The sequence below is a fragment of the Streptomyces corynorhini genome (assembly GCF_003346515.1).
Classification (GTDB): Bacteria; Actinomycetota; Actinomycetes; order Streptomycetales; family Streptomycetaceae; genus Streptomyces; species Streptomyces corynorhini.
In genome coordinates this window covers 225-57,724 of sequence record NZ_QQNA01000103.1, presented here as the reverse complement: position 1 = coordinate 57,724, position 57,500 = coordinate 225, and the positions used below count along the sequence as shown (strand labels likewise).

The window sequence follows — 57,500 nt, the reverse complement described above, 5'->3', positions numbered from 1 at the left end:
CGCCGCCTGGGTCGAGCGGACGATGGCCCGCCCGTTCCCGCTGCGCCGGGGCAGGATGTTCGAGATCTCGCTGCTCAGGGAGGGGCCAGGTGCCGTACACCTGGTCGTCAAGGCCCATCACATCGTCACCGACGGCTATGGCGTCTTCCTCTTCACCGAGCAGGTCTTCGAGGACTACGCGCGGGTGAAGGCGGGCGGAGCCCCGTCGGCCGCGGCCGCCCCCTCCTACACGGACTTCATCGGCGAGGAGGCCCGCTACACGGCGTCGCCGCGATTCCGGCAGGACCAGGAGTTCCATCGCCGGGCGCACGCCGATGTGGTGCCCGCCCTGTTCACCCGCGGCGCGGTGCAGGCCGGCCCGGCGACCGGCCGGCACTCCTTCACCGTCGACAGCGACCTCGTCCGGCGCCTGCGCGAACAGCAGCGGCTGGTCTTCCCCGTCGTGGCGGCGGCGTTCGCCACCTATCTCGGCCGGGTCCACCGCACCCGTGAGGTGGTTCTCGGGATCCCCCTGCTCAACCGCAGGACCGTGCGGGAGCTGGCGACCGTCGGTCACTTCGCCAATATCCTCCCCCTGCGGGTGGGGACCCCCGCCACGGCGACGATGCGCGAGGTCGGCGAGGCCGTCGAGACCGGCAGCGAGGAGCTGCGGCACCACGAGCGGCTCGCACTCGGCGACGTGCTGCGGACGCTGCCGCGCGGCAGCGGCGGCGCACCGCGGCTGTTCGACGTGACGCTGTCCTACCTGCCGATGCCGCCCAGCCCCGACGTCGCCGGACTGGCCCGCGAGACCAGGGGTTCGGCGCCCGCGCACGCGCAGGACGCCATCGCCGTCCACGTCCTGCACATCCGGGGCACCGACGAGGTGCGGATCACCCTCACCTACGGCCGTGACGTCCTCGACGAGGACTTTCCCGTCGGGGCGCTGGCCGGTCACATCACCGCCCTGATCCGGGGCGCGGTCGAGGAGCCCGACCGGCCGATCGGGACGCTGCCCATGCTGGACGCGGCCGAGCGCCGGAACCTGGAGAGCGCCGCGCGCGGCCCCCGGGTGCCCTACGCCGACGGGCGGACCCTGCACAGCCTGTTCGAGGAGCAGGCCGCGCGGACACCGGACCGGCCCGCGGTGCTCTCGGCGGCCGCGACCGGTGCGCCCGGCGACGGCCCGCCCGGCGACGCCTCCCTGACGTTCGGGGCGCTCGACGCGGCGGCGAACCAGGTCGCCCACGCGCTGCGGGCGGCCGGGGTCGGCCCCGACGACCGGGTCGCCGTCCTGCTGGAGCGCGGGCCGCTGACGCTCGTGGCCGTCCTGGGGGTACTCAAGGCCGGAGGCGCCTACGTACCGGTCGATCCGGGCTATCCGGCCGCGCGGATCGCCTTCGTCCTGGAGGACAGCCGCGCCAAGGTCGTCCTGGTGGGCGGTCCTGACGCGCCCGGCGCCGCGGGCGCGGAGGCCGCCGCAGGCGCGGAGGCGGCGGGAAGCGCCCCAGTGCCCTCGGGCGCCGGCCTGCCGTCCGGTACGCGGGTGTTGCGCGTCGCCGATCTGCTGCACGGGCCGGACACACCGCCGGAGTCCACCGCCACCTCGCGCGATCTCGCCTACGTCATCTACACCTCGGGCTCGACCGGCAGGCCCAAGGGCGTCATGGTCGAACACCACTCCGTCGTCAACCGGCTGGCCTGGATGCAGCGCGCCCACCCGATCGGCGCGGACGACGTGATCCTGCACAAGACGCCCATCGCGTTCGACGTCTCGGTGTGGGAGCTGTTCTGGTGGGCCCTCGAAGGCGCCGCGGTCGCGCCCGCCCCGGTCGGCGCCGAGAAGGACCCCGGGGCGCTGGCGCGCACCATCGCCGAACGGCGGGTGACCGTCGCGCACTTCGTCCCCTCGATGTTCGGCCCGTTCCTCGATCTGCTGGAGGAGTCACCGCGGACGCTCGCCGACGTCCGCTCGCTGCGCTACGTCTTCTGCAGCGGTGAGGCCCTGCCGCCCTCCCGCGTCGACCAGTTCAACCGGATCTTCGGCGGGGCGGGCGAGGAGCGGCCCGCCCCGCGGCTGGTGAACCTCTACGGGCCGACGGAGGCGACTGTCGACGTCTCCTCGTACGTCTGCCCGGCCGATCCCGCACACCCGGTGCGGCGGGTGCCGATCGGCCGGCCGATCGACAACACCGACCTGTACGTGCTCGGCGAACTCCAGGACGAGCCACAGCCGTTCGGGGTGCCCGGCGAGCTGTGTGTCGCCGGAGCGGGCGTCGCCCGCGGCTACCTCGACCGCCCCGAGCTGACGCGCGAGCGGTTCACCCCCTACCCGTCGGCCCCCGGCGGCCGCCTCTACCGCACCGGCGACCTCGCCCGGGTGCTGGCCGACGGCACGATCGAGTACCTCGGCCGGATCGACGGGCAGGTGAAGATCCGCGGCAACCGGATCGAACTCGGCGAGGTGGAGCACCATCTGTCGACCGCACCCGGTGTGCGCGGCGCCGTCGTGGACAGCACCACGTCGGCACAGGGCACCCGGCTCGTCGGCTACTACGTCGCGGACGAACCGGCCGAGGACGGCGCGCTGCGCGCCCATCTCGCCCGCCACCTGCCGGAGTTCATGATCCCGGCGCGGCTGGTGCGCATCGACCGCGTTCCGCTCACCCCCAACGGCAAGGCCGACCGCCGCGCCCTGCCCGCACCCGGGAGCGCGGACGCCGCGTCCGGGACACCGGCCGCCGCCCCGCGCGACGCGACCGAGGCGGCGCTGGTCGCCGTCTGGTCCGAGGTGCTGGGACAGGAGGGCGTCGGCATCCACGACGACTACTACGCGCTCGGCGGCGACTCCCTCCTGACCATCAGGATCCAGGCCCGCGCGGCCCGGCTGGGCGTCCATTTCACCCCGAACGACCTGGTACAGCACCCGACCGTGGCGGCCCTGGCCGCCCGCTGCTCCGAAGGGCCGCGCGAGCAGGGCCCCGACCTCGCGCCGTTCGCGCTGGTCTCCGAGGAGGCGCGGGAGAAGCTGCTGCGGTCGGGGGACGTCGAGGACGCGTTCCCGCTGACCCGGCTCCAGCTCGGGCTGATCTATCACAGCGCGGCCACCGAGGGAACGGCCCTGTACCACGACGTCTTCCACTACTCCTTCCGGCTGCCCTGGTCCGAATCCTCCTTCCGGCGTGCCTTCGACCGGCTGGTCGCCCGGCACCCGGCGCTGCGCTCCTCGATCGACCTCGGCGGGCACGGCGAACCGCTGCAGGTCGTCCACCGGCGGATCACGGGAGGGCTGGTCGTCGTCGACCAGCGCGACAGCCCGGTGGCGGAGGCGGACGCGGTCATCGACACGTACATCGAGCAACAGCGCTACCGGGACTACGACGTGTCGGCCGCGCCGCTCTGCGACTTCCGTGTCCACGTCCGCGAGCACACCGTCGAGCTGGTGCTCAGCTTCCACCACGCGCTCCTCGACGGCGGCAGTGTGGCGAGCCTGCTGCGGGAGCTGCTGGAGGAGCATCTGCGCACCGAGGACGAGGAGGCGCGGGCGGTCCCCGCGGACCCGCCGCCCTCCCCCGCCCACCATGTCCTCGCCGAGCGCACGGCGTTGGGGTCCGAGGACGACCGCCGGTACTGGAAGGAGCGGCTGGACGGCGCGCGCGGGGCACACCTCGACGGCTTCCGGGCCGCCGCGCCGGTGAGCGGGCCGGCCGGTTTCGTCACCCACCGGGCCACCCTGCCCGCGGGGCTGGAACACCGGGTCGGCGCCTTCTCGCGCGCCCACTCCGTACCGGTGAAGTCCGTGCTCTTCGCGGCGCACTGCCTGACGCTGCGGCTGTTCTCCGGGCAGCACGACCTGACCACGGGACTGCTCACGCACGGCCGTCCCGAACGCGCCGAAGGGGACCGCACCGCCGGTCTGTTCGTCAACACCATCCCCGTCCGGATGAACGACGAGGACGGCAGCTGGCTCGACGTGGTCCGCGAGGCCCACCGTGCGGAGCGGCTCGGCCATCCGCACCGCCATTACCCGCTCAGCGCCGTCCAGGAGGACTCACCGGACGGACCGGCCGTGCGGACCGCGTTCAACTACGTCAACTTCCACATCCTCGCGCCGGTCCTCGACCGCCCCGACGTCGAGCTGCTGTCGGTACGTACCTTCGAGGAGACCGATTTCCAGCTCCTCGTCAACGCCGTGACCGACCCGGGGGACGGCACTCTGTGGCTGCGCGTCGACGGCGACGGCCGGACGTTCACCGCCGAGCAGGCCGAACTGGTCGCCCTCGCCTACACCGCGATCCTCACGCGTCTGCTGGACCACCCGCGGGACCCCGCCGATCTCGGCTTCCTCGCCACCACAGGTCCGCTCGCCACCACCGGGCCCCGCGCCGCCAGGCGTGCTCCCCACCCCACCGGGACCGGCACCCCGCAGACGCCCGGGGCACCCGGGGCCGCCGTGGACGTCGTACGCCTCTTCGCCGGGCAGGCGGCCCGTACCCCGGACGCCGTCGCGCTGGTCCAGGGGACCGCGCGCTGGAGCTACCGGGAACTCGACCGGGCCGCCGACCGGATCGCCCGGCGGCTCCTCGGCCTCGGCGCGGGGCCCGGGACCCGCGTCGGCATCGCCATGGACCGCGCGCCCGAGACGGTGGCGGTGATCCTGGCGGTCGCCAGGGCAGGCGCCGCCTGCGTGCCGCTGGACACCGGATACCCGGCGGAGCGCATCGCGGCGATGCTGGAGCAGGCGCGGCCGGTACGGGTCGTCGCGCACCGCGCCCACGCCCATCTGGTCGACGACCAGGACGTCCTGCTGCTCGCGGAGGAGCTGGTGGCCCAGGACGGCCGCGACACGTCCGCCGCGGCGCCCCGCGCCGGGGCCGCCCTGCCAGGAGCGGATCCGCGGAGCACCGCGTACCTCCTGTTCACCTCCGGCTCCACGGGGCGGCCCAAGGGCGTGGTCATGCCCCACCGGTCGCTCGCCAACATGGTGTCCTGGCAGAACCGCAGGCCCAGCGGCGCGGCCGGAGGCACCACGGTGGCCTACGCGCCGCTCAGCTTCGACGTCTCGTTCCAGGAGATCTTCTCCACGCTCTGCTCCGGCGGCACCCTCGTCCTCGCCACCGAGGCCGAACGGCGCGACATGCCGGCCCTGCTGCGCCTCCTCGATCTGCACGGCGTCGAGCGGATCTTCCTGCCCTACGTCGCGCTCCAGCAGCTCGCCGAGGCCGCCTGCGCGCTCGGCCCGGTGCCCCGCAGGCTCAGGACGCTGATCTCCTCCGGAGAGCAGCTGCGCGTGAGCGAGGAGATCCGCCGGCTGTGCTCCCTGCTGCCGGGCGCCGTCCTGGAGAACCAGTACGGGCCCACCGAGTCGCACGTCGTCACCAGCTTCACCATGACCGGCGACCCGGCCGCCTTCCCGCCGCTGCCGCCGATCGGCACCCCCGTCGACGGCACGGAGGTCCAGGTGCTCGACGAGGCGATGCGGCCGGTCCCGGTCGGTGTCACGGGCCAGATCCACCTGGGCGGCGTCTGCCTGGCCGACGGCTACACCGGGCGGCCCGAGCTGACCGCGGAGCGGTTCGTCCCGCATCCGGCCGACGGCGACCGGCGGCTGTACCGGACCGGCGACCTCGGCTACGTCCTGCCGGGCGGCGACATCGTCTACGCCGGGCGCGCCGACAGCCAGGTCAAGATCCGCGGGTACCGGGTCGAGCCGGCCGAGGTGGAACTCGCCCTCGCCCGGCACGCCGCGCACGACTCCGGCATCCGCGAGGTCGCCGTCGTGGACCGGCGGCGCGGTACGGACTCCTTCCTCGCCGCGTTCCTCGTGGGCGACCGGGAGCGGACCGACCTCGGGCAGCTCAGGGACCGGCTGCGCGCCAGCCTGCCGGAGTACCTGATCCCCACCCACTACCAGTGGCTGCCCGCCCTGCCGCTCACGCCCAGCGGCAAACGGGACGACGCCGCGCTGCGCGGCGCCGATCTGACGACGGTGGCCCCCCGGGCGGGCCGCGCGGCGCGTGACGCGTACGAGCGGTCCCTGGTGGAGATCTTCGCCGAACTGCTGGACATCCCCGAACCGGGCGTGCACGACAGCCTCTTCGAACTGGGCGGCACCTCGATCACCGCCATGCGGCTCGTCATGCTGATCGAACAGCGCTTCGGCGTCCGGCTGCCGCTCTCCGACTTCGTCGCGGCCCCCACCGCCGCCGCCATCGCGGAGCGCCTGCGCTCCACGGCGTCGGCGCCGGACTCCCCCGGGGTGCTGGTGCCCTTCCGCGAGGAGGGCGAGCGCCCGCCGGTCTTCTTCGTCCATCCGCTGGGCGGCAATGTGCTCTGCTATCTGACGCTGGCCCGGCACCTCCCCGACGACCAGCCCTTCTACGGGATCCAGGCGGCCGGGTTCGTACCGGGCGCCGAGCCCGACCGGTCGATCCCGGACATGGCGGCGGCGTACGTCGAGGCCGTCCGGCGGATACGGCCCGACGGGCCCTACATCATCGGCGGCTGGTCCTTCGGCGGCTTCGTGGCCTTCGAGATGGCCCGCCTGCTGCGGCAGGCAGGACACGAGGTACGGCCGCCGATCCTGCTCGACACGGTCGCGCTCAGCCCGGACGCGCCGCGCGACCTGAGCGACGCGACCCTGTTCCACTTCTTCTTCTGGGAACTCCTCTGGGCGGACAGCGGCAGCGACACCCCCGTCGAGGCGCTGTCCCGCGAAGTCGGTTCCGAGGAGGAGGTGTTCAGGCGCGCGGCCGAGGTCGCCGAACGGAACGGGATCCTCCCGCCGGGCGACTCGCACGAAGCGGTCCGCCGCCTGTACGCCGTGTTCCAGGCGAACTACCAGGCACTGATGGACGAGCGCGGCGAGGTCACCGACCTGGACCTCACCCTGCTGCACGCCCGGGGCGAACTGCCGGACGTGCTCAGGCCCCTGCACGACGGGGCGGGCTCCCTGCACGGCGACCCCACGAACGGCTGGCGGACCAGGACGACCGGGGAGATCGAGGTCATCGACGTCCCCGGCGACCATCTGCAGATCGTGGAGGAGCCCTATGTGAAGTACGTGGCGGAGCGGATCACCCAGTTGGTGACGGCGAGCCTGCCGAGCACCGGAGACGGAACCCGAGGAAAGCGATGACGACCGACATGAACAGCGGAAGCGGAACGAGCGGTACACCCCGTACGAAAGCGATCGTCGTGGGCGCCGGAATCGGCGGCCTCGCGGCGGCCGTCGCCCTGCGGTGCGTGGGCGTCGAGGTCGAGGTCCACGAGCGGGCGGGCGAACTGCGCGCGGCGGGTACCGCCCTGTCCGTCATGAGCAACTCCATCACGGCGCTGGCCACCCTCGGCATCGACCTGCGGCTGGCGGAGCGCGGCCGGGTCATCGAGACCGCCGAGCTGATGACGAGCACGGGCGGCCGGATCAAGACGATGCCCTACCGGGAACTCTCCGACCGGCTGGGCGCCCCCAGCGTGTGCGTCTCGCGCGGCGAGCTGCAGGCCGCCCTGCTGGAGGCGGCCGGGGACTGCCCGGTGCACCTGGGCTCCGCCGCCACGGGATACGACATCGAGGAGAACGGAGTGCGGGTCCGGTTCGCCGACGGGAAGGAGGCCCGCGCCGACCTGCTCATCGGCGCCGACGGCATCCACTCGGCGATCCGCGGGCAGCTGGCGGGACCGGAGCCGCTGCGGGAGGCCGGCTACCTCTGCTGGCTCGCCGTCACCCCGTTCGAACATCCGCTGCTGACACCGGGGTTCAACGGCCACTACTGGGGCCGGGGGCAGCGCTTCGGACTGCACGACATCGGCCAGGGCCGCGCCTACTGGTGGGGTACGCGCAACATGTCCGCCGATTCCGCCCGCGCCTGGAAGGGCGAAGGGGACGACATCGCCCGTGCCTTCGACGGCTGGGCGGAGGTGGTCGGCGAGGTGATCAGGGCCACTCCCGAGGAGGCCATCCACGCGGTCCCCGCGCAGGACCGGCCGTTCCTGGAGCGGTGGGGCGAGGGCCCGGTGACGCTGCTGGGGGACGCGGCGCACCCCATGCTGACCGCCCTGGCCCAGGGGGGCAGCACGGCGATCGAGGACGCCGTGGTCCTGGCGCACAGCTGCGCGGCGGCGTCCGACCCGGCGAGCGGGCTGCGCGCCTACGAGGAGGCCAGGCGCGAGCGCACCAAGTGGCTGGTCGACAACTCCTACTCCCTCAGCAAGAACGAACAGGAGGACCGGCCGCTGGTGATGGCGGTGCGCAACACCCTGATGCGGTACGCCCCGACGTCCCTGTTGATGCGCCCCTTCGAGAAGGCGATGACGTACACGTCTCCCGACTTCGGCACGGACAAGGCGGCTCCCGCGCAGCTGTGACCGGCCCGCCCGCGAGAGGCTCGCCCGAAGCCTGTCGCCGCTCCGTCCCCGCGCCGATACTGGGGCGATGGAGACCATGGTGTTCATGACGCTGCCCGGACTGGTCATCGCGCTGACGGTGGTGGCCTTCGTGGACCAGCTTCTGCTGCGCGCCGGGCGGGCCGGGATGCTGCCCTGGCGCAATCCGGCCCGCCAGGGGCAGATCTCGGCGACCGGCTTCGAGCAGCTGCACGCCACCTTCTCGCCGGGCAAACAGAGCGAGTTGAAGGAGCGGCAGTCGGCGCTGCTGCTCCGTGACGACGAGGAGGACGGCGCCCCGCCGCACCGGACCACGGTGGATCTGGACGGCGGCAGGGCGGTCGTACGGATGCCGAACGCGCGCTGAGGGCTGGTCCGCCAGGGATCGACGGACCAGCCCTCAGGGCCTGTCCACGCCGCGTCCCGCGCGCCTGCGCCGGTACGCGGCGACCGCCACCACGACGGCCACCGCTCCCGCCGCGCCGGACCACACCACCGGGTTCGCGTAGAGCGGGGCGGGGGCGGCGTCGAGCGGGATGGCCGCGGTGTCGTTCCCGGGGGTGCGGTCGTAGGGGTTGTGCGTGCGGATGGTGCCGCGCGCGCCGGGGACCTGCCGGTCGATGCGGATGTGGAAGTCGATGGCGGTGACGCCCCCTTCGTGGCGTACCTCGCCGAAGCTGTCGAAGCCGATGGCGCAGACGAAGGCCCCGCCGGGCTTCTCGGGCCGCGCGCACGCCCAGCTGCCGCCGGAGTCCTCGAAGGTGTACGGGATGGAGGTGACGGTGGTGCCCTCCGGGGGGATCACCTCGAAGCCGCCCATCAGCTCGGGGTCCATCGCCGCGACGTCCCGCAGCCGTCCGGGGCCGTGGTCGCGCACGCCGAGCCGTACCTTCACCGTGGTGCCGACCCGGCCCCGGACCGTCGCCGTGACCGGCTCGTAGTCGGCCTGCACGGTGGTGTCGAGGCGGATCTCGGCGCTGTCGTGCGTGAGGCCGCGGTCGGCGGTGGCGGTCAGCGGCAGCGGGGCGTCCGTGCCGCGCGCGGTGTGGCCTTCGGGTTTCCGGGGATCGGACGACCAGGTGTAGGAGAGCGAGCCCGTCAGCTTCCCGGCCGCGGCGGCGAAGCCGATCGGGGCGGCGGTGCGGTACGCGGAGCCCGGTGCGGCCTTCGTGGCGAACAGGCACCAGGCCGAGGTGAAGCCGGTGTCGAAGTGACAGTTGCGGGGGCGCGACGTCAGGACACCGCCCTCGGTGGTGAGGTGCAGGGCGACGCCCCGTTCCGCGGTGAAGCGGCTGTGGTTGGCGAACCTGGGCGACAGGGCCACGGGCGTGCCCGGCTCGGCTCCCTCGACCGTCTTCTCGTCCTCGCCCTCGGGCGTGCGCAGCGTGGGGCCGCCCACGGTCATGCGGGTGGTGCCGGTGACCGTGGGCGCGTTGTCGGCGGTGACGGTGTACGTCACCGTCCCGCTGTCGCCCGGCTCGACGCCGTCCACACCGCGCAGGATGAAGGGTGTGTTGGACTCGCCGTCGCCGTTCTGCACGTCGCCGTAGACGCAGGTGAACACCACCGACTTTCCTGTGCAGTTCCCGCCACCGCCCTTCTCCGGCCGGGCGACGCCCTCAAGGCCCGAGGCGTCCACGACGACGCGGACGCCTCGGGCCGGTCCGTCGGCACTGGCCTCGACGGCGACGGGTATGACGAAGTCGCTGTTCAGGGCCTCGGCGCCCTCGTCCGCGTGGTAGAGGATGAAGTCCGCCGGGGCTTCGAGCCGCAACGCGACCTCGCCGGAGCCGTCGGCCGCCGCGGGCGCCGAGGCGGTGGCCAGGAGGACGGCGAGACTCGCCGCCAGCGCGGCCGGGCGGCCGGTGATCCGTATCGGTCCACGGGTGCGTAGGCGTCGGAGCATGTGCCCCATGTCAGCAGGAGACGGCGGCTGTGACAAACAGGCGGCTGCGCACAGCCCGTTTTCCGGCCGCCGCCTACCGGCGTTGCCACTCCTGGGCCAGCAGTTCGTAGGAGCGCACCCGCTCGGCGTGGCCGTGGGTGATGGTGGTGATGAGCAACTCGTCCGCTGCGGTGGCTTCCTGGAGCTGTTCGAGCTGGTCGGCCACGCGGCCGGGTGATCCGACGAACTGCGTGTCGACGCGGTCCGCGACCAGTTCGCGGTCCGCGTCGCTCCACTCCTGGGCGCGGGCCTGTTCGGGGGTGGGGAACTCGATGGCGCCCTCGGCGGTGCGGATGCTGCGGACCCAGGGGCCGTAGCCGGTGGCGAGTTCGCGGGCGGTCTCGTCGTCCTCGGCGACGACGACATCGGCGGAGACACTGACGTAGGGCCGGTCGAGCGCCTCCGAGGGCTTGAACGCGGCGCGGTACCCCTCGGTGGCCTCCAGTACGGTGGCCGGGCTGACGTGGTAGTTCGCGGCGAAGCGCAGGCCGTTGCGGCCCGCGACGTCGGCGCTCTGCCCGCCGCTGCTGCCCAGGATCCACACGTGCAGGTCGGCGCCCTCGCCGGGGACGACGTGCGCCTCGACGCCGTCCGCGGACCGGTACGTCCCGCGCAGCAGCGCGAGGATGTCGTCGATCTGCTCACCGTAGTCCTGTGCCTGCGCTTCCGGCTGGCGCAGCAGTTGTTGCTGGAGGGCGATCCGGGGTGAGCCGAGCAGCCGCTCGAAGGCGAACCTCGGCGGGATCAGCAGCCCGTTGGGGGCCCGTCCGTCGACGACGGGGACGGTGGCCGGAGCGGACTTGCCCGTGGGTGCGGTGGGACGGCCGCCCGAGCGGCCGAGTCCGAGGTCGAGCCGTCCCGGGTGCAGGGCGTCGATCAGGCCGAACTCCTCCACGGTGGACAGGGCGGTGCGGTGGCCGAGCTGAACGGCGCCGGAGCCGATCCTGATCGTCGTGGTCGCGGAGGCGGTCAGGGCCAGCACGACGGCCGGTGAGGTGCCGGCGACCCCGGGGTTGAGGTGGTGTTCGGCGAACCAGTAGCGGCTGTAGCCGAAGCGTTCGGTTTGCTGGGCCAGGTCGATGGTGTTGCGCAGGGCGTCGGTGGCGGTGGAGCCGGACGGGACCGGTACGAGGTCGAGGACCCCGAGGGGGATGCGGGACACGGTCGGGGTTCTCCTCAGTGGTCGGGGGTCGCGGCGGGCCGCGTGGAGTGCGTGCCGGTCGCGGCGTCGGCGGAGCCGTGCGGGCCCTCGTCCGGTACCGGGCCCCAGGTGAACGGCGGGTCGGGGATCTCGCGTCGCAGTACGGGGGCGATGTCGGACTGGAAGAGTCCGAGCGCGTCGCGGTGCTGGGTGTCGGTGAGTCCGCCCGCGTCGGCGTGCAGATGGAGCACGGTGTGACCGAACCGCTCGTGGTAGCGGTGCACCTTCTCGATGACCTGCTGGGGGCTGCCGATCAGCGCCGAGCTGCGCTCGACGAAATCCTCCAGGGTCGGGAACACCGGGTCGGCGCCGATCCGCTTCTGGAAGGCGAGGTAGCCCTCGAACACCGGCCGGTAGTCGGCGATCGCCCGCTGGGAGGTGGGGGCCGCGTAGTAGCCCGCCGTGCCCGCGCCGACCGCGATGCGCGCCGGGTCGTGGCCGTAGTGCTCCCAGCGCTCGCGGTAGTGACGGATCAGCTCGGCGTACGGCTCGATGGTGTGGGTGACGTTCGCGGAGAACAGCGGGTCTCCGTAGCGGGCTGCCAGGTCGACGGATTCCTTGCTCGTGGCGCTGCCGTGCCAGACCCTGATGGGCTGCTGGAGCGGTCTCGGCCATACCTCGGCGTCCTTGAGCCCGGGGCGGAAACGTGTCGCGGCGCTCACCTTGTCCTGCCGCCAGATCTGCCGGAACACCTCGTAGCTCTCGGCGTTGCGCTCCCACTGGTCCTCGGACGTGACGTGGAACAGCTCGCGCTGGGCGGTGCCGTTGCCCTTGCCGATGATCAGCTCCAGCCGGCCGCCGGAGAGATGGTCCAGGGTCGCGTAGTCCTCGTAGGCGCGCACCGGGTCCAGCAGGCTGAGTGTGGTCACGGCGGTGAACAGCCGGATCCGGGAGGTGAGCGCGGCGATGTGGCTGAGCACGACCGGTGGTGAGGAGGAGATGAAGGGCCGCTCGTGCCGCTCCCCGACACCGAAACCGTCGAATCCCAGCTCCTCGGCGAGCAGCGCGTTGTCCAGGACCTCCCGAAAGCGTTCGCCGGTGGACTTGCGCGCGCCGGTCGCCGGGTGCGGTGTGTGGGCGATGAGTGTGATGGCGAGGAACTTCACGAGGCCGCCCGCTCCCCTGCCGCGTCGGCGTCGGGGTGGGCCAGGCCGAGGTGGTCGCGCAGGGTGGTGCCCTCGTACTCCGTACGGAACACACCGCGCTCCTGGAGGAGCGGGACGACGGTGTCGGCGAAGACGTCGAGTCCGCCGGGGGTGAGGTGCGGGACGAGGATGAAGCCGTCGCTGACGTCGGCCTGGACGTAGGCGTTGAGCTTCTCGGCGACCGTGGCCGGGGAGCCGATGAACGACTGGCGGCTGCCGGTCTCGATGACGAGGTCCCGGATCGACCAGTTGTTGGCGGCGGCGCGCTCGCGCCACTCGCGGGCGGTGGCCAGCGGGTCGCGGTACATCCGTACCTGGGCGCGGCCCCGGGCGATGCTGTGTTCGCCGAGGTCGGGGTCGATGTCGGGGAGCGGGCCGTCCGGGTCGTAACCGGACAGGTCGCGGTTCCAGACGAACTCCAGGTGTTTGATCGCCGTGGCGCCGCTGACCTGCTGGCGGCGTATCTCGCGGGCCGCTTCCCCGGCCTCCTCGTCCGTGTCGCCGAGGACGAAGGTCGCGGCGGGCAGGATCAGCAGCTGGTCGTGGCCGCGTCCGTGCCGGGCCAGGCGGTTCTTGACGTCGGTGTAGAAGGCGCGGCCTTCGTCGAGGGTGCTGTACCGGCTGAAGATCGCGTCGGCTCCGGCGGCGGCGAACTCCCTTCCCTCCTCGGAGTCGCCTGCCTGGAAGATGACGGGGCGGCCCTGCGGGCTGCGCGGGACGTTGAACTGTCCCTCGATGTCGAAGTGCTGCCCCTTGTGCACGAAGGCTCCGGCGCGGGCGTCGCGGAGAAAGGCGCCGGTGTGCGGGTCGGCGACGATCTCGTCGCCGTGCCAGGAGTCGAACAGCTCGTTGGCGGTGGAGAGGAACTCCCGGGCGCGGGAGTAGCGCTCCTCCTGCGGGAGGAAGCCGCCGCGGCGGAAGTTCTCTCCGGTGAAGGCGTCCCACGAGGTGACGACGTTCCAGGCGGCGCGCCCGTCGGAGAGGTGGTCGAGGCTGGCGAACTGGCGGGCCACCTCGTAGGGCTCGTTGAAGGTGGAGTTGATGGTGCCCGCCAGCCCGAGGCGTTCGGTGACGGCGGCGAGCGCGGACAGCACGGTGAAGGTGTCGGGGCGGCCCACCACGTCCAAGTCGTATATCTGGCCGCCCTGTTCGCGAAGGCGCAGTCCTTCGGCGAGGAAGAGGAAGTCGAACTTGGCGCGTTCGGCGGTCCGGGCGAAGTGGGTGAAGGAGCTGAACTCGATGTGGCTGCCCGCCCGCGGGTCGCTCCACACCGTGGTGTTGTTGACGCCGGGGAAGTGGGCCGCGAGGTGGATCTGCTTGAGCGGCTTGCTCATGGTCGGTGGTCCCTCCGGCTCAGGCCGTGGCGTAGCGGTTGGCGGGGCGGGGCAGTCCGAGCAGCCCGCGCAGGGTGCTCGCCTCGTAGCTGTGCCGGAAGGCGTCGCGGCGCCGCAGTTCTGGCACCAGGCCCCGGGTGATCGCGGGCAGGTCGTGGGCGATCACCGCGGGGCGCAGCCGGAAGCCGGTCAGCCCGGCCCGCCGCCATTCCAGGAGCAGGTCGGCCAGTTGGGCGGGGGTGCCCGTGAACACCTCGGCGTCGCTGGTGAAGGGGTGTCCCGCGAGGTCGTCGAGCCGTTCCTTGCGGGCGCGCGCCGCGGCGGGGTCGTCGTCGAGGAACACCACGAGGTCGCCGAAGAGGTGCAGGGGTTCCCCGGCCCGTGCCGTCGCGGCCCGTTCGGTGTGGATCTCGTCGACGATGGCGCGGGCCTGGCCGGGGTCGTGCGGGGTGATGTAGCCGAGGTCGGCCGAGCGGGCGATCAGCCGGTAGGGCACGGTCTGGTGCCCGAGCGCGGTGACGAGGGGCTGGCCCTGCGGCGGGCGGGGGGTGATGGAGGGGCCCTTGACGGTGAAGTGGCGTCCCTCGAAGTCGATGTAGTGGAGTCTGTCGCGGTCGATGAAGCGGCCGGTGGCGACGGACCGGATCTCGGCGTCGTCCTCCCAGCTGTCCCAGAGGCGGCGTACCACCTCGACGTGGTCGGCGGCCTCGTCGAAGAGTTCGGTGATCGCTTCCTGGGCCCGCGGTGTGTGCATGTCCTCGACGCGGATGTGCTGGACCGTACGGCGGCCGAAGTGCGCCGCCTCGTTCTGCCGCGCCGATATCTGGACGCGCACGCCGGCGCGGCCGGTGCTCACGTAGTCCAGGGTGGCGATCGCCTTGGAGAGGTGGAACGGCTCCGTGTGGGTGACGACGGCGGTCGGTACGATTCCGATGTGCCTGGTCAGTGGGGCGACGCGGGCGGCGATGAGTACGGCGTCCAGCCGTCCGCGTACCTGGTCGGTGCGCTCGTCGGGGTCCGCGGCGCGCGAGGACTGGAGTCCGAGCCCGTCCTCGATGGTCACGAAGTCGAGGAGGCCGCGCTCGGCCTCCGCGATGATGTCGGCCCAGTAGGCGGCGGTGAGCAGCTCCCGGGGCCGGGCTCCGGGCTCGCGCCAGGCGGCGGGGTGCCATCCCGCGCCGTCGAGGGCGACGGCGAGGTGGAGCGCGGCGGACGGGGAAGGGATCAGCGGTGAGGACGGGGACACGGAGGTGTGCCTTCCTGATCGGCCGTGGGTGAGCGCCGTCCCTCATCGGGAGGGGCGGGCGGCGGCGCAACAGGTCAGGAACAACAGAGCGCGCCGGCCACGCGCTGGAGGTCGATGTGGGGCCGGGAGTAGAGGTGGACGCTGCGGCGCGGGGCGAGGATCTTGGCGGGCGGCGCAGCGGTGAGTGACGCCATGTCCGCCTCCGCCCCTTCCGTCTCCGGCGGGCCCGGTGGCCTCGCCGTCTCGCGTTCTGCGGAACCCGGACGGGCTCCGCCCGGCTCCGGACGCCGACACTGATGAGCTGCCCCGAACGTTACGCGCGCCGTCTGCCCCGCGCAATGCCCGGATGGCGGGGTGGTGTTCGCCCCGTGACGGGGTACAGCAACGGGGCCGCGCGATCTGTTCCCGTCGGCCGGGGCGGAGTGTGCGCGGCCGGGGCCGTACGGCGGCGGGCGTGGCGCCGCCCCGTGCGGTCGGCGCCGCGCACACCGCCTCTCAGTCCACCGCGCCTTCCCAGGGGCTGCCGTACCGGTGGGCCAGGTCTGTCGCCTCCTCGGTGGTGAGGAGGCGGGGGGCGGTGTCCTTGAGGAGCAGGGTGAGGCGCGCGACCTCCTCCAGTTCGACGGCGGCGTCCACGGCCCGCGCGAGGGTGTCGCCGGCCGTGATGGGGCCGTGGTTCTGCAGGAGGGCGGCGCGGAAGGGGAAGCCGAGGGCCTCCATGCGGTGTGCCTGGCCGAGGTCGCCGGGGGCCGCGTACGGGATGAGCGGGGTCTGGCCCACGCGCATCACGAAGTACGGCGTGAGGGGCGCGAGGGCGCTGCGGCGGGACCAGGCGGGCAGGCAGGAGCAGGCGGCGGCGTGGGCGCTGTGCAGATGGACGACGGCGCGGGTGCCGGGGTCGCGCCGGTAGAAGGCCCGGTGGAGCGGGAACTCCTTGGACGGCGGCGGTCCGGCCGTATGTCCTTCGCGCAGGGGCGCCCGCGCGTCGAGCACGGCCAGCCGGTCGGGGTCCAGGTCTTCCAGCCGGGCGCCGGTGGGGGTCATGTATATGAGGTCGCCGACGCGCACACTGAGGTTGCCGGAGGCTCCCGGGCTCAGTCCGGCGGCCGACAACGCGCGTCCGGCCGCGACGAGTTCGTGACGGGCGTCGGTCATCGGAGTTCTCCCCAGGCGCCGGTGAACAGGGACGGTCCGCCGAAGTTCCCGGACTTCAGCGCGAGGTTGTACGAGGCGCCGTCCGGCGCCGAGCCGTGGGTCCAGGAGACTCCGGGGGCCAGGGCGGGGCCGAGTTCGAGGCGGCGGACGCCGAGGGCGCGCACCACACTGCCCGAGGTCTCCCCGCCGGCCACGACGAACTGCCGGGCGCCCGCCCCCGCGAAGGCCACCGCGCAGTCGGCGAGGGCGTCCTCCACCAGTTCGGCGGCGGGCCGCAGCCCCTCGGGCGGGTGGCGCTCGATGTCGGTGAGCGAGCCGACGGCGTAGACGAGGACCGGTCGGCCAGGCTCGTCGGCCCAGTGCGTACGGGCCCAGTCGGTGAGCCCGGCGATCTCGGCCGCCGGGTCGGCGCGCAGGGCGGCCAGGTCGAGCCGGCGGGCGGGCAGGGCAGGCAGCGCGGCCTCGATCTGGGCGCGGGTGGCCGCCGAGGCGCTGCCCGCCAGCACCGCGCGGTGTCCGGGGACGACGGGCATGGCGCCGGTGGCCGGGGCGCCGCGCGACGGCAGCCCGAGCGCGAGCCCGGAGCCGCCGGTGACCAGCGGGTGGTGTGCGGTGGCGGCCGCGATCCTGGTGAGGTCGTCGTTGTCGATGGCGTCGACCACCACATAGCCGGGGCCTTCGCCCGCCGAGGTGTCCAGGGCCGCCCGCAGCGCGCGCGGATCGCCCCTGACCACGTCCAGGCCGACGGCGCGGACGGGGTGGCGGGTCTGCGGGGAGAGCAGCCGCACCAGGTGGGAGTCGGTCATCGGGGTGAGCGGGTGGTGGCGCATGGGGCTCTCGCCCAGCAACTGGTCGCCCACGAACAGATGGCCCCGGTAGACGGTGCGCCCGGTGGCCGGGAAGGACGGCACCACCACCGCGGTGCCGGTGCCCAGCTCGGCCGTCAGCGCGTCGGCGACGGGGCCGATGTTCCCGCGCGGTGTGGAGTCGAAGGTCGAGCAGTACTTGTCGTAGATCCGCTCACAGCCCAGCCGGCGCAGGGCCGCGAGCGCGGCGACGCTCTCCCCGACGGCCTCGGCGACCGGTGCCGTACGCGACTTCAGCGCGACCACCACGGCGTCCATGTCCGCCAGCCCGGCCAGCTCCCGCTCGGTGGGCACACCGAGTGTGACACTGGTCCGAACCCCTCTGGCCACCCAGTTCGTCGCGAGATCGGTGGCGCCGGTGAAGTCGTCGGCGATTCCGCCCCATCGGAGTGCTGTGTGTGCTCTGCGCACCGTCTGCCACCCGTCCTTGTGTCGTGAACACGTCCGAGAACCCCCCGTTTCTCGGGATCGTCCCGGACCATCCGGTCATCCCGACCGTCACACGATCGAGATCTGTGAATCGATGTTACGTACGTTGACGCTTATGTTAATCCACGTTACGTTCACGCTGCGAAGCGGGAAACCGCATGGCAACACACCGGCCCCTGACGGGCCGCTTTCCCAGGAGGGCTCATGAACGTCGACACGCCGGGCGATCCGCTCACGGCGGGCCCCGTGACCTACGCGCTCACCGGTGCGGGCGGCGGCTTCGCCCGCACCCTGCTCGCGCAGTCGCTGCTGCTGCCCGGCCTCCATCCGGCCGTGCTGTGCGATCTGGACCCCGGCGCGGTCCTCGCCCTGTGCGCGGAGCTGGGCTACGACCCGGCCACCGTGACCGTCGTGTCCGACGCGGCGGGACTGCGGACGGCGCACGCCGCCGGGCACACCGCCGTCGTCGCCGACACCGCGCTGCTGGCCGACGCGGCGTACGACATCCTCGTGGAGGCCACCGGCAGCCCCGCCGCCGGATTCCGGGCGGCCCGGCAGGCGATCGAGGGCCGCCACCACGTGGCGATGGTCAGCAAGGAGGTCGACTCCGTCGCGGGGATCGCGCTGGACCGGCTCGCCCGTGTGCACGGTGTCGTCTACACCCCCGCCGCCGGGGACCAGCCCGCCAACCTGATCGAGTGGTACGACCGGATCCGCGCGCTCGGCCTGGAGATCGTCGCCATCGGCAAGTCCGGCGAGTACGACCTGGTCTACGACCCGGACAGCGGCGAGGTGCGCCAGCTCGACCAGACCCTGCACGCCCCCGGGCTGGGCGCGCTGCTGCGGCTCGGCGACGACGTGCCCGCCACGCTCGCGGCCCGCGCCCGCGCCGTCGCCCCGCTCAAGCGCGCCGCGGCGGCCGACTACTGCGAGATGGCCGTGGTGGCGGCCGGAACCGGCTTCGTACCCGACCGCGAGGCCCTGCACTACCCGGTCGCGCGCACCGCGGAACTCGCCGACGTCTACGCCCTGCGCGAGGACGGCGGGGTGCTCGGCAGGGCCGGTGTCATCGATGTGTTCAGTGTGCTCAGGCTGCCCGAGGAGGCCAGCTTCGCGGGCGGTGTCTTCGCCGTCGTACGCACCCACGACGCCGTCACCTGGGAGGTCCTCGCGCAGAAGGGCCATGTCGTCAGCCGGAACGGCCGCTACGCCTGTCTCTACCTGCCGTACCACCTGATGGGCGTGGAGACACCGCTGACCCTGCTGGCCGCCGTGCGCGACGGAGTGCCCACCGGCGCGTCCGTACCCGGCCGGCACGCCGTCCTCGCGGGACGGGCCGCCCGCGACCTGCCCGCCGGGACGGTCCTCGCCATGGGCGGCCACCACCACGAGATCGACGGGGTCGCTCCCGTCCTGCTGCCCGCGCCCGAGGCGCCCGCCGACACCGCCCCCTTCTATCTCGCCGCCCACGCCCGCCTCGCGCGGGACGTCCCGAAGGGCGCGCTGATCACCCTGGCCGACCTCGACGGCCACGACCCCGACCTGCTCGCCGCCTGGCACGCCGGCGCAGACCACGCGTCCCGGACGCGCTGAGCGGCTCCGACCGAGTACAAAGAGGTATTCCATGTCCGACGCCTACACGCTGCTCGCGTTCGGTGGCGCGATCGTCGCGCTGGTGCTGCTGATCGCCAAGTTCAAGGTCCATCCGGTCGCCACCCTCTTCGTCATCGTCACCACGCTCGGGCTGGTCCTCGGGCTCGGCGGCGAGAAGACGCTGAAACTGGTCACCGAGGGGTTCGGCTCGACCATGTCGAGTGTCGGGCTGCTGATCATCTTCGGCTGTGTGCTCGGCAAGATGCTGGAGCTGAGCGGCGCCGCGCTGCGCATCACCGAGGAGGCGCTGCGCTGGTTCTCCGGCCGGAAGATCCCCTGGGCGATCGCGCTCGCCTCGGCCGTCGTGGGTATCCCGCTGATCGCCGACACCGTGGTGCTGATGCTGATCCCGGTGGTCTCCGCCATCGCGATGCGCAGCGGCATGTCGATGATGCGGCTCGGCCCCATCCTCTACATCGGCGCCTACGTGATGACCTCGCTGGTCCCGCCGGGCCCCGGCCCGCTGGCCGCCTCCGCCCTGCTGGGCGTGGACCTCGGGCAGGCGATGCTCTACGGCGCGCTCGTCGGCATCCCCGGCATCATCGTCGCCACCCTGTATCTGCTGACCATCAAGACGTACGTAGCGCCGAAGGCCGAGTACGTCGACCACCTGCCGACCCCGGTCCCCGTCGGCGCGGCGGGCGCGGCGGGCGCCACCGACGGCACGAGCGGTACGGACGGCTCGGGCGCGGACGACGCCCCCGGGACGGCCGGGAGCGCCCCCGCGGGCGGTACGACCGGGGCCGGGGAGGCCGACGGCACCGACGCCGAGGCCGCCCGGCTGCCGAGCCTGCCCCTGTCGCTGATACCGATCTTCACGCCGATCCTGCTCATCATGCTCGACTCCTACGCCGTGGACCTGGTCGGCGAGAAGTCCTCGCTGGGCGGGGTGCTGCACTTCCTCGGCGCTCCGCTGATGGCCCTGTTCATCGGCTGTCTCACCGCCCTGCCGCTGTTCGGCCGGGACTGGCGGCGCAAGAGCACCCTCAACGACCTCTTCGAGGCCGGTCTGAAGCTCGCGGCGCTGCCGCTCGCCCTCACCGGGGTCGGCGGCGCGCTGGCCCTGATCATCCGGGACACCAAGGTCGCCGACGGCGCCGCCGACATGATCCGGGACATGGGGCTGTCGCCGATCATCGTGCCGTTCCTGGTGGCCGCCGCCATCTGCACGATCACCGGCTCGAACATCCTCGGTGTGATGACCGCCGCCGCCATCATGGAGCCGCTGATGGAGGGGCTCGGCATCTCCGCGCTCGCCGTCTATCTGGCCTGCGGCACCGGCGCGCAGATCATGAAGCACGCGAACTCGTCGGGCTTCTGGGTGACCACGACCCTCTCCAACATGACCGTGGGACAGGGCATCAGGTCCATCGGGGTGGCCTCCGCCCTCTCCGGTGTGACCGGGTTCGCCATCCTCTACGTGCTGTACGCGACGGGGCTGGTCTGACCGGTCGGGCGCGCCGCGGCGGCCGGGGTACCGTCACACTCCGGCCGCCCGCCCCGGCGGGCGGCCGACGGCCCGGGAAGCCCGCCGCGGGCGCGTCAGGAGGACACGAGTGAAGGAGACCAGGGTGACCACCGACGACACCCCCCTCATCCCGGACCAGCGCCGGGAGCTGCTGATCGAGCTGCTGCGGGGACATTCGGTGCTCAGCGTCCACCAGCTCACCGAGATGCTGGGCGTCTCCCACATGACCGTGCGCAGGGACATCGCCGCGCTGGAGGCACAGGGCCGCGCCGTCTCGGTGACCGGCGGGGTGCGCATCGCCGGCCGGCAGCTGCACCACGAGCCCAGCAGGATCGACAAGTCGATGATGGACCAGCCCGCCAAGCTGGCCATCACCCGCGCGGCGGGTGAGCTGCTGCGCGACCACACCACGGTCTATCTGGACGCCGGAACCACCTGCCAGGGGCTGGTGCCGCACCTCGCCCGGCTCAAGGGGATGACGGTGGTCACCAACGACTTCACCACCGCCAACGCGCTGATCGGCAACCCCGACATCGAGGTCATCCACACCGGCGGGCGCACCGAGCACGCCAACCGCTCCACCGTGGGGCGGCTGGCGGCGCTCACGCTCCAGCAGCTCGCCCTGGACATGGCCTTCATCTCCACCAGCTCCTGGGACGTACGGCGCGGGGTGACCACGCCGTCGGCGCCCAAGGTGGAGGTCAAGCAGGCGGCGATGAGCAGCGCCTCGCGCTCGGTGCTGCTGGCGGGCAGCGCCAAGTACGACACCTTCGGCATGTACCGCGTCGCCGCCCTGACGGCGTTCGACACCGTCATCACCGACGACGCGCTGACCCCGACCGTCCGCGAGGCGCTGCTCGCCGGGGGCGTCGAGCTGAGGGTGGCCCGTACGGAGGGCGGCCGGGGGCCCGGGTGAGAGGCCGCGCCCCGCTACCCTCGCCGCACCCCCGCACTCCGTGATCTCGGTCACGTCCCGGGATGTGGGCAGGTGTGTCCGCCCGCCGTTTCTCCCTCTAAGGTGGAGACGCAGCTGGTTCGCCCCGTCCGCCAGGCGGGGTGTCGTAAGAGGGAACCCGGTGGGAATCCGGGACTGCCCCGCAGCGGTGAGTGGGAACGACCGCCGTCATACAGCACTGGATCCGAGCGGGTCCGGGAAGCGACGGCCAGTAGGTGTCTGGTGACCGTACGAGACGCGCCCGCGAGTCCGAAGACCTGCCCGTTGCCCGCACGCGACCGATCGCGCGCGGACATCCCGGTGACCTCGTGGGCGGGTCGGCGTACATATCGAGCGGCACGCCCGGCAGTACGCCGTGCGCCGCCCGGTCGGTCGTCCCTTCGCGTCCGCGGTCCCGTCCCCGGGATTCCTGGACACATCTCGCGAAGGAGAGTTTTGTGACAGCGAAGCCCGCAGCCGCGGCAGCACGAGCCACCGTGTACGGCTACCCCCGCCAGGGACAGAACCGTGAGCTGAAGAAGGCCGTCGAGGGCTACTGGAAGGGCCGCGTCGGCGCGGAGGCCCTCCGGGAGACCGCGGCGGACCTGCGCCGGTCGAACTGGCGACAGCTGGCCGAGGCCGGCATCCACGAAGTGCCGTCCGGTGATTTCTCGTACTACGACCATGTCCTGGACACCAGCGTCATGGTCGGCGCTGTCCCCGAGCGGCACCGCGCGGCGGTCGACGCCGACGCGCTGGACGGTTACTTCGCGATGGCCCGGGGCACCCAGGACATCGCTCCGCTGGAAATGACGAAGTGGTTCGACACCAACTACCACTATCTGGTGCCCGAACTCGGCCCCGACACCGTCTTCACCGCCGACTCCGCCAAGCAGGTCGGCGAGTTCGCCGAGGCCCGCGCGCTCGGCCGCACCCCGCGCCCGGTCCTCGTCGGCCCCGTCACCTATCTGCTGCTGGCCAAGCCCGCCCCCGGCGTCCCGGCCGACTTCGAGCCGCTGACCCTGCTGGACCGGCTGCTGCCCGTCTACGCCGAGGTGCTCGCCGATCTGCGCGCCGCCGGAGCCGAGTGGGTCCAGCTCGACGAACCCGCGCTGGTGCAGGACCGCACGCCTGCCGAACTGAACGCCACCGCCCGCGCCTACCGGGAGCTGGGCGCGGCCGCGGACCGGCCGAAGCTGCTGGTCGCCTCGTACTTCGGGCGGCTCGGTGAGGCGCTGGCCGTGCTGGCCAAGGCACCGGTCGAGGGGCTGGCCCTCGACTTCACCGCATCGGGCGCCGCCCACCTCGAAGACCTCGCGGCGGTCGGCGGACTGCCCGGCAAGCGGCTGGTCGCGGGCGTCGTCGACGGCCGCAACATCTGGATCAACGACTACGAGAAGTCCCTCGCCACCCTCGGTACGCTCCTCGGCCTCGCCGACCGGGTCGACGTCTCCGCGTCCTGCTCGCTCCTGCACGTACCGCTGGACGCCGCCGCGGAGCGCGACATCGACCCGCGGATCGCCCGGTGGCTGGCGTTCGCCCGGCAGAAGACGCGGGAGATCGCCGTCCTGACCCGCGGTCTCGGAGAGGGCACCGGCGCCATCTCGGCCGAACTCGCCGCGAACCGGGCCGATCTGGCCTCCCGGGCCGGGTCCGCGCTGACCCACGACCCGGCGGTACGCGCCCGCACCGGGGCGATCACCGACGCGGACGGCAGGCGCTCGCAGCCGTACGCCGAACGGACCGCCGCCCAGCGCGCGCACCTGGGCCTGCCGCCGCTGCCGACGACGACCATCGGTTCGTTCCCGCAGACCGGCGAATTGCGCGCCGCGCGGGCCGACCTGCGCGGTGGCCGGATCGACGTCGCCGGGTACGAGGAGCGGATCAAGGACGAGATCCGCGAGGTCCTCTCCTTCCAGGAGAAGGCCGGGATCGACGTGCTGGTCCACGGCGAGCCCGAACGCAACGACATGGTGCAGTACTTCGCCGAGCAGCTCACCGGCTATCTCGCCACCCAGCACGGCTGGGTCCAGTCCTACGGCACCCGCTATGTCCGGCCGCCGGTGCTGGCCGGGGACATCTCCCGCCCCGAGCCCATGACGGTGCGCTGGACGACGTACGCGCAGTCGCTGACCGAACGCCCCGTCAAGGGCATGCTGACCGGCCCGGTCACCATGCTCGCCTGGTCCTTCGTCCGCGACGACCAGCCGCTCGGCGACACCGCCCGCCAGGTGGCGCTCGCCCTGCGCGACGAGGTCGAGGGCCTGGAGGCGGCCGGTACCTCGGTCATCCAGGTCGACGAGCCGGCCCTGCGCGAAACGCTGCCGCCGCGCGCCGCCGACCACGCCGCCTATCTGGCCTGGGCGACCGAGTCGTTCCGGCTGACCACCAGTGGTGTACGCCCGGACACCCAGATCCACACGCACATGTGCTACGCGGAGTTCGGCGACATCGTCCAGGCCATCGACGACCTCGACGCCGACGTCATCAGCCTGGAGGCCGCCCGCTCCCACATGCAGGTCGCCCGCGAACTGGCCGAGCACGGCTACCCGCGCGAGGCCGGACCCGGTGTCTACGACATCCACTCCCCGCGCGTCCCGAGCGCGGCGGAGGCCGCCGCGCTGCTGCGCAAGGGGCTCGCGGCCATCCCGGCCGAGCGGCTGTGGGTCAACCCGGACTGCGGCCTGAAGACCCGCGGCTGGCCCGAGACCCGGGCCTCCCTGGAGAACCTCGTCAGCGCCGCCCGGGAGATCCGCGCCGAACTGGCCGCCGGGAACTCCTGATCCCCGGGGGCACGGTGGCCGTCGCCTCGCACCGACCGGCCACCGTGCGCCCGGCCCCTGGCCCGGTCCAGGACTCGGGGCCCGGCCCCCGAGTCCTGGACGATCACAAGGAGAGCAGCACCCCATGACCACCGCGCCACGACATCTGCTGGTCATCGGCATCGGCGCCGGTGACCCCGATCATCTGACGCTGGCCGCCGTCAAGGCGATGCGCAGGGCCGACGTCTTCTTCGTCCTGGACAAGGGCAGGGAGAAGTCCGCGCTGACCCGGCTGCGGCGCGACATCCTGGACGCGCACGTCCCCGGTCCCTACCGCGTCGTCGAGGCCGAGGATCCCTGGCGCGACCGGACCCAGGACGAACGGGCCGGTTACACGGCGGCGGTACGCGACTGGCGGCGCAGGCGCGCCGACGTCTGCGAGCGGCTGATCCGCGAGGAGCTGGCTCCGGGACAGTGCGGGGCGTTCCTGGTCTGGGGCGACCCCGCGCTGTACGACAGCACGCTCGCCGTCCTCGACGACATCAAGGCCCGCGGTGCGGTGGCCTTCGGCCACGAGGTGATTCCCGGCATCAGCAGCGTCTCCGCGCTGGCCGCCCGGCACCGTATCGGCCTGAACCGGGTCGGCAGGCCGATCCACATCACCCCCGGACGGCGGCTCGCCGAGAGCCTGCCGAACGACGACGGCGACATCGTCGTCATGCTCGACGCCCACGAGACGTTCCAGCACGTCAGGGGCGCGGGCACCTGGATCTACTGGGGCGCCTACCTCGGTACGCCGGACGAGATCCTGATCGCGGGACCGCTCGACGAGGTGGCCGACCGCATCCGGCGGGTGCGCGCCGAGGCACGCGCCCGGCACGGCTGGATCATGGACACGTATCTCCTGCGGATCCACCCGGAGGAGATAGGAGCCGGAGCCGGGACCGGAGCCGGGGCCGTAGACGCGTCCGGCGAGAACCAGCACGAAGAAGACGGTCTCCACACCCGCCGTTCCGGCGCCGAGCGGGCGCAGGGCCGCGTTGACGGCGGACAGTACGCCGAGCACGGCCAGCGCCTTGGAGTCGATGCCCCCTTCGGCGATCTTCGAGAACACCACGCGGAGCACGAGGACGAGGAGTACGCCGAAGATGAGCGGCGGCGCGTCGGCCGGGGCCGGGGCGCGCTCCCACGCGGTGCGTGAGGGCCTCTCGTCCGGATCATGCCGGGCTCGCGGGCCCTGACCCCCGGCCCTTGCCTTCCCGGTCCTTGCCTTCCTCGCCTTCCCGGTCGATCCACCCCTGCAGGACCTCGCACAGCGTCGCCAGCGCCTCGTCCAGGCCGCGCAGCAGTTCGGGCGCCGGGGCCGGGGAGGTCTTCCAGCCGCGGAGGGTGGCGAGGAAGGCGGCCTGGACGGCGCCGCCGACGCTCGCGGGTACGAGGTCGTCCTTGCCCGCGTCCAGCCGCGCCGCCACGTACTCGGCGACCGCCTCGGCCCAGCCGATCCACTGCGCCGACTCCTCCGCGCGCAGTTCGAGCGACTCGTCGAGGATGACGAACCGCTTCATCCAGATCCCCCGGTCGTCCACGGACGCGCGCAGCGACTCGACCACGCAGGTCCGCACCACGGTCATGACCGGCTCGGCCGCCCGCTCCGCCGTCCCCGTCCCCGCGTCCGCCAGGAGCCGGCGCAACCGGCCCGTGTGCTCCTCGAAGGCGGACCAGATGATCCACGACTTCGAGGGGAAGTAGCGGAAGAACGTCGTCCTGCTGACACCGGACGCCGCCGTGATCGCCGCGAGGCTCGTAGCGGCGTACCCGTGTTCCAGGAACAGGCCGATGGCGACCGCCTCGACCTCCTCCCGCGACGAGACGGGCGGTCGTCCCCGCCCTCGTCCGGCTTCGCTCACGCTGACCTGTCCTCCCTGGCCGAATCTTTTCGGTACCGAGTACCATTATTCTGTGCGCGCGCCGTACGCGCGGGCCGGGCGCCGCCGGGCACAACGCTCGCCGAGCACGGAGAGAAAGACGGAATCACGATGCAAGCATGGCAGTTCACCGAGGTCGGCAAGGCGCTCACCCGGAACGAGATCCCGGTACCCGAGGCGGGTCCCGGCGAGATCGTCATCGAGGTGCGGGCGGCGGGGCTGTGCCACAGTGACGTCGGTTTCCTGGACGGCACCCTGACCGCCCTCCTCCCCTTCCGCCCGATCACCCTGGGCCACGAGATCGCGGGCGTCGTCGCGGCCACCGGCCCCGGCGCCGCCCGCTTCGCCGTCGGCGACCGGGTCGCGGTACCGGCCGCGATCGAGGGACCCGGCACCTCGTCGAACGGCGGCTTCCAGCCGAAGGTCGCCGTCCGCGAGGACCTCGTCATCCCCCTGCCCGAGGGCATCGCCTGGGACCAGGCCGCCGCGGCGACCGACGCGGGGCTCACCTCGTACCACGCGATGGTCGTGCAGGGCCGGGTGAGCGCGGGTACGAAGGTCGGTGTCATCGGCTTCGGCGGACTCGGCTCGCTCGGCGCGCAGGTGGCGCTCGCGGAGGGCGCCGAGGTGTATGTGGCGGAGAAGAACGAGAAGGTGCACGCCTTCGCCCGGGAACTCGGCGTGGCGGAGGTGGCGAAGGACATCACCGCGTTCGCCGACGAGGGGCTCGACGTGGTGGTCGACTTCGCCGGGTTCGGCACCACGACCGCCGCGGCGGTGGAGACCGTACGGCGCGACGGCCGGGTCGTCCAGGTGGGGCTGGGGGTCAGCGAGGGCACCGTCAACCTCCAGACGCTCACCCTGAACCAGGTCACGCTCATCGGCTCGCAGGCCGGTTCGGCCGAGGACTGCCGGGCCGTCCTCGATCTCGTCGCGGCGGGCAAGGTGACCTCGCGGATCACGCGGATCGGCTTCGACGACATCGCCGACGGCATCGGCAGGCTCGAACGCGGCGAGGTCATCGGCCGGTTGGTCGCCGTCGTCGAGTGACGCGGCGCCGGTGCGGGAGGGGCGAGGCCCCTCGGCCCTCCCCCACCTGGCCCCCGCCGCGTGCGGAACGGACCGGCCGCCTGTGGACTGGACCGGACCGCCCGGCGGCGCCCTCACGGCATCCCCGTGCGTCGGACGCCGGGCCGGGGCGAAGGGGATGGGCCGATGAGTCACCGCCGTACCGGAGGGAAGACCCGCCCGGGGTACCGGGTGCTCGTGGCCGGCCTGCTGTCGCTGTGCGCCCTCGCGGGGGTGTCCTGCTCATCGGGTGAGCCGCACACCACGGCCCCCGGGACACGCGCGGCTGAAGCGGGCGTGGCGGCAGCCTCGCCCCGGGCCGCGCGGGCGAGCGCCCGGCCCGCGGAGTGCCGGCGCACCCTGGTGGGCGTCGCCCACCCCGACGACGACCTCTACTTCGTCGAGCCGGAGATCCGCGCGACCATCCGGGCAGGCTGCCAGGTCACCACCGTGTATCTGACGGCAGGCGACGACGGGAAGAAGCCGCGCCGGGTCGCCCTCGACTACGTCGAGAAGAGGGAGCGGGGCGTACGCACGGCGTACGCGGCGCTGGCCGGTGCCCCCGACCGCTGGACGGAGGGCCGGGTACGGGTCGACGGCCGCGCCATCAGATCGTTCACCCTCGCCCGCCCCTCGGCGCCCGCCGTCCGGCTGCTGTTCCTGGGCCTGCACGACGGGCTTCCCCGGGGACAGGCCGAGGAGAGCATGCTCAAGCTGTTCCGGGGGGTCCGCGAGCACATCGCGCTCTTCCGGAGCGGGGAGACCTTCACCGGCGGACAGCTCGTGCGGACCCTCGCGGGCCTCGCCCGCCGGGACAGGGCCCAGCGGATCCTCACGCTCGACCACGACAACGCGTCCTTCGCCTACGGACTCACCGGCCGGGTCGACCACAGCGACCACGGCATCGGCGCGCGGTACTTCAGACGGGCGGGGTACGTCGCCGGGATCCCCGTCACCGCCTACCTCGGCTACACGATGTCGCCGCTGCGGGGCAACCTCCCCGCCGCACAGGTGGCTCCCAAGGAGACGGCGGCCAGGCGGTACATCGCCAGGGCCGAGTGCCCCTACCGGAGCCGCTGCGCTCAGGAGGGCACGTACCGGGGGCGCCTCCCGGCCGACTCCGCGAGGTGGATCCACCAGCAGTACCGGCAGACACACCGCGCGCCCCGGCCGGGCGAGATCATGGCGGACACCGGAAGGACCACCGCGTACAGCGGCCGGAACCCCGAACAGTGCCTGGAGGCGGTGACCGCGCGGGCCGAGGACGGCGCCGTCCGGATCAACGGCTGCGACGGAACGCGTGCGCAGCGCTGGGACATCGGGAGCGACGGCACGATCCGCTCGCTGCTCCACCCGCGCCACTGCCTGACCGAACTGCCCGAGGGCGTCGGCCTGGCCCGCTGCGCCGCCTCGCACGCCGCGCAGCGCTGGACGCGGCTGCCGTGGAAGAGCGCCACCTGGAAGCGGGAGGCGTGGCGCCTCGCGGGCAAGGGGAACAAGTGTCTCTACCAGGACGACCGTCCGCTGCCCGAGCGCTGGGAGGCGCGCACGGAGCAGCATCCCCGGCTGGGCCTGACCGGCTGCGACGAGCAGATTCAGCCGGGGCTCTACTGGAGCGGCCACGAGCCGGGCCGCCCGGAGCCGGACGGCGGCTGATCCGCCGGGCGAGGCGGCCGGCCGGGCGCCGGCGCACCACAGCTTCCAGGTCTTCGACGTGTACCCGTGGGCCGGTCTGCTGCGGGACTCGGCGCATCCGACGGCGCTCTCGGTCCTCGACCGGTGCCGGATCCGTACGGGAGTGGTCCGCTCGGTGCACGGCGAGTCGGCCACCGTGGTGTCCCGGCCCCTGTGCTGGACGGGTACCCATCTGATGCCGGGAGCGCCGTGCGAGGAGTCCGTGCGCTGGTCGCGGGGCGGCCGGTCGCTGATCCCCGGTCTCTCGCCCGGCGATGTGGTGGCGCCGCACTGGGACTGGGTGTGCGACGTCATCACGGGGTCGCAGGCGGCGCGCGTCGAATCGACGGAGGCCCGCCAGCTCGGCGCCCAGGGGCCGGCCGCGCCCGGAACGGCGGGCCGCGCCGCCGCCGGGGCAGTGGCGGTGCTGTCCGCGGCGCGGGAGACCCGTCGTTGACGTCGTCCGTCGGGCATCCGCCGCTCACGCCTGCCGGGGCAGGCTCGGGAACCGCTCGGCGGGCCGCTCGCCCAGCACGGTCTCCGGCGTCCCCGCGTCGCACACCGCACCGTCCCGGAGCAGCAGGACATGGCCCGCCGCCGCGGCCGTGTCCGGGTCGTGGGTCGCCTGGACGACCGTGACACCGGCCGCGGTGACCTCGGCGAGCACGTCGGCGATCAGGCGCCGGGCCGTCGCGTCCATGCCGGTGGTGGGTTCGTCGAGCAGCAGCAGGTCCGCCTCCTGCGCCAACCCCTGGGCCACCAGGACGCGTTGGCGCTGGCCGCCGGAGAGTTCGCCCAGCTGCCTGCGGGCCAGGGCGGCGACGCCCAGCCGGTCCATGCACCTGTCGACCACCGCCCGGTCGTCGCGCGAGGGGCGCCTGCGCCAGCCCAGGTGCCCCCATCGGCCCATGGCGACGGCCTCGCGCACGGTGAGCGGCAGTGTGTCGGCCGCCTTGCTCCGCTGCACGACGAACGCCGGGCGGCGGTCGGTCCTGTGGGTCACGGCTCCGCCGGTCACCGGGATCACACCGGCCAGCACGCCCAGCAGTGTGGACTTGCCCGAGCCGTTCGGACCGACCACGGCGGTGGTGGTGAACGCCGGTATCTCCAGGGTGAGTCGCCGGAGCACCGCACGGTTGGCATAGCCGGCCGACACCTCGTGGAGCACGACCTGTTGACGGCTCACGCGACCGCCTCCCCATCCATCTCGTTGTACTGATAATCATTTTCATTATAGGGTCCGGGGCATGGAATGGCTGACGGGCCCCTTCGAGGTGGCCTTTGTGCAACGGGCCCTGTGGAGCGGCATGCTCGTGTCGCTGATCTGCGCCCTGGCGGGCACGTGGGTGGTGCTGCGCGGTATGGCCTTCTTCGGCGACGCGATGTCCCACGGCATGCTGCCCGGAATCGCGCTGGCCTCGCTCCTCGGGGTCGACCTGCTGGTGGGGGCGGCGGTGAGCGCGGCGGTCATGGCGCTGGGCGTCGGTGTGGTCGGCCGCACGCCGCGGCTGTCCCAGGACACCAGCATCGGGCTGCTGTTCGTGGGAATGCTGTCGCTGGGCGTGATCATCGTCTCCCGCTCGCAGTCGTTCGCCGTCGACCTGACCGGGTTCCTCTTCGGTGAGGTGCTCGCCGTACGCCCGGCCGATCTGGCCCATCTCGGGCTCGCGGCGTGCGCCGCGCTGCTGGTCTCCGTACGGGGACACCGGTCGTTCGTCGCGCTGGCCTTCGACGAGCGCAAGGCGCACACCCTGGGGCTGCGGCCGCGGCTCGCGCACACGGCGTTGCTGTGTCTGCTCACGCTGGCGATCGTCGCCTCCTTCCACATCGTGGGCACCCTGCTGGTCTTCGGTCTGCTGATCGCCCCACCGGCCGCCGTGCTGCCGTGGGCGCGCCGCATCCCGGTGATCATGGCCGGCGCCGCGGGTCTGGGGATGAGCGCGACCTTCTTCGGCCTGCTGCTCTCCTGGCACCTCCACACGGCGGCGGGGGCGACCATCGCCGCCACCGCGCTCCTTCAGTTCGCGCTCTCCACCCTGGCCGCCGCTCTGCGCGACCGGTTGGCGCGCTCCGCACCGCCCGCACCCGCCACCGACCACCCGCACCCGGAATACGGACACCCCTCATGACACCGAACCCGCCCACCGCACCCCGCGCACGTGACAGGCCCCGCGCCGCGACGGCGTGGTGCTGCGCCCTCCTCGTCGGCTCCGCGCTGCTGACCGGATGCGACAGCTCCGGCGGCGCACCGCGGGACCCGAAGCCGCCGTCGAGCGGAACACCCGTGCCGCACGGTTACGTCGAGGGAGCCGAGGAGACCTCGGACCAGCAGTCCCGGCTGGTGCTGGCCGACGCGGACAGCGGCGCGGTCGGGGTGCTGGACCTCATCGAAGGGAAGGTCACGCCGCTCACGCGCGCCGAAGGTGTTCAGCGGTTGCGCACCGACGGCAGATTCGGCTACCTCGGCACCGCCGGGGCCACCCGGGTACTCGACAGCGGCGCCTGGACGGTGGACCACGGCGACCACGTGCACTACTACCGGACCGCGATCCGCGACGTCGGAACGGTCGACGCGGCGGTCCCCGACCGGGTGCACGGCGATCCGGCTCTGACCGCGCTCTCCTCAGGGACCGGCACCCTGTTGTTGGACCGGGAGGAGCTGGAGAGCGGCACGGCGGGACCCGGCCGGGCGCTGACCGGGACGGGCCGGGGAGCGGTCGTCCCGTACCGGGAACACCTGCTGGTCGCCTCGACGGGCGCCGAACACGCCACCGTACAGGTCCTGGACAGGGACGGAGCCGAGGTGGCGGCGCTCGCCGAGCCGTGCGCGCGAGCCGCCGGGGAAGCCGTGACCCGCCGGGGTGTGGTCTTCGGATGCGCGGACGGCGCGCTCCTGGTCACCGAGGAGAAGGGCACGTTCAGCGCCGCGAAGATCCCCTACGGCACCCCGGTCGCCACCGCGGAGCGGGCGCGGGAACTGCGCCACCGCGCGGGCAGCACCACCCTGGCGGCCACGTCGGGCGGTGACGCCGTGTGGATCCTGGACGTCACCGAGCGCGCCTGGACCCGGGTGGAGACAGGCCCGGTCGTCGCCGCCACCACCGCGGGCGAGGGCGCTCCGCTGCTGGCGCTCGGCAAGGACGGCGTCCTGAGCGCGTACGACACCGCCACCGGCGAACGCACGGCCCGTACGCGCCTGCTCTCTGCTAAGGGAGCCGCGTCCGCCGTCATCGAGATCGACACCAGCCGCGCGTACGTCAACGACGCCGCGGCGCGCAAGGTCTACGAGATCGACTACAACGACCGCCTGCGGCAGGCCCGTACCTTCCCGCTCGGCTTCGCGCCCACGCACATGGTGGAGACGGGCCGATGACGCACCCGCGCCGAACCGCGCCGCCCGGATCCGCGCCCGCCCGGCCCTGGCTGACGCCGCTGCTCTGTCTGCTGCTCCTCCTGGGCATCAGCGGCTGCGCCGGGGAGAGCCACGGCCGCCCCCGGGTGGTGGTCACCACCAACATCCTCGGTGACATCACCCGGAACATCGTCGGTGACGAGGCCGAGGTGACGGTGTTGATGCGGCCCCACGCCGATCCGCACTCCTTCGGCATCTCCGCGCCCCAGGCCGCCTCCTTGGAGCGGGCCGACCTGGTCGTGTACAACGGCCTGGGCCTGGAGGAGAACGTGCTGCGCCCGGTGGAGGCGGCGCGGGCGGCGGGCGTCGCCACGCTGGCCGTCGCCGAGGGTGTCGATCCGCTCGGGTACGGGCCGGGCGAGAGCGCCGACGCCCTGGACCCGCATTTCTGGACCGATCCGGAACGGGTCGCCAAGGCCGTGGACCTCATCGCAGGACAGGTCGTCGAGCACGTCCCGGGGGTCGACGCGTCGGCCGTCGGCAAGAACGCGGACGCCTACTCCGCGAAGATCGGCGAACTCACCGTCCGGATGGAGGAGGAGTTCGGCCGGATACCGCCCCGGAAGCGCCAACTGGTCACCAATCACCATGTCTTCGGCTATCTGGCGCAGCGCTTCGGCTTCCGGATCGTCGGTGCCGTCATCCCGAGCGGAACCACCCTGGCATCGCCGAGCGCGTCGGATCTGAAATCTCTGGCCGACGCCATCGAGAAGGCGGGTGTCACCGCGGTCTTCGCCGATGCCTCGCAGCCGGACCGGCTGGCCCAGGTACTCAGACGTGAAAGCGGCATCGACGTGGACATCGTGCCGCTGTTCTCCGAGTCCCTCACCGCGAAAGGCGAAGGAGCCGCCACCTATCTGGAAATGATGCGCGCCAACACCGCGGCGATCACCGCGGGTCTCAGCACCGGATGACACCGCGACAGCAACCCGAAGGAAGAAGGAAACACATGAGGAAGAAAATGACACGCCCCAGAACGACGGCCGCGATCGCCCTGCTGCTGGCGGGCTCCACGGCGCTGACCGCGTGCGGCGGCACGGCCTCGGAGCCTGCGGCCACCAAGGCGGGCCGCGCGACGGGCCCGACGGCGCGGCCGGTCGCCGACCCGGTCGTCACCACGTACGACGGCGGGCTGTACGTCCTGGACGGAACGACGCTGAAGCTCGCCGAGGACATACCGCTGTCCGGGTTCAACCGGGTCAACCCGGCGGGCGACGACCGCCATGTGATGGTCTCCACCGCCACGGGCTTCCGTGTGATGGACGCGGTGGGCGGGCGGCTGACGGACGTCGAGTTCAAGGGCGCCAAGCCGGGCCACGTCGTCCGCCACGCCGGCCGTACGGTGCTCTTCGCCGACGGGACCGGCGAGGTCACCGTCTTCGATCCGAAGGACCTCGGCGACACCGAGCCCGCGACCGAGACATACACCTCCGCCTCCGCCCACCACGGCGTGGCCATCCAGCTGGCCGACGGGGAGTTGGTGACCACGCTCGGCACCGAGGAGAAGCGGGTCGGTATCACCGTCCTGGACAAGAAGCGCGCGGAGATCACCCGCAGCGAGGAGTGCCCCGGTGTGCACGGCGAGGCCACCGCGCGCGACGAAGCGGTGGTCATCGGCTGCGAGAACGGGGTGCTGATCTACCGCGACGGTGCCATCACGAAGGTCAAGAGCCCCGACGCGTACGGCAGGATCGGCAACCAGGCCGGATCCGACGCGTCGCCGGTCGTGCTGGGCGACTACAAGAAGGACAAGGACGCGGAGCTGGAACGCCCGGAGCAGGTGTCGTTGATCGACACGGTCACGGGCAAGCTGCGGCTGGTCGGCCTCGGCACCAGCTACACGTTCCGCTCGCTCGCCCGCGGCCCGCACGGCGAGGCGCTCGTCCTCGGGACCGACGGCCGGATCCATGTCATCGACCCCACGACGGGCAAGGTCACCAAGAGGATCCCCGTCCTCGGCGCGTGGCAGGAACCGCTGGACTGGCAGCAGCCGCGCCCCGCGCTGTTCGTACGGGACACCACCGCGTACGTGTCGGATCCCGCGCACAAGAAGCTGTTCGCGATCGATCTCGCCTCCGGTGAGCGGTCGGCCGCGGTGACCCTGCCGAAGGCCGTCAACGAGGTGAGCGGCGTGAAGGCGCACTGACGCGCTCACACCGACGCGAACATCTCCAGCAGGCCCCGGGGCGCGTCGGCGGCGAAGCAGAGGGTGAGACCGGCCGCGGACTCGGCGGCAGCGGCCTCGGAGCGCGCGAACATCACCCGCTCGTACGCCGCCAGCGCGCCCTCGGTGTCGCCGGGGTGGGCGGCCAGCGCCAGCCCGAGACCGGCCCCGTCGATCATCGCGAGGTTGGCGCCCTCCCCGGCGAAGGGGGACATCAGATGGGCGGCGTCGCCCAGCAGCGTCACCCCGGGGACGCGCTCCCAGCGGTGGCCGACGGGCAGGGCGTGGACCGGCCTCGGGACGAGCGCGCCGTCGGCGTCGGCGACCAGCGCCCGCAGGCTCGGGTGCCAGTCCGGGAAGCGCGCGAGCACGGCCTCCTTGGCGGTCGCGGTGTCGGTGAAGTCGAGGGTGGAGACCCAGTTCTCCGGGACCTTGAACGTGGCGTAGACGTGCAGCCCGCCGTCGGACTCGCGGTGCGCGAGGAGGCCCCGCTCGGCGCCGAGCGCGAAGAGCGTGCCGGCGCCGACGACCGAGGCGCTGACGGGGTGGCGGGCGTCCGCGTCGCGGAGGTTCACCTCGACCATGGAGAAGCCGGTGTACGCGGGGAGCGCGCCGGAGAGCAGCGGGCGCACCCGGGACCAGGCGCCGTCCGCCCCGACCAGCAGGTCGGCGGTGAACACACTGCCGTCGGCGAGGGTCACCTCGTGGCGGCCGTCGTCGAGGGTACGGACCGCGGTGGCCTTGGCCCCCCAGCGGACGGTGCCTTCGGGCAGCGAGTCGAGCAGCAGGTCGCGCAGCCGCCCGCGCTCGACCTCGGGCCGCCCGCCCGTGCCGTCGTCGTCCCGGGCCATGCGGACCTCGGCGTTCCGGTCGAGGACCCGTGTGGCCTCGCCGCCGGGCAGCACCAGCGGGCGGAAGTCCGCCAGGAGCCCGGCGGCGCTCAGGGCCGCCTGGCCGGATTCCTCGTGGATGTCGAGCATGCCGCCCTGATGGCGGACGTCCCGGGAGGTCTCCTGGTCGTAGACGGCCGCTTCGATGCCGTGGACGCGCAGGACCCGGGCCAGTGTCAGGCCGCCGAGACCGGCGCCCACGACGGCGATGCGATGGTGCGTACTCATGATGCCGCTCCTGGCGTTTCGGTGGGGACGGGTTCGGTGGGGACAGGTTCGGTGGGGACAGGTTCGATGGGGACGGGGGTGTGGGCGATGCCGTTGATCAGCGTGCGGAAGCCCCAGGCCAGCCGCTCGTGGGGCGTACCGGACATCAGGGCGGAGCCGAGGGCCGCGATGCGCGGGTGGGTACGCCCGTCCACCGCGCCGACGGCGCGGGTCAGGGCGTCCCAGTCGTCCTGGTCGGCGTCGGCTTCGGCGCCGTCCCGGCCCGCGTGCTCGGCGGCCGTCGCGGTGGCGTGCAGCAGCAGCGCGTCGACGCCCCACGCGGCCCGCCCGCCGGACACCCCGCCCTCGTCCAGCAGCCGCAACAGCGTTTCGAGCAGGGCCAGGTAGCGCGGCCCGCCGGGGCGTGCCACCAGCGCGGACGCGGCCAGTCCCGGGTGAGCGAGGAGGACGGCGGTGTACGCGCCGAGCAGCCCTTCCAGCCGCTCGTGCCACTCCCCCTCGGCCGGTGCCTCGACCGTGCCCAGGAACTCGTCGAGGATCGCCGCGTGCAGGGCGGCGGTGTTGGCGACGTAGACGTAGAGCGAGGCCGGGCCGGTGTCCAGTGCACGCGCCAGGCGGCGCATGGTGACCTTCGGCAGGCCCTCGGCCCGGGTGATCTCCATGGCGGCGGCCACGATCACGGCGCGGCTCAGGGCCGGTTTGGCGGGGCGCTCCCGGCGGCTGCGCGGTGCGGTACGTGGATCCATACCGACACGGTAGCGAACATGTTCGTGAAGAACAAGTACGTGACGAACGCGTTCGTCGGAGCGCCCGGCCGGGGCTTCGTTCGTTGCAGACAGGGCTGGGGGCTTTCGTTTGGATCAGGCCGGATGAGCGAGCGGGGTCTGGTGCCGTGGACCGCGAGGCGCAGGAGGGAGCCCACGCGGAGCGGATGGGGTCTCCCCTGGTCGAGCGAAGCCGAGACCTTGGGGATGACCGACGACAACGCGGCGAGACGCGGCACCAGGGCCCGCGAGCCCGGCACGATCCAAACGAAAGACCCTAGACCGGCAGCCATCGGTAGCGGCGCTCCGGGCGGCCGGCCACGCCGTACCGCAGGGAGACGTCCACGCTGCCGGTGACGGTGAGGTGCTCCAGATAGCGGCGCGCGCTGACCCGGGAGATCCCGACGAGGACGGCGCACTCGCTGGCGGACAGGGTCCCCTCGGCGGCGCGCAGGGCGCGGGTGACCAGCTCCGCCGTCTCGGGGCTCATCCCCTTGGGTACGACGGGTGCGGCGGCCGGGACCGCCGTACCCGCGCTGGTCAGCAGCCGGTCCACATCGGTCTGGTCGCCGATGACGGCGTTGTCCAGGCTCGTGCGGCGCGCGGCGTACTGTTCGAGCCGGACCCGCAGGTCGTCGAAGTCGAAGGGTTTCAGCAGGTAGTTGACGACCCCGTGGCGCACGGCCCCGCGCACCGCGTCCAGCTCGCGCGCCGCGCTGACCACCAGGATGTCGCAGGCGTGTCCGGTCGCCCGGAGGCGGCTGATGACGTCGAGCCCGAAGACGTCGGGCAGATACAGGTCGAGCAGCACCAGGTCCGGGGCGAGTTCCGCGACCCGGGCGAGCGCCTGTTCCCCGGAGTTCGCCTCGCCGATGACGCGGAAGCCCGCGCACCGGTCGACGAAGCCTCTGTTGATGCGCGAGACCATGAAGTCGTCGTCGACCACGAGTACGTCGATCACCGGACCGTCCACACTGCCTGCGCCGTCTCCGCCGTTTTCGAGGTCTCCGCCGTTTTCGAGGTCTCCGCCGTCCGCGCCGTCTGCGCCGTCTCCTGGTCGGGGCGCCCCACCGGCATGTGCGCGGTGAACACGGCGCCGTCGGCGGTGTTGGCGACCGCGACCTCACCGCCCCTGCGGGTACAGACCAGTCGGGTCAGCGCCAGGCCGATGCCGCGTTCGCCGCCCCGGGCCGCCTTGGTGGTGAATCCCCGGGCGAAGACCTCGTGCGCCAGCGCGGGCGCCACCCCCGGCCCCGAGTCCCGTACCACGATCTCCACGCCGGAGGCGTCGTGGCACAGCTCGACCTCCACCCACGCCTCGTCCCCTCCCCCGGCCGCGCCGGGTCCGGCCCCGGCGGCGGCGTCGATGGCGTTGTCCACGAGGTTGCCGGTCACCGTCGCCACGTCGGCGGAGTCGGCGGCCGCCAGCCTCGGCAGCGCCGTGCGTTCCGAGAGCCGCAGCCGCACCTTGCGCTCGGCGGCCAGTGACGACTTGGCCATCACCAGGGCCGCGACGGCGGTGTCGGCGATCCGGCTGGTCACCTGGAGGTCCAGCGACTTGCGGTGGCCGCTCAGCACCCGGATGTAGCGCAACACCTCGTCCGGCTCGTCCATCTGCGTCAGCCCGGAGATGATGTGCAGCTGATTGGCGAACTCGTGGGCCTGCGCGCGCAGCAGCTCCGTGGTGGAGCGGAAGGAGCCCAGTTCGCGTTCGAGCCTGGCCAGTTCGGTGCGGTCCCGCAGGGTGGTCACCGAGCCGAGGGAGCGGCCGTCCTTGACGACGGTCATCCGGTTCATCACCAGCACCCGGCCGCCGCGGATGGCGATCTCGTCGCTCGCGTCCCGGGGATCGGCGCCCGGGTCGCCCCGCTTGCCGGCCAGCACGTCGTAGAGGCGGTCCTCGATGCCCAGCTCGGTCAGGCTCATGCCGACGCAGCGCTCGGGCAGCTCCAGCAGCCGCCGCCCCATGTCGTTCACCAGTGTGACGCGCAGCGCCGGATCGAGCGCGATCACCCCTTCGGCGATGCCGTGGAGCATGGCCTCCCGGTGCTCGGCGAGGCCGGTGATCTCGCGCGGCTCCATGCCGAGCGTCTGACGTTTGATGCGCCGGGCCAGCAGCCACGACCCGAGGACACCGAGGCCGACGGCGATGCCCAGATACAGGACGAGGTACGAGGAGGCTCCGGCCAGCCGCTGCCACACCGTCGGCGCGGCCACCCCGATCATCACCGTGCCCAGGTGCCGGCCCCGGTCGGCCGAGGTGTCGCCGAGGACCGGTGCGCGGGCGGCCAGTTCGTGGGCGCCGTCGATCCGGATATGGCCGGACCAGCCGCGCCCCGCGGCGACGGCGCTGTCCCCGAGCGGCAGCGGGGTGCCGACCAGGGTGGGGTCGGTGGAGGCGACGGTCCGTCCCTCGGCGTCCGCGACGCTGACCGATGTCACTCCGGACTGGGCCTGTGTACTGTGCACCAGCGGGGCGAGCACCTCGCCCGGTCCTGGCTTCCCGAGTCTGCCGCGCACCAGCGGGTTCCAGGCCAGCTGCTCGGCGAGCGCCGTCACCCGGCGGCCCTCGACCCGGTCGAAGGTGGCGGCGGACTGTGCCAGCGAGACCGCGCCGACGGCCGCCACGACCACCACGATGATGGCGAGTTGGAGGACGAGCAGCTCACCCGCCAGTGTCGGCCGGCGGAATCTCGCGCACACGATGAACTCAATCTTCTCTGACCACACGGGACACGGCGACGCCCACCGCGTCGGACCATCATGGCGTCGGGTGCACGGAAACGAAAGGGGCGGATGGTGACGGTTCGGATCACCGCGTTGCTCGGTGTGCTGGTCATCGGGCCGGTCCTCACGCTCGGTGGCTGCGTGGGCGGCCCGTGGGACCGGCCGGGCGGCGGCGGGGGCTGGGCGGCCGAGGCGCGGATCATGGCGCCCAACGCGCCGGGCGGCGGGTACGACAGCACCGCGCGGACGGTGGCGCGGGTGATGGAGGAGACCGGCATCGCGCCCGGTGTGCAGGTGTTCAACCTGCCGGGCGCCGGTGGCACCGTCGGTCTTCAGCGCCTGGTCGACGAGCGGGGCAACGGCGAGCTGGCCATGCAGATGGGGCTCGGGGTCGTGGGGGCGTCCTATGTGTCGGGGTCGCGGGTGACCCTGGCGCAGACCACGCCGATCGCCCGGCTGATCGAGGAGGCGGGTGCGATCGTCGTGGCCCGCGATTCCCCGTACACCTCGATCGGCGAGCTGGTGGCGGCGTGGCGGGCGGAGCCGGGGAAGGTGAGCGTCGGCGGTGGTTCGTCCCCCGGCGGCCCGGACCATCTGCTGCCCATGCGGCTCGCCAAGGCCGTCGGCCTCGATCCCGGGGTGGTCGACTACCACGCGTACGAGGGCGGCGGTGAGCTGCTGACGGCCGTCATGGACGGCCGGGTGACGTTCGGCGCCAGTGGGTACGGGGAGTTCCTCGACCAGGTCGCGGCGGGTCAGCTGCGGGTCCTCGCGGTCACCAGCACGGAACCGGTCGGTGTGCTTAGGGACGTGCCCACGTTGAAGGCGTCCGGCATCGATCTGGTCTTCGCCAACTGGCGGGGGATCGTGGCCCCGCCGGGGATCGGCGCCCGCGAGCGCGCGCGCTGGACCGAGGCGCTGGACCGGATGCGCCGCTCGGCGCGCTGGCGGGCGGAGCTGGCCAGACACGGCTGGAGCGACGCGTTCCTGACCGGCGAGCGCTTCGCCGACTATCTGACCGAGCAGGACAGGGCCACCGCGGAGATCCTGTCCCGGCTCGGACTGATGTCGTAGGGCCGTGCCCGGCTCAGGAGGCCAGGGCGTAGACGATCCACGCGAAGAGGAAGCCGACCACGCCGATCAGCGTCTTGATCACCGTCCAGGTGCGGAACGTGGTGGGGATGTCCATCCCGAGCAGCTTGCCGAAGAGCCAGAAGCTGGCGTCGTTGACGTGCGGCACGACCGCCGAGCCGCCCGCCAGGGCGAGGACCATCGCGGCCGTCTGTACGGGGTTGAGACCGGCGGCGAGGACCGAGGCGCTGAGCAGCCCGGCCGAGGTGGTGATGGCGACGGTGGCGGTGCCCAGCGCGATGCGCAGGATCGCGGCGACGACGAACGTCGAGACGATCAGCGGCAGTCCGGTGTCGCGCAGGGTGTTCGCCAGCGCGTCGCCGATGCCGCTGGTCACCAGCACGCTGCCGAACATGCCGCCCGCGCCGGTGATGAGGACGACCGGGGCGATCGGCTTGAGGGCGTTGTCGTACAGGTCCTCCAGGAAGTCCCTGCTGCGTCCGCGCCGGGTGCCGAGCACGTACGACGCCGTGATCACGGTGATCAGCAGGGCGACCGGGGTACTGCCCAGCACGCGCAGGACGTCGGCCCACGCGAGGTCCTTCGCCAGCGCTCCGGTGTCCACCGCCGTGCGCAGGCCGGTGTTGAGGAAGATCAGCCCGAGCGGGAGCAGCAGCAGGAGCAGCACCGTCGACGCCTTCGGCGGGGCGATGTCGCCGCCGGGGTCGCCCCCGGGGTCGCCGCCGGATCCGTCGCCTGAGCCGCCCGCGGTCTCCTTGCGCGGTCCTCCGGTGAGGAGTTCGGGCACGGGCAGGACGATCCGGCCGCCGATCCAGATGCCGTACAGGTAGCCGGATATGTACCAGGTGGGTCCGGCTATGAGTACGCCCAGCAGTACCACGAGGCCGACGTCGGCGCCGAGGAAGACCGTGGCCGCCACCGCCCCCGGGTGCGGCGGCAGGAAGATGTGCATCGTCGACAGCGCCGCCGCGGCGGGCAGCGCGTAGCGCAGCACACCGCCGCCGAGCCGACGGGCCACGGCGAAGACGATGGGCAGCATGACCATCAGCGCCGCGTCGAAGAAGATGGGGAATCCGAACAGCAGCGACGCCACCCCCAGTGCCAGGGGCGCCCGTTTCTCGCCGAACAGCCGGATCATGGTGTCGGACAGGGCCTGGGCGCCGCCGCTGATCTCGACGATCCGGGCGAACATCACGCCGAATCCGACCAGGAGGGCGACCTCGCCCAGGGTGCCGCCGAACCCGTCGATCAGGACGTCCACGATCTCGTCCGTCGGCACGCGGGCGGCGAACGCGGTCCCCAGACTGACCAGCGGCAGCACGATCAGCGGATGGATCTTCACTCTGATGATGAGGAACAACAGGGCCAGGACCGCCGCCCCCGCTATCAGCAGCAGCGGCAGTGTGCCCAGGGTCGACTGCACTTCTTCGGTCTTCATGCTCGGTGGTGTCGCCTTCCCACGGAAGTCGGTGATGCGCGAAGGGACGTTCGCCGATCGACCGGCCCCGCGCCCGCACCGACTCTGCCGAAGGCGGTGAGCCGCGTCACTCTTGCGCAGGTAGCGCTCTTATTGATCGTTGTGTTCGCGGCGGTGGAAGGGCCCGGTCCGCGTCGGTGATCCGGTCGATGCGGTAGTAGCGCGCGACGCACTTCGCCGGCCAGACCTTGCGGCCGTGGTCGGCGAACGGCTCCCGCATCCCGCTGATCGGCAGCGGGCGGTACGGCAGGACGTGGGCGCCGAGCGCGGCCCCTGACCGCAGCCGCCGGTCCTGGTGGTCCCACGCGAGGGCCCGTGCCCGCATGGTGTCCTCCAGGCGTACCAGCGGGAGGGCGAGCGCCAGGCACACCGCCGCGCACGCCAGGACGCCGCCCGCCGCCCCGGTACGCCGCCGTGCGCGCAGCGCACCGCCCAGCAGGGCGCCCGCGCCGACGAGCAGCGCGAGGTACAGCAGGAGGAAGTCGTTCCAGGTCCGGCTGACCTTCGCCACCCCCGCGCCGAAGACGGGGTACGCGAGGAGCGTGCAGAGCCAGCCGGAGAGCAGCAGCGCGACGACGCCGGTCCCGAACAGCGTGGCCGGGTGCGGCGGTACGTTGCGCGGACGGCCGTCGGTTCCTGTCACGAGCAGCCCGAGCAGCAGACCGGCCGCGACCGCGCCCAGGTACGGCCAGCTGGTCAGCACGGTGGCGAGGATGTGCGCGAAGGCCCGGAGCGATCCGGCCAGGGAGTCCGGCGCGAGGAGGGACACGCCCCGCACCCCGTGGCTCTCGCGGCGGGCGCGCGAGCCGGGGGACAGGACGAGCACGAGGGTGCCCAGCGCGGTGCCGAGGACGCCCGCGGCGCACCAGATCCGCAGCGCGGTCCTACGGCGCCCGGTCAGGATCCGGTGGCCCGCCACGAGGGCGGAGGCGAGGGTCACGAGGACGACGACCGAGACGCCCTCGGAGAGCGTCCCCAGCACGGCCCCCGCGACGAACACCGTGGCCACGGCGGCCTTCCGGGCTCCGCGCGAGCGGGCCCGCAGCAAGGGGATCGCCGCCGCGCAGGCGAGCACGGGCGCGACGGTGTGCGAGACGGACGAGGCGGGCCAGTAGAACGCCTTGTACGTGTTGGGTGTGGCGAGGAGGAACACCGCGGTGACCATGGCGGCCACGAGCAGCGGCACGCCGCGCGGCGCCGTCAGCCGGGCCCGGCCGAGCGCCGAGACGGTCACGGCCCACAGGACGCCCAGGACGAGTACGGTGCTGATCAGCGCGTACCACTGGTGCCCTGCGACGCCGAACCCGGCGTACAGACCGGTCAGCACGCCGTTGGCGACGCGTCCGTTGTCCGCGAGGTAGAACTTGCCCACCAGTGCGGAGACGCCGTCGTCGCGCACCACGGGCAGGAAACACCAGTCGTCGGCGCCGGGGCGCACCCAGCGTCCGAACCACACCGCCGCGCCCAGCAGTCCGAGCGGCGCCAGCGCCAGCGCCGGTGGCCAGCGGGCCGTCCGGTGGCCGGTCCGCCGCTCAGGCGGCATCGGACTCGTCCGCCGGCGCCGCGGCACGCGTCGCGCCGGAGGTGATGGCCCAGCGGGCGGCCAGATAGACGGCCGTGTTGACGAGTCCGACCGTCACGAAGAAGGCGAACTGCCGCATGGTACGGGCGGGGACGGGCCGCCGGGGCCCGCGCGGGACACGGCGGCGGGTACGGCCCGTGCCGAGCGGCCGCAGCCGGCCGAAACACGGCACGACGACCGACAGCTGAAGGGCCGTCATCCTGTTCCCCTCTGCCCGCTTCCGCCCTGTTCGCCCATCATGGCGGTGTCCGGGCCGGGGGGCCGGTCCCGCCGGACGCGGCACAAGGATGAAAGATCCCCTTCCCGCGCATACGGAGGAACGCCGGAGCGGCGGCGCGACCGGGTACGGTGTTGACCGGACGCGGGGTGCCGCGAGCGCCCGGCGTCCGATGTAAGAGCACATGGCATCATCGGAAAGGAGACGGCATGTCATCGAAGCGTCGCCGTAAGAAGAAGGCTCGTCGTAAGAACGGCGCCAACCACGGCAGCCGCCCCCAGTCCTGAACAGAACGGCCGAGCCGACCGCGCCCCCTTCCGCACCAGGGAAGGGGGCGCGGTCGTGCCCGGCAACCGGACGTTCCCGGCCACATGGAACCAATCGCTCGATCTCCGTGCATGAAATGACTTTCCAGAGAATTCCTCGCGGATTTTCAACAGCGAGTGGTAACTCTGTTGAATGTTTAGCAACGGAGGCTCTTGAACCGGCCAATGAAAATGCGTCAGAGTTCCGGTGCGGCGCCCGGGAAACCGGCGCCGCCAGACGGCGGCCACACTGTGCGATCGGCTTGTCCGGGCCTTCGCACTCCCCCCATGCACGGCCGCCCGCTCTGTGAACGGAAGGAATACCGTGCGAATATCGCGGAACATTCTCGCAGCGACGGCGGTCGGCGCGCTTCTCGCCGTCACCGCCGCCTCCGGCGCCCAGGCCGCCGGACAGTCCGCCGACCGCTACGACCCGGCGATGGTCGAGGCGCTGGCCACCACCCTCGGGGTCAGCGAGCAGGCGGCCACCGCGCGGCTCGACCGCCAGGCGACACAGCAGGACAGACTGGCCGCGCTGGACAAGAGCGGCGTGCCGACGGACGGCGCCTTCTTCGACAAGGCGGGCACGCTCGTCGTCAACACGACCGGCGCCCAGGCCGAGCGGCGTATCGAGGAGGCCGGACTGACCCCCCGCGCGGCCGGCCACGGTCAGAGCGCGCTCGACCGGATCAAGGCCGAGCTGGACGCCAAGGCGCTCCGGCAGGCTCCGGCCGGTGTCACCGCCTGGTCGGTGGATCTCGCCTCCGACACGGTCACCGTCGAGGTCGACAACGCCACGGGCGCGGCGGCGAAGTCCTTCCTCAAGGCGGCCCGCGCGCACGGCGACGCCGTCCGTGTGGTGGAGAACCAGCAGCAGCTCAGCACCCAGGCCGTGGTCAGCCCGGGAGACGAGATGTCGTTCAACGGCTATGTCTGCTCGGTCGGTTACGGCGCCCAGGACTCGTCCGGCAAGCAGTACCTCGTCACGGCGGGCCACTGCATCGAGGACCTGCCCGTCCTGTCCTACAAGGGCACGCGCTTCGCGCAGGGAACCGACTCCCGCTTCGCTGTCGGCAGCAACAGCGTCGACATGGGCATCGCCGCCGTCGACTCGGGCAGCTCCCTCGCCACCCAGGTCGGGACGTACGGCAGCGCCGGTACCGTCGCCGTCCAGGGCAGCACGCGGGCCGCGGCAGGCGCCGACCTGTGCAAGTCGGGCCGTACGACCTTCTGGACCTGCGGCAAGGTCAACTCCTACAACGTGACGGTCACCTACTCCGACGCCAGTGGCGGCCCCGACACCGTCGTCACCGGGCTGGGCAGCTCCTCGGTCTGCACCGAGGGCGGTGACAGCGGCGGCGCCTACATCTCCGGCAACCAGGCCCAGGGCATGACCTCGGGCGGCCCGTCCGCGCAGCGGTGCTCGGGCAGTGTGAACTCGCCCGGCTCGTCCTACTTCCAGCCGCTGGACGACGCCCTCTCGCACTACCGGCTCACGCTGAACACCAACTGATCCCCTCCCCCCACCGGATGACGGGGGCCACTCATCGGATACGGTGAGTGGCCCCCGTCCTTCGACCGAACCTCCTCGCCGGAACCGGCCCCATCCGGCCACCTCCGGCGGCCCCGGAGGGGAGGAGTACCCGTGCACCAGCACCCCGTGCACCAGGAGAGCAGCCGGGACAGCGCCGTCCCGCCACCCGGCGGCCCGGCCGGCGCACCGCCCTCGGACGCCACCTTCGCCCTGGTCTTCCAGCAGGCCGTCAAGGCCCGCGGGCTGTCCCTGGACCGTGTGCGCAACCGCCTCGCGGAGCAGGGCATACGGATCAGCCTGACCACCCTCAGCTACTGGCAGCGCGGACGCAGCGAGCCGGAACGGGCCGGATCACTGCGCGCCGTCGACGCGCTGGAGGAGATCCTCGCGCTGCCGACCGGCACGCTCCGCTCCCTGATCGGCCCCTACCGGCCCCGGGGGCGTGTGGCGTCACAGGCGCACGATCTGCGCACCTCGCACCGGGTGTTCGGGGAGAACTCGCTGGCGGAGCAGATACTCGGCGACGACTTCGGCTCGCTCAACGAGGACATCGGCACCCTGAGCATCCGTGAGACCGTCACGATCGACGAGAACCGGCGCCTGAGCGCCATCGCGATCCAGCAGGTGCTGCGCGCCACCCGCGACGGCGCCGACCGGCTGACCGCCGTGCACACCTTCGACAGCGGGGCGCGCGCGGTGCGCACCACCGTGCGCTGCGGAATCCAGGGCCAGGTCCGCTTTCTGCCCGAAGTGAGCACCGTCGTCACCGAAATCGAATTCGGCAGCAAGCTGGCGAAGAACGAGACAGCGGTCATCGACTACACCATCTCCGTCGACCCGGGTGACGGCCGCGACGACCATTACGAACGGCGTACCCGCGTGCGGCTGCGCGAATATCTGCTGCATGTCTATTTCCACCCGGCGGCACTTCCGGTGGTCGGCCACCGCTACTACCGCGAGCGCTCAGGAGCGCGGAAGAGCTACAACCACCGCGTGGTCCTGGACGCCTCGCACACGGTGCACGCGGCGGCGGGCAGATGCCCCGCCGGCATCCACGGCATCTCCTGGGAGTGGCCGGGAGCCGACGGGGCCTGACGCCGTCCGGCCGGTCAGCAGTTCTTGAAGTCGGCCTTCGGGTTGTTGTACGAGCAGGTGTCGGCCTTGGCGCCGGACGCCTTGCGCAGCGTCGCGGTGTCCTTGTCGTTGTTCCACACGTAGGCGCCGCGGTTCTGGTAGCGGTTGACCGCCGTGTCCTTGCCCTTGCCGGTGCGTACGGTCACCGTCTTGCCCTTGCCGAGGCGGTAGCTCCCGAAGGTGTAGGTGTGCCTCGAGGCGTCGGTCAGCGTCCAGCCCTTGAGGCTCACGGCCTTCGACGTGGTGTTCCTGATCTGTACCCACTCACCGTTGAGGCTGGCGTTGGAGCGGTTGTCCGGTCCCGGGCTGTTGTAGTAGATCTTGTGCAGGTGGACCGAGCCCGCGGCGGCCTGTGCCTGCGCGGGCAGCAGGGCAGGACCGGCGAAGGCCGCCGCGACGGCGGCGGCGGCGAGTGTGCGGGTGTGACGCATACGCAATCCCCATGTTCAGGCCGAGCACCCCCCAATGGCAGCTCGGCAGACGCACATAATAGGGATATCGCATGCCCCGGCGGGCGCTCTTCGCGGAACACGGACATGAGCGGACATCAGGGGTTGAGACTGCTGACGACACCGGCCGTCGCGGAGATGCCGTTGGCGATGGACGGCGCCATGCTCGTACCCGCGAGGAAGAACCCGAGCAGGATACAGACCAGCGCGTGCGAGAGCTTGAGCCCGCCGCTGCGCAGGAAGACCACCGCGAGAATCACCAGAAGCAGCAGCACTGAGATGGAAATGGCCACGGACAACCTCCTCCGCCGCACCGTTGTGCGCGGCATTCGGCCGCCAGTGTGGCGGAGGAGACGGTCCGTACGGCCGACTGGCGTGTCCGCCGTACGGGTGGTTCGGGTCGGGGGCGGGCGTGCGTGCGGGCCGTACGGGTGGGGCCCGCACGCGGCGGGCCGCCCGGCGCGGGACGCTATCCGGGGGCGGGCAGGTCGACGAGGGCGGCCAGCGCCTCCTGGTGACGGCCGGTCGAACCGAGCGCGGTGGCAGCCGACTTGGCGCGCTTGAGGGCGAGGTGCGCGGGGTGCTCCCAGGTCATGCCGATCCCGGCGTGCAGCTGGACGCACTCCTCGGCCGCGTGGACCGCGACCGGGCCGCAGTACGCCTGGGCGAGCGCGACCGCGAGCGGGGCGCCGGGATCCCCGGTGGCCAGCGCGTCGGCCGCCGCGCGGGCGGCGGCGCGGGCCGAGACCACCTCCAGCCACAGCTGTGCCATGCGGTGCTTGAGCGCCTGGAAGGATCCGACGGGACGGTTGAACTGGTACCGCTCCTTGGTGTGCCGGACGCTCTCCTCCAGACACCACTCGGCGATCCCGAGCTGCTCAGAGGCGAGCAGGCCAGCCCCGGCCAGCAGTCCCGCGCGTACGGCACGCTCCGCTTCGGGCGCCGCGGCGATCCGCAGCCCGGCGCCGGGGTCGACGGTGACGGCGGCCAGCGGCCGGGTCAGGTCGAGCGGGGTCAGCGGCTCGACGGTGACGGCGGGCGAGGCCGTCTCGACGGCGTACAGCCCGTCCTGACGCGGGACGAGCAGCACATCGGCCCGTACGGCGTCGGCCACACCGCGCACCGTCGCCGCGCCGACGGGCAGCGGGGCGTCCGGGGCGGTGCCGAACGGCACCGCGAGCACCGCGACCCCGCGGCCCTGCGCGAGCGCGGTGAGCAGCCCGGCGACGTCCGGGTCGTCGGTGTCGCACGCCAGGAGCGCCGAGGTGGCCAGCACCGAACTGGTGAGGTAGGGCGCGGCCGTGACGGCACGGCCCAGCTCCTCCAGCACCACCGCCGCCTCACGGTGGCTCGCGCCCTGGCCGCCGAGGCTCTCCGGTACGAGCAGACCGGCCGCGCCGATCCCGGCGGTGAGCGAGGTCCACAGCGCGGGATCGTACGGGTCGCCCGACTCGGCGCGCGCGAGGGCGGCCGGGAGATCGGCGCGGTCGGCGAGCAGCGCCCGTACCGCCGCGCGCAGGTCGTCCTCGGGCTCGGAGTAGAGGAGATCGGGGGGTGTGCTCATCGGGCCAGGTCCTTCCAGGCGACGTCCTTGTCGTCACGCGGCTCCGGGGGCAGGCCGAGGACGCGTTCGGCGACGATGTTCAGCAGTACCTCGCTGGTACCGCCCTCGATCGAGTTACCCTTCGCGCGCAGATAGCGGTAACCGGCGTCGCGGCCGGTGATGTCCACACGCTCGGGGCGGCGCATGGTCCAGTCGGAGTACAACAGGCCCTCGTCAGCGAGGAGTTCCACTTCCAGGCCGCTGATCTCCTGATTGAGCCGGGCGAAGGAGAGCTTCAGGCCGCTGCCTTCGGGGCCCGGCTGTCCGGCGGCGAGCTGCTGGCCCACCCGCTCGGCGGTGAGCCGTGCCACCTCGGCCTCCACCCACAGGGTGAGCAGGCGCTGGCGCAGTGCGTGGGTGCGCAGTTCCGGCCGCTCGCGCCAGACGCGGGCGACCGCGCCGATCATGCCGCCCTCGCGCGGGAGCCGGGCCCCGCCGATGGAGACGCGCTCGTTCATCAGGGTCGTACGGGCGACCTGCCAGCCCTCGCCGACACCGCCGAGGCGGTGTGCGTCGGGGATGCGCACCCCGGTCAGGAACACCTCGTTGAACTCGGCCTCGCCGGTGAGCTGGCGCAGCGGCCGCACCTCGACACCGGGGTCGGTCATGTCGCACAGGAAGTAGGTGATGCCCCGGTGCTTGGGCAGAGCGGGGTCGGTGCGGGCGATGAGGATGGCCCAGCGGGCGAGATGCGCGCCGGAGGTCCACACCTTCTGGCCGTCGACGATCCAGTCGCCCGAGGACTCCTCCCGTACGGCGCGGGTCGCCAGCGCCGCGAGGTCGGAGCCCGCGCCCGGCTCGCTGAACAGCTGGCACCACACCTCCTCGCCGACCCACAGGGGCCGCAGGAAGCGCTCCCTCTGTTCCCGGGTGCCGTAGCGCAGGATGGTCGGCGCGGCCATGCCGAGGCCGATCCCGATGCGGCGGGGATCGTTGTCGGGGGCGCCCGCGGCCGCCAGGTCGGCGTCCACGACGCTCTGGAGCGCGCGCGGCGCGTCGAGTCCGCCGAGTCCTGGCGGGTAGTGCACCCAGGCCAGTCCGGCGTCGAAACGGGCCCGCAGGAAGTCCTCCTCCGCGGTGCTGGACGGCGGGTGGGCGGCGAGCAACCCGGCCACGCGGGTGCGCAGTTCGGTGGCGTCGGTCATCGCAGAACCCCCTGCGGGAGGACGACGGACCGGCCGGTGGTGGCGCCGTCGGCGACGCGCTGCACGGCGTCGGCCGCGTCCTTCATCTCCACCCGCTCCCCGATGAGCGGCCTGATGGCGCCCCGGTCCGCGAGTGCGGTCAGCTCCTGGTGACAACGGGCCACCGAGGCCGGGTCCTTGGCGACGTACAGGCCCCAGTGCAGGCCCATGATGGTGTAGTTCTTCACCAGCGCGTGGTTGAGGGCCGGGGTGGGGACGACGCCGCTGGCGAAGCCCACGACCACCACCCGGCCCTCGAAGGCGACGCACTTCACGGACTTGGCGTAGGCGTCGCCGCCCACCGGGTCGTAGACGACGTCCGCGCCCCGGCCGCCGGTGGCCTCCTTGACGGCCGCGACGAGGTCGTCGCCGTGCCGGTCGATGACCAGGTCGCAGCCCAGTTCGCGGGCGACCGCGGCCTTGTCCGGGCCGCCGGTGACGCCGATGACGGTGGCTCCCGCGGCCTTCCCGAGCTGGACGGCCGCGCTGCCGACGCCGCCGGCCGCCGCGTGGACGAGCAGGGTCTCGCCCGGCTGGAGGCGTGCCCTGCGGTGCAGCCCGAACCAGCCGGTCTGGTAGCCGACGTGCAGGGCGGCGGCCTCGGCGTCGTCGAGCGCGTCCGGTGCGGGCAGCAGCCCCGCCGCGTCGGCGACGGTGTGGTCGGCGAGTCCGCCGTACGGCAGCGCGGGGGTGGCGATGACGCGCCTGCCGTCCTCGGTCTCGCCGCAGATCTCGACGCCGGGGGTGAACGGCAGCGGCGGCCTGACCTGATATTGGCCCCGGCACAGCAGCGCGTCCGGGAAGTTGATGTTCGCCGCCCTGACCAGCAGCCGCACCTGTCCTTCGGCGGGGACCGGCCGCTCCACCTCCTCCAGCCGCATCACCTCGCCCGGCTCGCCGTTCCGGTGCACTCGCCATGCCTGCATTGGGGGCCTCCACACACGAGGGACAGTACCGCGCATACTAAGCGGTCGCTTGCCTCTCGGGATACCGCTTCGCCGCCCCGGAAACAGCCGCCGTGAAAACAGCCGCCCCGGAACCGGCCGCCCCGGAAACAGCGGAGCCCGCGCGGGTCGCGCGGGCTCCGTGCGGTGCGGACCGGTCAGTCGCGGCCGGCCGGCGTCACGCTCCTGGGGGCGTCAGGGAAGATCGGCACCGGTCTGATCCGGCGCAGATACGCCTCCGCCTGCCAGATCGCCTCGCGAGCGGTGCGCTGCCCCATCAGTACGCACAGGGTGTAGGCGACGTCCTCGAACCGGCCCCGTACCGTCTCGTCCAGTGGATCGGCGAGCACGAGCCGCTCCCAGGCGCGGTACCGGGCCAGCAGATCGGCGACCAGATGCCTGTTCGGCAGCAGCATGTCCACCACCTCCCGCTCGGAATGGGTGCGCTCACGCGTGCCTCGGCGCACAGCGGAGCACCAGCCCCCACGGCTCCATTGTGCCCCCGCGGCCCGGCATCCGCGCGGCGAGCGGGTCCGGCGCCCGCCGGGAGCGGGGGCCTCAGCCCTCGCCGCGCGCGAGCGCCAGCAGCCGGTCCAGGACGCGCGGGCCGCCGGCCCGTACCCCGTCGTGCTCGAACTCGTCGGTCACCCAGGTGCGCAGCCCACGGATCGCCCGAGCGGTGCGCAGCGAGTGTTCCGTGTCCACGTACATGTCGTCGTGGTAGACGGCCGCGGCGACCGGCACCTCGTTGGCGGCGAGCCGGGCCGGGTCGTACAGGGCGGGCCAGTCGGTACGGGCCGCGAGCAGTTCCGCGGTCTCGCGCAGCGGGACCAGCGCGGGGTCGCTCTCGAAGTGCCAGGGGTGGATGGACTCGCCGGTGAAGTACAGCGGCCCCTCGCCCGCCAGGGTCTTGTCCGCGTCGAACCGGGCGAACTCGCCGCGCACCCGCTCGGCGGCCCAGCCGGACGGCCCGCCCTCCTGGGCGTAGATCGCCTCGTGGAGCAGCGCGTACAGCGGATGTCCGGCGAACGAGAGCACGGAGGCCACGTTCTCCTGGAAGGCGTCGGAGAGGACCGGGCCCTTCGGCGTGCGGACGAAGGCGTTCTCCAGCAGGTGGTTGAGCTGGTGGCTGCCGTCGCCGCCGCCGAGGAGGATGCCGAGCGACTGGAACGCCTCGGGGGTCAGGATGTATCCGCCCGGCAGCACCGGCCGGTGCTCCGCCGCGTACTGCGCGATCCGCCGGGCCCGCGCGATGTCCTGGGGGTAGCGGGCGTAGTGCGCCTCGACCTTGCGGGCGATCCGCGGATACGCGGCGCGGTAGACCTCGTCGGGTGTGGCGTCCAGCGAGGGCAGCCCGCCGGTGATCAGTACGGTGGCCAGCCCCTCGGGGGCGGCGGACAGGTAGTGGGTGGCGCAGAAGCCGCCGAAGCTCTGGCCCAGCACGGTCCAGGGCGCGCCGCCGGTGAGCAGCGGCCGGATGGTCTCGCAGTCGCGCACGATGGCGTCGGCGCGCAGGTGCGCGAGGTGGTCGGCCTGCTCCCGGGGGCCGCCGCGCAGCGGCAGGGTCTGCCGGTTGGCCGGGGTGGAGAGCCCGGTGCCCCGCTGATCGAGGAAGAGCACCCGGAACTCCTGGAGGGCCCGGCCCAGCCACGCCTGCCGGCCGATGAAGCGGCGTGCCCCGAAGCCGGGGCCGCCCTCCAGATAGATCAGCCACGGCAGGTTCTCGCCCACCCGGGCGCTCGCGACGGCCTCCCGTGCGTACAGCTCGATCCGCTCCCCCGCCGGATCTCCGTGATCGAGGGGGACCGTGAAGCTGTGGTCGGTGAGGACGACGCCGGGATGGCGGTAGCTGGTCAAAGGGGTCCCGTTCTCGAAGGCCCCCGGGCGGGGGCGGCCCATGCCGGACAGTTCAGCACACCGGACAGGGCCCGCCCGAGCCCGCCCCGTGTCCCGGGGGCGATACGCACGGCGCGCCGGTCGCGTTCAGTGGCCCGGCGATCCCGGACGGTCCCGCCCGCGTGCGCGCGGGGCGGGCGGCTCCTAGCGTGAGGTGATGATCCGGTTCGAGCGGGTGAGCAAGGTCTACCCGGACGGTACGGCCGCTGTGGACGGGCTGTCCTTCGAGGTCGCCGCCGGTGAGCTGGTGACGCTGGTGGGGCCGTCGGGCTGCGGCAAGACGACCACCATGATGATGGTGAACCGGCTGATCGAGCCCACCTCCGGCCGGGTCCTCGTCGACGGGCGCGACATATCCGGGGTCGATCCGGTCCAGCTGCGCCGCCGGATCGGCTATGTCATCCAGCAGGTGGGGCTGTTCCCGCACCGGACGGTCCTGGACAACACGGCGACCGTGCCCGCCCTGGTCGGCTGGAAGCGGTCGAAGGCGCGGGCGCGGGCGGCGGAGCTGCTCGATCTGGTGGGGCTCGACCCGGCGACGTACGGCCCGCGCTATCCGGCGCAGCTGTCGGGCGGGCAGCGCCAGCGGGTGGGGGTGGCGCGCGCCCTGGCCGCCGATCCGCCGGTGCTGCTGATGGACGAGCCGTTCGGCGCGGTGGACCCGGTGGCGCGCGAGCGGCTCCAGAGCGAGTTCCTGACGCTCCAGGCGACGGTGCGCAAGACGGTGCTGCTGGTGACGCACGACATCGAGGAGGCGGTACGGATGGGAGACCGTATCGCCGTGTACGGGCAGGGGCGCATCGAGCAGTACGACAGCCCGGCCGCCGTCCTCGGCACCCCCGCCACCGCGTACGTGGCCCGCTTCGTCGGCGCGGACCGGGGTTTGAAGCGGCTGTCGGTCACCGCTGTCGAGCGGGCCGACCTGGAGGAGCCGCCGGTCGCCAGGACCGAGGAGCCGGCCGGGGACGCGGCGCGCCGGATGCGGGCGGAGGGCGCCCGCTGGGCGGTGGTGCTGAACGGCGACGGCGAACTCCACGGCTGGGTCTCGGCCCTGGCGCTCGACGCGGCGCCGTCGGCCCTGGGCGCCGCGCTGCCCCGGGTGGGCGATCTGGCCCGCCGGATGGAGGCGTGGGTGCCGCTCGGCTCGCCGTTGAAGCAGGCGTTCAGCGAGATGCTCCAGCACGACGCGGGGTGGGTGGCGGTGCTGGACGGGAGCCGGTTCGCGGGGGTGCTGACCCCGGCCAAGCTGCACGAGGCGCTGCGCCGCTCGGTCGACGCGGACGCGCAGGGCGTGGGGCGCGCGGAGGTCGACTTCGATTCGGTGTCGGACGCGTAGGCGGGCCGGACGCGCGGCCGTGTCCGGCGGTGCCGTGGTCTTCTGCCGGGCTGCCCGCGGCCGTACGGTGTGACCGTCCGGGCGTCCTGACGCGCTCCGGCCGGTTCTCGAAAAGGCGGTCCTCATGTCCCTGTTCGATATGCCCCTCGACAAGCTTCGCGCCTACCGCAGCGCGTCCGTGGAGCCGGACGACTTCGACCAGTTCTGGGCCAAGACCCTCGAAGAGGCGCGCGGTCACGACCTCGACGCCCGGTTCGAGCCCGTCTCCACCGGGCTGACGGGGCTGGACGTCCTCGACGTGACCTTCGCCGGTTTCGGCGGGCACCCCGTCAAGGGCTGGCTGGTGCTGCCCGCGCACACGCGGGAGCCGCTGCCGGTGATCGTGGAGTACCTCGGGTACGGCGGCGGGCGCGGGCTGCCGCACGCGCATCTGCTCTGGGGCTCAGCCGGGTACGCGCACTTCGTGATGGACACCCGGGGCCAGGGCGCCGGGTGGAACGGCGGCGACACCCCCGACCCGGTGGGCAGCGCGCCCTCCTTCCCCGGCTTCATGACCCGGGGCGTCGAGGACCCCGAGACCTACTACTACCGGCGGCTGTTCACCGACGCGGTGCGCGCCGTCGAGGCGGCCCGTTCCCATCCGCTGGTCGACGCGGAGCGCACGGCGGTACGCGGGGCGAGCCAGGGCGGTGGTATCAGCATCGCGGTGGCCGGGCTGGTGCCGGATCTGTCGGCGGTCGCCGCCGATGTGCCCTTCCTCTGCGACTTCCCGCGCGCCACGACGTTCACCGACCGCACTCCGTACCGCGAGGTGGGCAACTATCTGAAGACGTACCGCAACCGCACGGAACAGACCTGGCGCACCCTCAGCTACTTCGACGGGGTGCACTTCGCGGCGCGCGGGCGGGCGCCCGCGCTGTTCTCCGTGGCGCTGGAGGACATGACCTGCCCGCCGTCGACGGTCTTCGCGGCCTTCAACTCCTACGCGCACCAGGACAAGTCCATCGAGGTGTACCACTTCAACGACCACGAGGGCGGCGAGCGGTACCAGGAGGCCGCCCAGCTGGCCTGGTTCCCGGCCCGGCTGACGCCCTGACAGAGCCATGGTCCCCGGCCCGGTTCAGGGAGCGGCCCGTCCAGGAGCGGCCCGTCCAGGAGCGGCCCGTTCAGGACCGGCCCGTTCAGGACCGGCCCGTTCAGGACCGGTCGGCCGGGATCAGCCCCTTCTCCTCCAGATATGTCCGGGCGACGTCGTCGGGCAGCCGGCGCCAGCTGTCGACCCGCTGGTTCAGCGAGGCGAGATCCCCGGTGGTCAGCACGGTGTTCAGCCGGTCCAGCGCGCGGACGATCCCCGCGCCGCCGGCCCGTGCGCGGTTGACGACGGGGACGATGTGGTCCGCGTTCTGGAGGTGCTTGTCGTCGGCGAGGAGCACCAGACCGAACCGGTCGAGTGTGGCGTCGGTGGTGGTGGTCAGGACCATCTGGTCCTGACCACCGCGCACGGCCTGTTTGGCCGGGGTGGTGCCGACGCCCTTGGGGTCGATGCCGGTGATGTCGATGCCGTAGGTCCGGCGCAGCCCCGGCGCGCAGTACGGGCGCTTGACGCATTCGTCGCCCGCCGCCAGCCGCACCGGCAATCCGGAGGCGCCGAGGTCGCTCAGGGTCCTGAGCCGGTGCTCGCGGGCGTAGGAGGCGGCCACGGCGAAGGCGTTGCGGTCGACGGCGCGGCCGGGGTCGAGGACGGCCAGTCCGCGCGCGGCGGCCAGCGGGCGCAGCGCCGCCATGGTGGCCCGCAGATCGGGTGAGCCCGCCGGGGCGGCGCCGGGGCCGCGGGTCCTGGCCGCGAGCCAGTCGGCGAAGGTCGCCGCGTACTCGGGCACGACGTCGATCTGGCCGCTCTCCAGCGCGGGCTCGTAGATCTCGCGGTTGGTCACCGAGAGGACCGTGGTCCGGTATCCGGCCCTGTCCAGCAGGAGCGCGTACATCCTGGCGAGCAGATCGCTCTCGGTGAAACCGGCGGAGCCGATGGTCAGCTGTCGGCTGTCGCCCGGTGGCGCGGTGACCTCGCCCCGGTTCTCCAGGGACGGCCCGGTGGCGCAGCCCGCGCTCAGCAGCAGCGCCGCGACCGGGACGAGGGCGGTGCGCGGCCCGGCGGCCGTGCGGGGACGGGCCCGGGTGGGGGGCGGTGGTCTCATCAGGCGCGGCCCCGTACCCGGCCCGGCGCGACCCACCCCACCAGCGCGAACACCGCCTCCACCAGCAGCGCGAACACGGCGACCAGGACCGCCCCCGCGATCACCTGGGCGGTGTCGGCGAGATGGAATCCGGCGGTGATGATCCGGCCGAGTCCGCCGCCGCCGACGAGCGCGGCGAGCGTCGCGGTCGCCACCAGTTGGACGGCGGCGATCCGTACCCCGGTCAGGATCAGCGGCAGGGCCAGCGGTACCTCGACGCGCCACAGCAGCTGACCGCCGGTCATCCCCATGCCGCGCGCCGCCCGCACGACGTCCCGGTCGACGCCGCGCATGCCGGCATAGGCGTTGGTGAGCAGCGGCGGGAGGGAGAACAGGACGAGCGCGATGACCGTCGGCCACTGGCCGTGTCCGCCGACCGGGGTGAGGAGCAGCAGCACGAGGACGGCGAAGGTGGGGACGGCCCGGCCCGCGTTGGAGACGTTGACGGCGAGTGCGCCGCCCTTGCCGAGATGGCCGAGGACGAGGGCGACGGGCAGGGCGAGCGCGCAGCCGAGGGCGAGGCAGACGACGGTGAGGAAGAGGTGTTCGCCGAGCCGGTTCGCGATGCCGTCGGGCCCCGTCCAGTGGGCGGCGCTGGTGAGCCAGGACCAGGCGGCGGTGAGCGTGTTCACGGGCCCGCCCCGCGGGTCCAGGGGGTGAGGAGCCGTTGCAGGGCGAGCAGCAGCAGATCGGCGGCGACGGCGATCAGGACGCACAGGGCGGAGGCGGTGAGGACCTGGGCCTTGAAGTAGGTGTTCATCCCGGCGTAGATGAGGTTGCCGAGTCCGCCGTGCCCGACGATCGCGCCGACGGTGACGAGGGAGACGGCGGAGACGGTCGCGATCCGCAGGCCCGCGACGGCGGCGGGCAGCGCGAGCGGCAGTTCGACGGCGAGGAGCAGCCGCAGCGGGCCGTAGCCCAGGCCGCGCGCGGCCTGCCGGGTCTCCTCGGGTACGGCCCGCAGGCCCGCGAGGATGTTGCGGACGAGCAGGGTGAGCGAATACAGGACGAGTCCGGCGACGACCAGCGAGGCGGAGAGTCCGTACACCGGAAGGAGCAGGGAGAACATCGCCAGGGAGGGGACGGTGTAGAGCACGGTGGTGGCGCCGAGCACGGGCCCCGCGGCCCACCGCCAGCGGCGGGCGGCGAGGGCGAGGGGCAG

General features: G+C 72.9%; 46 protein-coding genes, 3 pseudogenes and 1 riboswitch (1 of these 50 only partly in view). Of the genes and pseudogenes, 21 read left to right on the top strand and 28 right to left on the bottom strand.

All coding sequences use genetic code 11. The annotated features are described in order from the left end of the window. The 3 genes from DVH02_RS14745 to DVH02_RS14735 all read left to right on the top strand — a co-directional run. A protein-coding gene (locus DVH02_RS14745) for an amino acid adenylation domain-containing protein (RefSeq protein WP_114624264.1) crosses the window boundary here: on the top strand, positions 1-7,117 show its 3' portion. 308 nt of this gene lie to the left of the window's left edge; 7,117 of the gene's 7,425 nt are visible here — the last part of the coding sequence; its start codon lies off the left edge, out of view; its stop codon occupies positions 7,115-7,117. Beyond that, positions 7,114-8,343: an FAD-dependent monooxygenase gene (locus tag DVH02_RS14740; RefSeq protein ID WP_114624263.1), complete on the top strand. Its 1,230-nt coding sequence runs from the start codon at positions 7,114-7,116 to the stop codon at positions 8,341-8,343. Before DVH02_RS14745 ends, DVH02_RS14740 begins: the two co-directional genes overlap by 4 nt. Before the next feature lie 67 nt (positions 8,344-8,410). Beyond that, the gene (locus DVH02_RS14735) at positions 8,411-8,728 is read left to right on the top strand and encodes a DUF6191 domain-containing protein (protein WP_114624262.1); all 318 of its coding nucleotides are present in this window, start codon (positions 8,411-8,413) and stop codon (positions 8,726-8,728) included. Positions 8,729-8,761: 33 nt separating this feature from the next. On the opposite strand, the gene DVH02_RS14730 is transcribed toward DVH02_RS14735, so the two are convergent. The 8 genes from DVH02_RS14730 to otnK form a co-directional block, all read right to left on the bottom strand. Further along, positions 8,762-10,267, bottom strand: a complete 1,506-nt coding sequence (locus DVH02_RS14730) for a hypothetical protein (RefSeq protein ID WP_114624261.1) — start codon at positions 10,265-10,267, stop codon at positions 8,762-8,764. 73 nt (positions 10,268-10,340) lie between these two features. Next, positions 10,341-11,468, bottom strand: a complete 1,128-nt coding sequence (locus DVH02_RS14725; protein WP_114624260.1) for an LLM class flavin-dependent oxidoreductase — start codon at positions 11,466-11,468, stop codon at positions 10,341-10,343. A gap of 14 nt (positions 11,469-11,482) precedes the next feature. Then, positions 11,483-12,613 (bottom strand): LLM class flavin-dependent oxidoreductase, encoded by a 1,131-nt coding sequence (locus tag DVH02_RS14720; RefSeq protein WP_114624259.1) that lies wholly within the window; start codon positions 12,611-12,613, stop codon positions 11,483-11,485. Beyond that, entirely contained in the window at positions 12,610-13,986 is a 1,377-nt protein-coding gene (locus DVH02_RS14715; RefSeq protein ID WP_114624258.1) for an NtaA/DmoA family FMN-dependent monooxygenase, read from the bottom strand. The genes DVH02_RS14720 and DVH02_RS14715 overlap by 4 nt, the downstream gene beginning before the upstream one ends. Before the next feature lie 19 nt (positions 13,987-14,005). Then, a complete protein-coding gene (locus DVH02_RS14710; RefSeq protein WP_407697624.1) occupies positions 14,006-15,232 on the bottom strand; it encodes an LLM class flavin-dependent oxidoreductase in 1,227 nt (408 codons plus the stop codon). A 74-nt stretch (positions 15,233-15,306) separates the two neighbouring features. Next, complete coding sequence (locus DVH02_RS36935; RefSeq protein WP_325051365.1) at positions 15,307-15,426, bottom strand: putative leader peptide; 120 nt, start codon at positions 15,424-15,426, stop codon at positions 15,307-15,309. 301 nt (positions 15,427-15,727) lie between these two features. After that, positions 15,728-16,387, bottom strand: coding sequence for a class II aldolase/adducin family protein (locus DVH02_RS14705; protein WP_114624257.1), 660 nt, complete (start codon positions 16,385-16,387; stop codon positions 15,728-15,730). After that, positions 16,384-17,664 carry a 3-oxo-tetronate kinase gene (gene otnK, locus DVH02_RS14700; protein WP_233518227.1) on the bottom strand — a complete coding sequence of 427 codons (1,281 nt, stop codon included), beginning with the start codon at positions 17,662-17,664 and terminating at the stop codon, positions 16,384-16,386. Before otnK ends, DVH02_RS14705 begins: the two co-directional genes overlap by 4 nt. 222 nt (positions 17,665-17,886) lie before the next feature. On the opposite strand from otnK, the gene DVH02_RS14695 reads away from it, so the two are divergent. From DVH02_RS14695 to cobF, 5 genes and pseudogenes are all read left to right on the top strand, one after another. Then, positions 17,887-19,275 carry a homoserine dehydrogenase gene (locus tag DVH02_RS14695; protein ID WP_114624256.1) on the top strand — a complete coding sequence of 463 codons (1,389 nt, stop codon included), beginning with the start codon at positions 17,887-17,889 and terminating at the stop codon, positions 19,273-19,275. 31 nt (positions 19,276-19,306) lie between these two features. Next, a complete protein-coding gene (locus tag DVH02_RS14690; protein WP_114624255.1) occupies positions 19,307-20,782 on the top strand; it encodes a GntP family permease in 1,476 nt (491 codons plus the stop codon). 124 nt (positions 20,783-20,906) lie between these two features. Then, the gene (locus tag DVH02_RS14685; protein WP_114624289.1) at positions 20,907-21,719 is read left to right on the top strand and encodes a DeoR/GlpR family DNA-binding transcription regulator; all 813 of its coding nucleotides are present in this window, start codon (positions 20,907-20,909) and stop codon (positions 21,717-21,719) included. Between the two features lie 98 nt (positions 21,720-21,817). Further along, positions 21,818-22,037, top strand: a riboswitch (cobalamin riboswitch). 158 nt (positions 22,038-22,195) lie between these two features. Continuing rightward, the gene (gene metE / locus DVH02_RS14680) at positions 22,196-24,520 is read left to right on the top strand and encodes a 5-methyltetrahydropteroyltriglutamate--homocysteine S-methyltransferase (RefSeq protein WP_114624254.1); all 2,325 of its coding nucleotides are present in this window, start codon (positions 22,196-22,198) and stop codon (positions 24,518-24,520) included. Positions 24,521-24,644: 124 nt separating this feature from the next. Beyond that, positions 24,645-25,436 (top strand): annotated as a pseudogene (gene cobF / locus DVH02_RS14675) (precorrin-6A synthase (deacetylating)); the annotation flags it as partial. A 6-nt stretch (positions 25,437-25,442) separates the two neighbouring features. Here cobF and DVH02_RS36105 read toward each other — a convergent pair. After that, a pseudogene (locus DVH02_RS36105) lies at positions 25,443-25,661 on the bottom strand (ECF transporter S component); the annotation flags it as partial. A gap of 55 nt (positions 25,662-25,716) precedes the next feature. Next, positions 25,717-26,406, bottom strand: coding sequence for an acyl-CoA-like ligand-binding transcription factor (locus DVH02_RS14665; RefSeq protein WP_114624253.1), 690 nt, complete (start codon positions 26,404-26,406; stop codon positions 25,717-25,719). Positions 26,407-26,535: 129 nt separating this feature from the next. On the opposite strand from DVH02_RS14665, the gene DVH02_RS14660 reads away from it, so the two are divergent. The 3 genes and pseudogenes from DVH02_RS14660 to DVH02_RS14650 all read left to right on the top strand — a co-directional run. After that, positions 26,536-27,474: a zinc-binding dehydrogenase gene (locus DVH02_RS14660; RefSeq protein ID WP_114624252.1), complete on the top strand. Its 939-nt coding sequence runs from the start codon at positions 26,536-26,538 to the stop codon at positions 27,472-27,474. A gap of 165 nt (positions 27,475-27,639) precedes the next feature. Next, positions 27,640-29,148, top strand: a complete 1,509-nt coding sequence (locus tag DVH02_RS14655; RefSeq protein WP_114624251.1) for a PIG-L family deacetylase — start codon at positions 27,640-27,642, stop codon at positions 29,146-29,148. A 28-nt stretch (positions 29,149-29,176) separates the two neighbouring features. Then, positions 29,177-29,623: pseudogene (locus tag DVH02_RS14650) on the top strand (DUF6390 family protein); the annotation flags it as partial. Between the two features lie 24 nt (positions 29,624-29,647). Here DVH02_RS14650 and aztA read toward each other — a convergent pair. Next, the gene (aztA, locus tag DVH02_RS14645) at positions 29,648-30,352 is read right to left on the bottom strand and encodes a zinc ABC transporter ATP-binding protein AztA (RefSeq protein WP_114624249.1); all 705 of its coding nucleotides are present in this window, start codon (positions 30,350-30,352) and stop codon (positions 29,648-29,650) included. A gap of 61 nt (positions 30,353-30,413) precedes the next feature. On the opposite strand from aztA, the gene aztB reads away from it, so the two are divergent. The 4 genes from aztB to aztD are packed head-to-tail and all read left to right on the top strand — an operon-like array spanning position 30,414 to position 34,724. Further along, the gene (aztB, locus tag DVH02_RS14640; RefSeq protein WP_114624248.1) at positions 30,414-31,295 is read left to right on the top strand and encodes a zinc ABC transporter permease AztB; all 882 of its coding nucleotides are present in this window, start codon (positions 30,414-30,416) and stop codon (positions 31,293-31,295) included. Next, positions 31,292-32,539: a hypothetical protein gene (locus DVH02_RS14635; RefSeq protein WP_114624247.1), complete on the top strand. Its 1,248-nt coding sequence runs from the start codon at positions 31,292-31,294 to the stop codon at positions 32,537-32,539. Before aztB ends, DVH02_RS14635 begins: the two co-directional genes overlap by 4 nt. Then, positions 32,536-33,492 (top strand): zinc ABC transporter substrate-binding protein AztC, encoded by a 957-nt coding sequence (aztC, locus tag DVH02_RS14630; RefSeq protein WP_114624246.1) that lies wholly within the window; start codon positions 32,536-32,538, stop codon positions 33,490-33,492. The genes DVH02_RS14635 and aztC overlap by 4 nt, the downstream gene beginning before the upstream one ends. A 47-nt stretch (positions 33,493-33,539) precedes the next feature. After that, positions 33,540-34,724: a zinc metallochaperone AztD gene (aztD, locus tag DVH02_RS14625; protein WP_114624245.1), complete on the top strand. Its 1,185-nt coding sequence runs from the start codon at positions 33,540-33,542 to the stop codon at positions 34,722-34,724. 5 nt (positions 34,725-34,729) lie between these two features. Here the strand turns inward: aztD and DVH02_RS14620 are convergent, their stop codons facing one another. From DVH02_RS14620 to DVH02_RS14605, 4 genes are all read right to left on the bottom strand, one after another. Next, complete coding sequence (locus DVH02_RS14620) at positions 34,730-35,860, bottom strand: FAD-dependent oxidoreductase (RefSeq protein WP_114624244.1); 1,131 nt, start codon at positions 35,858-35,860, stop codon at positions 34,730-34,732. Then, positions 35,857-36,606, bottom strand: a complete 750-nt coding sequence (locus tag DVH02_RS14615) for a TetR/AcrR family transcriptional regulator (RefSeq protein ID WP_114624243.1) — start codon at positions 36,604-36,606, stop codon at positions 35,857-35,859. Before DVH02_RS14615 ends, DVH02_RS14620 begins: the two co-directional genes overlap by 4 nt. Before the next feature lie 295 nt (positions 36,607-36,901). Beyond that, a complete protein-coding gene (locus DVH02_RS14610; RefSeq protein ID WP_233518229.1) occupies positions 36,902-37,552 on the bottom strand; it encodes a response regulator in 651 nt (216 codons plus the stop codon). 29 nt (positions 37,553-37,581) lie between these two features. Further along, on the bottom strand, positions 37,582-39,327 hold the full coding sequence (locus DVH02_RS14605; protein WP_114624287.1) for a sensor histidine kinase: 1,746 nt from the start codon (positions 39,325-39,327) through the stop codon (positions 37,582-37,584). 93 nt (positions 39,328-39,420) lie between these two features. Here DVH02_RS14605 and DVH02_RS14600 point away from each other — a divergent pair, with 93 nt between their 5' ends. Then, on the top strand, positions 39,421-40,425 hold the full coding sequence (locus DVH02_RS14600) for a Bug family tripartite tricarboxylate transporter substrate binding protein (protein WP_114624242.1): 1,005 nt from the start codon (positions 39,421-39,423) through the stop codon (positions 40,423-40,425). Positions 40,426-40,438: 13 nt separating this feature from the next. Here the strand turns inward: DVH02_RS14600 and DVH02_RS14595 are convergent, their stop codons facing one another. The 3 genes from DVH02_RS14595 to DVH02_RS14585 form a co-directional block, all read right to left on the bottom strand. Next, on the bottom strand, positions 40,439-41,881 hold the full coding sequence (locus DVH02_RS14595) for a GntP family permease (RefSeq protein WP_114624241.1): 1,443 nt from the start codon (positions 41,879-41,881) through the stop codon (positions 40,439-40,441). A 106-nt stretch (positions 41,882-41,987) separates the two neighbouring features. Next, the gene (locus DVH02_RS14590) at positions 41,988-43,463 is read right to left on the bottom strand and encodes a DUF6056 family protein (RefSeq protein ID WP_114624240.1); all 1,476 of its coding nucleotides are present in this window, start codon (positions 43,461-43,463) and stop codon (positions 41,988-41,990) included. Further along, on the bottom strand, positions 43,453-43,701 hold the full coding sequence (locus tag DVH02_RS14585) for a hypothetical protein (protein ID WP_114624239.1): 249 nt from the start codon (positions 43,699-43,701) through the stop codon (positions 43,453-43,455). Before DVH02_RS14585 ends, DVH02_RS14590 begins: the two co-directional genes overlap by 11 nt. Positions 43,702-43,928: 227 nt before the next feature. Here DVH02_RS14585 and DVH02_RS37115 point away from each other — a divergent pair, with 227 nt between their 5' ends. The 3 genes from DVH02_RS37115 to DVH02_RS14575 all read left to right on the top strand — a co-directional run bounded on the left by DVH02_RS37115 (position 43,929) and on the right by DVH02_RS14575 (position 46,653). Continuing rightward, positions 43,929-44,006 (top strand): 50S ribosomal protein bL37, encoded by a 78-nt coding sequence (locus DVH02_RS37115; RefSeq protein ID WP_370443954.1) that lies wholly within the window; start codon positions 43,929-43,931, stop codon positions 44,004-44,006. Positions 44,007-44,349: 343 nt separating this feature from the next. Beyond that, positions 44,350-45,537, top strand: coding sequence for a S1 family peptidase (locus DVH02_RS14580; protein WP_114624238.1), 1,188 nt, complete (start codon positions 44,350-44,352; stop codon positions 45,535-45,537). 132 nt (positions 45,538-45,669) lie between these two features. Next, positions 45,670-46,653 carry an XRE family transcriptional regulator gene (locus DVH02_RS14575; protein ID WP_114624237.1) on the top strand — a complete coding sequence of 328 codons (984 nt, stop codon included), beginning with the start codon at positions 45,670-45,672 and terminating at the stop codon, positions 46,651-46,653. Between the two features lie 14 nt (positions 46,654-46,667). Here the strand turns inward: DVH02_RS14575 and DVH02_RS14570 are convergent, their stop codons facing one another. From DVH02_RS14570 to DVH02_RS14540, 7 genes are all read right to left on the bottom strand, one after another. Beyond that, positions 46,668-47,123, bottom strand: a complete 456-nt coding sequence (locus tag DVH02_RS14570; RefSeq protein WP_114624236.1) for a lamin tail domain-containing protein — start codon at positions 47,121-47,123, stop codon at positions 46,668-46,670. A 116-nt stretch (positions 47,124-47,239) separates the two neighbouring features. Beyond that, a complete protein-coding gene (locus tag DVH02_RS14565) occupies positions 47,240-47,434 on the bottom strand; it encodes a hypothetical protein (protein ID WP_114624235.1) in 195 nt (64 codons plus the stop codon). Between the two features lie 176 nt (positions 47,435-47,610). Next, positions 47,611-48,705 carry an acyl-CoA dehydrogenase family protein gene (locus DVH02_RS14560; protein WP_114624234.1) on the bottom strand — a complete coding sequence of 365 codons (1,095 nt, stop codon included), beginning with the start codon at positions 48,703-48,705 and terminating at the stop codon, positions 47,611-47,613. Continuing rightward, positions 48,702-49,889 carry an acyl-CoA dehydrogenase family protein gene (locus tag DVH02_RS14555; RefSeq protein WP_114624233.1) on the bottom strand — a complete coding sequence of 396 codons (1,188 nt, stop codon included), beginning with the start codon at positions 49,887-49,889 and terminating at the stop codon, positions 48,702-48,704. The genes DVH02_RS14560 and DVH02_RS14555 overlap by 4 nt, the downstream gene beginning before the upstream one ends. Further along, positions 49,886-50,854 (bottom strand): NADPH:quinone oxidoreductase family protein, encoded by a 969-nt coding sequence (locus DVH02_RS14550; RefSeq protein ID WP_114624232.1) that lies wholly within the window; start codon positions 50,852-50,854, stop codon positions 49,886-49,888. The genes DVH02_RS14555 and DVH02_RS14550 overlap by 4 nt, the downstream gene beginning before the upstream one ends. Positions 50,855-51,030: 176 nt before the next feature. Continuing rightward, complete coding sequence (locus DVH02_RS14545; protein ID WP_114624286.1) at positions 51,031-51,288, bottom strand: DUF5133 domain-containing protein; 258 nt, start codon at positions 51,286-51,288, stop codon at positions 51,031-51,033. A gap of 142 nt (positions 51,289-51,430) precedes the next feature. Then, positions 51,431-52,729 carry an alpha/beta fold hydrolase gene (locus DVH02_RS14540; protein ID WP_114624285.1) on the bottom strand — a complete coding sequence of 433 codons (1,299 nt, stop codon included), beginning with the start codon at positions 52,727-52,729 and terminating at the stop codon, positions 51,431-51,433. Between the two features lie 196 nt (positions 52,730-52,925). Between DVH02_RS14540 and DVH02_RS14535 the strand changes: the two genes are divergently transcribed. Together DVH02_RS14535 and DVH02_RS14530 are read left to right on the top strand one after the other, a co-directional pair. Next, positions 52,926-54,104, top strand: coding sequence for an ABC transporter ATP-binding protein (locus tag DVH02_RS14535; RefSeq protein ID WP_114624231.1), 1,179 nt, complete (start codon positions 52,926-52,928; stop codon positions 54,102-54,104). A gap of 124 nt (positions 54,105-54,228) precedes the next feature. Further along, positions 54,229-55,200 carry an acetylxylan esterase gene (locus tag DVH02_RS14530; protein WP_114624230.1) on the top strand — a complete coding sequence of 324 codons (972 nt, stop codon included), beginning with the start codon at positions 54,229-54,231 and terminating at the stop codon, positions 55,198-55,200. A gap of 100 nt (positions 55,201-55,300) precedes the next feature. Here DVH02_RS14530 and DVH02_RS14525 read toward each other — a convergent pair whose 3' ends face one another. The 3 genes from DVH02_RS14525 to DVH02_RS14515 all read right to left on the bottom strand — a co-directional run. Continuing rightward, complete coding sequence (locus DVH02_RS14525; protein WP_114624284.1) at positions 55,301-56,299, bottom strand: ABC transporter substrate-binding protein; 999 nt, start codon at positions 56,297-56,299, stop codon at positions 55,301-55,303. Beyond that, positions 56,299-56,970: an ABC transporter permease gene (locus DVH02_RS14520; protein ID WP_114624229.1), complete on the bottom strand. Its 672-nt coding sequence runs from the start codon at positions 56,968-56,970 to the stop codon at positions 56,299-56,301. The genes DVH02_RS14525 and DVH02_RS14520 overlap by 1 nt, the downstream gene beginning before the upstream one ends. Then, the coding region (locus DVH02_RS14515; protein WP_233518226.1) for an ABC transporter permease at positions 56,967-57,500 on the bottom strand (534 nt) is incomplete at its 5' end. The genes DVH02_RS14515 and DVH02_RS14520, both read right to left, overlap by 4 nt.

What these genes read in the sequence shown, in the direction of transcription:
- DVH02_RS14740 (WP_114624263.1), top strand. Translation starts at nt 7,114, where the DNA reads ATGACGACCGACATGAACAGCGGAAGCGGAACGAGCGGTACACCCCGT.
- DVH02_RS14735 (WP_114624262.1), top strand. Translation starts at nt 8,411, where the DNA reads ATGGAGACCATGGTGTTCATGACGCTGCCCGGACTGGTCATCGCGCTG.
- DVH02_RS14730 (WP_114624261.1), bottom strand. Translation starts at nt 10,267, where the DNA reads ATGCTCCGACGCCTACGCACCCGTGGACCGATACGGATCACCGGCCGC.
- DVH02_RS14715 (WP_114624258.1), bottom strand. Translation starts at nt 13,986, where the DNA reads ATGAGCAAGCCGCTCAAGCAGATCCACCTCGCGGCCCACTTCCCCGGC.
- DVH02_RS36935 (WP_325051365.1), bottom strand. Translation starts at nt 15,426, where the DNA reads ATGGCGTCACTCACCGCTGCGCCGCCCGCCAAGATCCTCGCCCCGCGC.
- DVH02_RS14705 (WP_114624257.1), bottom strand. Translation starts at nt 16,387, where the DNA reads ATGACCGACGCCCGTCACGAACTCGTCGCGGCCGGACGCGCGTTGTCG.
- DVH02_RS14695 (WP_114624256.1), top strand. Translation starts at nt 17,887, where the DNA reads ATGAACGTCGACACGCCGGGCGATCCGCTCACGGCGGGCCCCGTGACC.
- DVH02_RS14690 (WP_114624255.1), top strand. Translation starts at nt 19,307, where the DNA reads ATGTCCGACGCCTACACGCTGCTCGCGTTCGGTGGCGCGATCGTCGCG.
- DVH02_RS14660 (WP_114624252.1), top strand. Translation starts at nt 26,536, where the DNA reads ATGCAAGCATGGCAGTTCACCGAGGTCGGCAAGGCGCTCACCCGGAAC.
- DVH02_RS14655 (WP_114624251.1), top strand. Translation starts at nt 27,640, where the DNA reads ATGAGTCACCGCCGTACCGGAGGGAAGACCCGCCCGGGGTACCGGGTG.
- aztB (WP_114624248.1), top strand. Translation starts at nt 30,414, where the DNA reads ATGGAATGGCTGACGGGCCCCTTCGAGGTGGCCTTTGTGCAACGGGCC.
- DVH02_RS14635 (WP_114624247.1), top strand. Translation starts at nt 31,292, where the DNA reads ATGACACCGAACCCGCCCACCGCACCCCGCGCACGTGACAGGCCCCGC.
- aztC (WP_114624246.1), top strand. Translation starts at nt 32,536, where the DNA reads ATGACGCACCCGCGCCGAACCGCGCCGCCCGGATCCGCGCCCGCCCGG.
- aztD (WP_114624245.1), top strand. Translation starts at nt 33,540, where the DNA reads ATGACACGCCCCAGAACGACGGCCGCGATCGCCCTGCTGCTGGCGGGC.
- DVH02_RS14620 (WP_114624244.1), bottom strand. Translation starts at nt 35,860, where the DNA reads ATGAGTACGCACCATCGCATCGCCGTCGTGGGCGCCGGTCTCGGCGGC.
- DVH02_RS14615 (WP_114624243.1), bottom strand. Translation starts at nt 36,606, where the DNA reads ATGGATCCACGTACCGCACCGCGCAGCCGCCGGGAGCGCCCCGCCAAA.
- DVH02_RS14610 (WP_233518229.1), bottom strand. Translation starts at nt 37,552, where the DNA reads ATGGTCTCGCGCATCAACAGAGGCTTCGTCGACCGGTGCGCGGGCTTC.
- DVH02_RS14600 (WP_114624242.1), top strand. Translation starts at nt 39,421, where the DNA reads ATGGTGACGGTTCGGATCACCGCGTTGCTCGGTGTGCTGGTCATCGGG.
- DVH02_RS14595 (WP_114624241.1), bottom strand. Translation starts at nt 41,881, where the DNA reads ATGAAGACCGAAGAAGTGCAGTCGACCCTGGGCACACTGCCGCTGCTG.
- DVH02_RS14590 (WP_114624240.1), bottom strand. Translation starts at nt 43,463, where the DNA reads ATGCCGCCTGAGCGGCGGACCGGCCACCGGACGGCCCGCTGGCCACCG.
- DVH02_RS14585 (WP_114624239.1), bottom strand. Translation starts at nt 43,701, where the DNA reads ATGACGGCCCTTCAGCTGTCGGTCGTCGTGCCGTGTTTCGGCCGGCTG.
- DVH02_RS37115 (WP_370443954.1), top strand. Translation starts at nt 43,929, where the DNA reads ATGTCATCGAAGCGTCGCCGTAAGAAGAAGGCTCGTCGTAAGAACGGC.
- DVH02_RS14570 (WP_114624236.1), bottom strand. Translation starts at nt 47,123, where the DNA reads ATGCGTCACACCCGCACACTCGCCGCCGCCGCCGTCGCGGCGGCCTTC.
- DVH02_RS14560 (WP_114624234.1), bottom strand. Translation starts at nt 48,705, where the DNA reads ATGAGCACACCCCCCGATCTCCTCTACTCCGAGCCCGAGGACGACCTG.
- DVH02_RS14555 (WP_114624233.1), bottom strand. Translation starts at nt 49,889, where the DNA reads ATGACCGACGCCACCGAACTGCGCACCCGCGTGGCCGGGTTGCTCGCC.
- DVH02_RS14550 (WP_114624232.1), bottom strand. Translation starts at nt 50,854, where the DNA reads ATGCAGGCATGGCGAGTGCACCGGAACGGCGAGCCGGGCGAGGTGATG.
- DVH02_RS14545 (WP_114624286.1), bottom strand. Translation starts at nt 51,288, where the DNA reads ATGCTGCTGCCGAACAGGCATCTGGTCGCCGATCTGCTGGCCCGGTAC.
- DVH02_RS14535 (WP_114624231.1), top strand. Translation starts at nt 52,926, where the DNA reads ATGATCCGGTTCGAGCGGGTGAGCAAGGTCTACCCGGACGGTACGGCC.
- DVH02_RS14530 (WP_114624230.1), top strand. Translation starts at nt 54,229, where the DNA reads ATGTCCCTGTTCGATATGCCCCTCGACAAGCTTCGCGCCTACCGCAGC.
- DVH02_RS14525 (WP_114624284.1), bottom strand. Translation starts at nt 56,299, where the DNA reads ATGAGACCACCGCCCCCCACCCGGGCCCGTCCCCGCACGGCCGCCGGG.